The sequence below is a fragment of the Sorangium sp. So ce375 genome (assembly GCF_051473855.1).
Lineage (GTDB): Bacteria > Myxococcota_A > Polyangia > Polyangiales > Polyangiaceae > Sorangium.
In genome coordinates this window covers 9235068-9292738 of the sequence record NZ_CP150335.1, presented here as the reverse complement: position 1 = coordinate 9292738, position 57671 = coordinate 9235068, and the positions used below count along the sequence as shown (strand labels likewise).

Sequence of the window (57671 nt, the reverse complement as noted above, 5' to 3'; positions counted from 1 at the left end):
GCAGCAGGAGAGCGTTGCGGCGTCCGCCGAGCACGCCCTCCTCACGCGGGAGCTCCTCGGGCAGCTCCCGGGCGACCTCGCGCAGGTCGCCGTCCACTATTACTCCGATGAGATGACCCACGAGGAGATCGCGCGCGTGATGGGCTGTTCCCGCCGGCACGTCGGCAATCTGCTGGAGCGGCTCAAGGCCGCGCTCTCCGACCGGATGACAGAAGGGAGCTCGAGTCCATGACGCCAGCGCGACCCGAAGGGTGCCTCTCGGAGCTGAAGCTCGACGAGCTCATGGCGGGCGAGCTCGACGCGGCCGCGGCGCAGGAGGCGAGCGCGCACGTGGCAGGCTGTTCGCGGTGCTCGGCGCGGCGCTCCGAGATGGAGGCGGCACGCGCCTCGTTCGCGGCGTCGGCGCCCCCCCTGCGGCTCGATCGCGGCGCAACGGTGGGCCGCTCCGCGACCGAGGTCCGCCCGCGGCGCCGATGGCTGGGGCCCGCGGCGGCGAGCGCGCTCGCCGCGGCGGCGGCGGTGCTCCTCTTCTTCCGCTTCAATGCAGCGCCGGGGGGACCAGACGCGGAGATCCCCGGAGAGCGCATCAAGGGAGCGGAGCGCATCGGCTTCTACGTCAAGCGCGGCGGCAGCGTCCTGCCCGGCGGGGCAGGCGAGCGGCTCCAGCCGGGCGACGCGATCCAGTTCACGTACTCCAGCGCGGAGGCGCGATATCTCGCGATCCTGAGCGTCGATGGGGCCTCGCAGGCGAGCGTCTATTACCCGAGCGGCCCTGTCGCCGCGCGGATCGAGCCCGGCCGGGATGTGGTCCTCCCCCAGAGCACGGTGCTCGACGATACGCTCGGCACCGAGCGGATCTTCGCGCTGTTCTGCTCCGAGGCGATCGCGGTGGAGCCGCTGCGGGCCGCGCTCGCGGCTCACCCCGACGCGCCGCCCGCCCCGCCGGGCTGCGACGTCGACGTGCTCACGGCGGAGAAGGTCGCGGCGCCGCCGTGATGCTCGGCCTCCGGGCGGCGCTCGCCGCCGCGGCGTGCGGCCTGGCCGTCGCCTCGGCGGCCCCGGCCGAGGCGCGTGTCGAGCGCTTCGCGGTGCTCATCGGCAACAACGCCGGGGAGAAGGGCGAGGTCGAGCTCCGTTATGCGGAGGACGACGCGGCGAAGATGCACGATGTGCTCAAGGACCTCGGCGGCTTTCCCCCGGCGAACCTGGTGCTCTTGCGCAGCGAGGGCGCGGAGACGGTCCGACGCACGCTCATCACGATGAACGACCGCGTCCGCGCGGCCGTGTCGAGCCCGGACACGGATGTTCTCTTCCTCGTCTATTACTCGGGTCACGCCGACGCGAACGCCCTTCACCTCGGGCCGACGCCGCTCTCTCTGACGGAGTTCGAGCAGCTCGTCCGCGGCTCGGCGGCCTCGGCGCGGCTCCTGATCGTCGACTCGTGCCGCTCCGGGGCGCTCACGCGCGTCAAGGGCGGCACGAGCGCGCCCCCCTTCGTCATCAAGCTCGATCAGCGGCTCGCGGGGCAAGGGATGGTGACGCTCACGTCGAGCTCCGGAAACGAGGACGCTCAGGAGTCCGATGAGCTCAAAGGATCGTTCTTCACCCACGCGCTCGTCTCTGGGCTGCTCGGGACGGCCGACGCGGATCGGGACGGCGCCGTGTCCCTCGAGGAGGCGTACCGCCATGCGTACGAGAGCACGTTGCGCGCGACGAGCCGCACGTGGGCCGGGGCGCAACATCCCACCTTCCGCTACGACCTCCGCGGCCAGGGCAAGCTCGTCTTGACGGAGCTGCCGGTCCACGCGTCGCTCCGGGGCGTGCTCCGATTTCCGGCTGGCAGGGCCTACCTCGTGATGCGCGACTCGAGCGAGGGCGCGGTGGTGGCCGAGGTGGGGGCGAGCGACGCGGCGCGGACCGTCAGCCTGCGCCCTGGCCGTTACTTCGTCCGCGGTCGAGGCCCCGATTTTCTCCTGGAGGGGAGCGTCGAGGCCGGGGCCGGGCAAACGATGGATGTCGGCGACGAGCGCTTGAGCCGCGTCATGTTCGCTAGGCTCGTGCGCAAGGGCGGCGGCGTCCGCGAGGTCGCGCACGGGCCGGTGGCGGGCTATCAGCTCAGGACGCCCCTTGTCCCGGGGGATTCGCTCTGTCACGGCGGCTTCGTCGGATACGGGATCGAGCTCCAGCACCTCGGCGTCGCGCCGCGGCTCAGCGCGTGCCGCAGCGCCTTTCAGAACGAGCACCTCACGGCGAGCGACGATGAGCTCGGCCTGGACGTGCGCCTGTCCCGCTCCTGGGATCTGCCCGTGATCAGCCTCGGCATCGGCGTGGACGTCGGCCTCGCGGCCATGAGGCAGCAATTCGAGACCACCGGGCGCGCGCCCGATCGTTATGGCCTGGCAGGGGCGTTCGGCGTCGACACCGGGGTGAACATCGATCTGCTGGAGGGCTTTTACCTCGGCGTCGAGGCCGGCGCGCAGACGTACGTCTTCAAGCAGCAACGCGCGGGCAGCGAGGACGGGAAGGTCGCCCCTGCGCTGGCCATGCGGCTCCGCGTGGGCGTCGGCATGAGCCTTTGATGCGCTCTGTGCCTTGACGCCCCCCGGCGTCCAGAGCCCGCCTGCCTCGAGGGCCTCGGAGCCGTCGATGACACGTTGCTTGCGCTGACCGGGCTCGAGGTCCTGACCGACGTTGCCGGAGCCCGCGGAGGAGGCGGCGGCGGAAGGAAAGGACGCCCGAGCCGCCGGCGCCCTGAGAAAGACCCCGAGAAGTTGGCCGAAGACGGCCGGCTCCGCGACCTTCGAAGGGACAGATCGTCATGTCGTCGGAGCGTCACCGTCCCACCGGGCTGCGCGAGCAGCCGCCTCACCCGGCCGCCGTGGCGCAACCGAAGCCGGCGCCGCGCGCCCCCGCCGCGCGGCCTCCGCACCCGGCGCGGGTGGTGCAGCCGAAGGCGCAGCCTCCGGCGACGGCGGGGCAAGGGAAGGGCCTGCCGCCCCATCCGGCCATCGTCGTGCAGCGACGCCTTGCCCCGTCCGTCTCCGAGGCCCGGATTTCAGGCGTCGGCCGCGTGGCTCAGAGGGCAGCGGCGCCGGTGGTCCAGCATGGGTTCAACAACGCGGCGCTCGCCGCCGCGTACGGCGGCGCGGGGGCCAAGACGGCGAATGACGCCCTCGGCGACTCCAAGGTGCGCGACGCCTTGAAGGAAGCCTGGTCGCTCAGCATCAACCTGAGAGGGAAGACCGTCCAGGAGCGCGGCGGCTTCATCTTCGTCAAAGTGGGCGGGGCCAGCACTGTTTACAAGGTCGTGCTCGCGTCGGCGAAGCGCTCCAAGGCCTTGAAAGACAACGACCAAGCCACCGGCGCGTCGATCGACCTCGACAATCCGGGAGGCTACCCCGGTGAGACCATCACCGATGAATATGCGATGATTGCGAATTTTCACTCCCATCCGCTGACGCACGGGAACGCCTCGCCGAGCCAGGCTGACATCCATAACGCCTACGTGCGCAACCTGCAGGGCATCGTGCTGAGCTGGGACGGGCACGTCTACATCTACGGTCCGGCCCGCGTGGCATCGGCGAGCGTCGGCTATCCGATGGGAGGCGCGGTTGCGGCCGCGGCCCCAGCCATCCTGGCTGGCATCCCTGCCTCGGCGTGGAACATCGACGTCGCCACGGGCAAGATCACCTGAGCGAGCACGTCCCGCCGAGGGCCGCCCCCCGACGGATCGCTCGCGCCCGCTGCCGGTGTACAGGCCCTCAGCTGGCCGCCGCGCGTCGGTGCCTGCGGGTTCATGCCGGCGAAAGGGCCTGCTTCGAGGCGAGGAGCGCGTCGAGAAGGGCCTCCCGCTCGGCGGGCGTCTGCGCCGCGATCCGCTCCCACGCCTCCCTGCGCAGGCTCGCCTTGGCGAGGCGGAACGCCGCGGCGGGGCGGCCGCACGCCGTGGCGAGGAAGCGGCGCGCGGCTTCGAGCGGCTCGGCGGAGAGCGCGTCGCCGACGCCCATGTCGAAGAGCTCCGCGGGGGAATGGAGCTCTGCGCCGAAGACGAGCCGCCGGAGCGCGCGGGCGGGAGAGGTGGTCCGGGCGATCTCGAAGGCGACGCGCGGGAAGGCGATACCTACGGTGAGCTCCGGGAGCCCGGCCTTGTAGTCGCCGGCGCCGAGGGCGAGGAAGTCAGCGCACATGGCGAGCAAGAGGCCGCCCGCTATCGCGTGGCCGTGAACGGCGGCGGCGAACGGCTTCGGGAAGCGGAAAGCGGCGCCGAAGGCGGCGTCGAAATCGTCGAGGAAGCCCGCGAGCGCCGCTCGATCGAGCGACGCGACCTCGCGGAGATCGAGGCCCGCAGACAGGCAGTTGCCGGCGCCGCGGACGAGGACGCCGCGCGCCGAGTCGTCGTCCGCGAGCCGCTGGAAGACGTCGGCCAGCTGACGGAGCACCGCCTGGTTCATGGCGTTGACCTTCGGTCGGTTCAGCGTGACCTCGGCGATGCCGTCCGTGGTGAGCACCTCGACGAATTGCATGGCGAGAAGATCGCGCAGAGACGAGCGCGGCGCAAGCTCGCGCGCCCTGCGTTCCGGGCCGCGCTCCATGGTAATCAGGCTGCGTGGGCGAGATCGCATGCGACCCCTCCTGCGACGGCCACGCTCTATCACTCTATCAATGGATGATCGACGAATCGAGACAATCGCTTTCGCTCAACAGCCACCCTGAGAGGACCTGTCAGAGGTCCCAGGCGCAGCGAGACGGGCAGGATGCGCTCCGCGTCCCCTGTAAAATTCCCGCGCTGTACACGCAGGTTTCCAGCATCCAGTCATTCTTGACGCGAGATCGCTGTGAGCCCACCCTCGCCGCATGCGGAAGCCGTTCTGGGTTGGTATATTTGCGGCGATCGCGCTCGCGTCGGCGTGTGGAGCCCGGGATGAGCTTGGCGTCGAAGGACCGCCGACGGACGGAGACGAGGTCGGAGCGACGGCTGGCGGCGCTGGCGGCACGTCATCCGGCTCCGGCGACCCAGCGGTCGGTGCGGGTGCCAGTTCAAGCGGTCAATCCTCGGGCGGTGGGTCCAGCGGGCCGGGTGTCGGGGGCGCGGGGGACGCGGGTGTCGGGGGCGCGGGTGTCGGGGGCGCCGGGGGCGCCGAGCTGGGGTGCGACCCGACCCGCGTGGAAAACGGCACCTGGAATGTCAATCGCCAGGAGGAGCTCGAGGCCTTACGCGGCGTCACCGTGCTCAATGGCAGGCTCAACATCGGCGGCGACGTCTCCGACCTGTCCCCGCTCGCGTGTCTGACGACCATCACGGGCCGCCTCGTGATCCGCGACACAACGCTGTTGTCGAGCCTGGACGGCCTCGACTCCCTTTCGCTCATCGGGGCGCGGCTGACGGTGGAGCGGAACTCGTCGCTGCTCCGCCTCGGGCTTCCGAACCTGCAACAGGTCAAGGGAACCATCGAGATCCGCGAGAACCCGATCCTCGAGAGCGTCGCCGGCGTCGGGCTGAACGCGCACGAGGTGCGCGTGATCGACAACGATTCACTCGATTCCTTGTCAGGCTTCGGAGGGTTCGAGGAAGGGGTGCTCCTGATCGAGGGCAATGACGGGCTCGTGTCGCTGGATGGGCTGCAGGGCCTCCGCCGGGGGACGCTCCGCCTTGTCGACAACGATGCGCTCATGTGGCTACTAGGCCTCGAAAAACTCGAGGAGGGGGAGCTCTGGATCGAGGGCAACGATGGGCTGGGGTCGCTGCGTGGGGTGGTGAGCTTGCGCCGCGGGCGGCTCAGCCTGATCGACAACGACGCGCTGACCAGCCTCGATGGCCTCGATGCCGTCGAGGACCTCGAGGAGCTCGCCATCTCCGGGAACGACGGGCTCGTCAAGCTCGACGGCGTCTGGCGGCTCACGACCGTCCAGAACCTCGTGTTGACGGAGAACTCGCAGCTGAACACGCTGTACGGCCTCGACGGCCTCCGTCATGCGGGAGCCATCACCGTCGCGCTGAACGAGCGCCTCCGGGATCTGAGCGGGCTCTCGGGGCTCGAAACCGCCGGCAGTCTCAGCGTCGTCGGCAATTCATCGATGGTCGCTCTCGCGGGCATGTTCTCGCTTCGTGGTATCGTGGATGTCTATGTCGAATCGAATCCCGAGCTGGTGCTCGCCGACGCTTTCGCGTACGTTCCCTTGGGTTCGGTCGACGTGCAGTCGCTTCAGTTCACCTCCAATCCCAAGCTCATCTGGATCGATCTCGGCCTGATGCGCCTGCAACATCTGTCCATCACCGATTGTGGCTCCCTGGCCGACCTGTCCGACTTCATCGGCCTGAACGAGCTGTCGGTGCTCTCCCTGGCCCAGAACGCCGGGCTCGTGAGCCTCACAGGACTGGAGCGGATCTCGGATCTCTCCGTGCTGTCGATCGCGAACAATCCTCGGCTCACGGATCTTCGGGCTCTGAGCGGCCTCCGCAACCTCCGAAACGCGATCGAGATCGTCGGCAACCCCGCGCTCACCAGCCTCGACGGGCTCGGTACGTTCAGCGCGGGCGACGGCGTGACCGAGAGCGTGAGGCTCGAAGGCAACGAGGCGCTCGTGGACATCGACGCTCTGCGTGGCCTGGTCCGCGTGAACCAGCTCGTCATCCAGGACAACGACGCGCTGCTCGGGCTGACCGGGCTCGAGGGCCTGGCTGACCTCGATAGCCTCATCATCGACGAGAACCGCTCGCTCGCGACGCTCCGCGGCCTGGGCGCCCGGACGATCGGCGGTTGGATGGAGATCATGGGCAACGAGAGCTTGCCGAGCTGCGAGGTCGACGCGTTCGTCGAGCGCCTCGACTGGCCGCCCCCGAGCGTGCTGGAGGAGAACAACGGCACCGGCGCCTGCGCGCCCTGAGGCCGCGGGGAGCCTACCGCCGTGCGCGATCGACGTCGGCGCGCGCGCGATCTGCTCGCACAACTCTCCGCGAACCGTTTCCGGTTGCCGAGGGAAGCCGAGCTTGCCGGCGCGAACCGTTTCCGGTTACCGAGCGCCAGCTGAGCTGCCCGCCGCGAACCGCTTCCGCTTGCCGAGTTCAGCAGTGCAGCCGGCCCGCGTCCCGGACGCCGCGCACGCCGCCGCTGTCGCATCTTCTCCTCCTCTTCGCTCCTCCTCCGCTCCACCAGCCCGCGACCCCATCCTCCCCCGCGCGCCGCGCAGGGCCGCTGTCCGCCCGCGCAGATCTGCCCCGCCCCGCCCGCGCCAGGCCCCGATCCCCGAGCCCATTTGGGAAACGCTCCTGTTACCTTGGGCAGCGCTCCGCAGAGCACTGCGGGCGCAGGTTCGACGCCAGCGCCGGTACGCCGGCCCCTTGCTCCACCGCCAGCCGAGGTCCGGATCCAACATGCAGCAGGACACGAAGAGCGCGCGCGTCTCGTTTCGTATCGACAACCTCGAAGCCGCGCTCGAGCAGGGGATCGACAACGAGGCGGCCGCGCTCGACGTGCTCGTGGCCGCCGCGGCCAAGGGGAGCCTGCACCCCGAGCTCTGGGCGAAGCTCCACGAGACCGCCGCCCGCAACGACCGGTTCTCCGAGCTCGCGTTCGCCTACGAGCGCCTCGTCGGCGAGCGGCGGTTCGGGATGCTCCCGCAGGCAGCCCAGGCCGAGGTGCTCGTGCGCGCCGCCGAGTTCCTCGCCGACTCGTTCGGCGATCCCGGCGGCGCTCGGCCCTACCTCGAGCGGGCGCTCTCCGTGCTGCCCTCGCACCAGGAGGCCTTCTTCCGGCTCGAGCGCATCCTCCAGGAGGCGAACGAGCCGCCGAAGCTCGCGGACCTCTACGCGCTCGCCGCGGGCCACCGCCCTGACCGCGCGGAGCAGCTGTCGCTGCTCCGCCGCGCGTTCGAGCTCGTCGACGTCAGCGGAAACGGCGGCGGAAACGGCGGAAATGACGAGGAGCGCGCGATCAAGCTGCTCCAGCAGATCCTCAAGGTCGATCCGGGCGACTCCTCGGCGCGCTGGGAGCTCGAGGCGCGCTACGCGCGCGCCGGGCGGCACCAGGAGATCGCGAGGATGCTCGAGCAGGCGCTCACCGCGGAGGCGCCGCCGCCCGACGCGATCGAGATCCGCACGCGGCTCATCGATCTCTACAGCGGCCCGCTCAAGGAGCTCGAGCGGGCGCTGCCGCACGTCGAGGAGGTGCTCGCGCACGACCCGGGGCACGAGGCCGCCCTCCGCGCCGGAGAGGCGCTGCTCGCGCGCAAGACCGTCCTGGTGCGCGCGGCCGCGGCGCTCGAGGCGGCCCACGCGCGCCGCGGGGACGCCCCGGAGGCGGCGCGGATGATGGCCCTCCAGATCGAGAACCTGCGCGGGCCGCGCCGCGTCGAGGTGCAGAAGCGGCTCGTAGAGCTGCAGTTCCAGCGGCTCGGCGACCTCGCGTCGGCGTTCTCGCTGTCGGAGCAGATCCTCGCGGTCGACCCGTCCGACGAGGCCGTGCGCGAGCGCTTCGTCGCGCTCGCGTCGGCGCTCGACCGCCAGGCCGACGCGGCCCGCGTGCTCGTGCGCGCGTCGTCCGGCGCCAAGGACAAGCCGCTCCGGGCGCGCATCGCCGCCGAGCTCGGCGATCTGTACGAGGGCCTCGGGGACAGCAGGAAGGCGCGCGCGTCGTTCCAGCAGGCGCTCGACGGCGAGCCCGACGGCGCGGCCGTGCGGCGCGCGGCCCGCGGGCTCGCGAAGCTCTGCGAGCGCGAGCGCGACGCGCGCGGGCTCGCAGGCGCGCTCGAGCGGCTCGCGGAGGTCGAGCCGGAGGCCGAGGCGCGCGAGGCCGCGGCGGAGCGGCTCGCGCGCCTCTACGAGGAGGAGCTCGGCGACGCCGCGGGCGCGATCGCGGCCTACCGCAAGCTCGCCGAGTCGGGCTCCTCGCGCGAGCCGGGCGCGCTCGCCGCGCTCGAGCGGCTGTACGAGGCCTCCTCGGCGCACGAGGGCCTCGCGTGGGTCCTCGAGCGGCGCGCCGAGGCGGAGCCGGATCGCCGCACGGCGCGGGATCTCTCCTTCCGCGCGGCCGAGCTGCGCACCCGGCTCGCGGACCTGCCCGCGGCCGTCGCCGCCTGGCGCCGCTACCTCGCGGCGTTCGGGGCGTCGCGCGAGGCGCACGCGCGGCTCATCCCGCTGCTCGAGCAGGAGCGGCGCTGGGCCGAGCTGGAGGCGCTCCTCGAGGCCGACGCCGAGCTCGCGGCCGGGCAGGAGCGCGCCTCGGTGCTCGCGCGGGTCGGCGCGATCCGCATGGCGCGGCTCGACGATCCGGCCGGCGCGATCGCCGCGTACCGCGAGGCGCTCGCGCTCGATCCGACCGACCGGCCGAGCCGGATCGCGGTCGAGAAGATGCTGGGGCCGCCCCCGGCGAGCGCCGCCGGCGGCGCGGAGCCGTCCGCGTCGCGGCAGAGCTCCCACCTCTTGTTGACCGACGATCAGCGGCTCGCGGCCTGCGCGGTGCTGGAGCCGATCGCGCGCGCCGAGAAGGCGGCGCCGCTGCTCGTGCGCGTGCTCGAGACGAAGGCGGAGCTCGGGCCCGTCGCGTGGGCCCCCGGCGCGGCCGCGCCGGCGCCGGACGACGTGTCGGGCAGGCTCGCGGCGCTCGAGGAGGCGGCCTCCGCGGCCGAGCGCGAGCTCAGGGACCCGAAGAAGGCGCTCGACCTCTCGGCGCGCGGGCTCTCGCTCGCGGCCGCGTTCGCGCCGGGGAGGCTCGCGCGGTGGGTCGCCGAGGTCGAGCGCCTGACGGAGCACGGCAGCGAGTCCGCGCGCCGCGCGCCGGCGCTCGCCGGGGCGCTCGGGGATCGCGCGGTGGACAGCCCGGCGCTGTCGCATCTCGCGCGGCGCGCGGGCGAGGCGCTGCTCGCGAGCGGCGACGTGACGCAGGCGCTCGCCCTGTACCGCCGGGCGCTCGCGTTCGAGCCCTCGTCGCTCGAGCTCATCGCGCGCGTGGACGCGCTGCTGCGCGAGCAGGGCAGCCCCGAGGAGCGGCTCGCGCTCTACCGCGAGGCGCTCGCGCAGCCGTGCGCGCCCGCGCGGCGGCGCGAGCTCCTGCACGCGATCGGCACCATCCAGCGCCGCGACGTCGGCGACCTCGCCGGGGCGGCCGCGACGTACCGCGCGGCCATCGAGGACGACCCGGGCGACGACGCGGCGTACGAGGCGCTGCTCGAGACGTACGCGGCGGGCGGGGCGTGGGACGCGCTCTACGGCGCGCTGGCCGAGCGGCTCGAGGGCGTGCCGGCCGACGAGCGCGTCGCCCACGAGCTGCGCATGGCCGACGCGGCGGCGAAGGGCGGGAAGGTCCCGAGCGCGGTCGCGCACTACCGCGCGATCCTCTCGGGCGGCGCGGCGCTCGAGGGCGCCGCGCTCGCCGCGATGGAGGCGCTCGCCCTGTCCGCGGGCGACCCGGCGCTGCTCCGCGAGGTGCTCGAGCGGCGCGTCGCCGCCGCGGGCGATGCCCAGGACGAGGCGCTCTGGCTGGAGCGCCTCGGCGAGCTCGCGGCGTTCGGGATCAGCGCCGCGGATGCGCGCGACGTCGCGGACGCGCGCGACGTCGAGGCCGCGGTCGCGGCCTGGCAGCGCGCCGCCGGGCTCGCCGAGGGGCCGCTCGCGGATCCGGAGCGGGCGCAGAAGCTCTACGAGCGCGTGCTCTCCATCGCGCCGAGGCACCGCGACGCCGCCGCCCGCCTCGCGGCGCTCTACCGCGGGCAGGGGGCCTGGGATCGGCTCGCGGCCGTCTGCGAGGTCCTGCTCGACACGGCGACGTCCGACGACGAGGCGCTCGCCGCGCTCGCGGCCCTCGAGGACGCGGCGATACGGGCGCGCGCGACGTCGCGCTTCGTCGACGCCGCGCTCGATCTCCGCGATCGCATGAGGGCCGAGGGGGAGGGGAGCGCGCCCGCCGGCAGGGCGGCGGCGCGGGTCCGCGCCATCGAGGCGGCGCTCGCGCGGGTGCTCGCCGCCGATCCCGAGCGGCAGGACGAGGCCGCGTCCGTCTACCGGCGCCTGCTCTCGCCGCCGGACGGCGGCGACGCAGCGCAGGGCGGGCTCGACGCCGCCGCGCTGGAGGCGTTCCGCTCGTTCCTCGCGCAGAGCCCCGACACGCTCGCGCGCCGCGTGGACCGGCGCTGGCTCTTCACGCTCCTCGTGGAGCGCGGGCACGAGGGCGAGCGCCCGAGGGCGCTCGCCGCGTGGGCCGCGTGGGAGGAGGAGATCGGCAGCCGCGCGGCGGCGGCGGCGCTCTACGCCCGGCTGCTCGAGGCGGATCCCGAGAACGACGACGCGCTCGCGGCGCGGGGGCGCCTGCTCGCCGAGGTGGGCGATCACGAGGGCGCGGCGGAGGTGCTCGCGTTGCGCCGCGACCGCAGCCAGGGCAGCGCGCGCGTCGCGCTCGACGTCGAGCTCGCGACGCTCCTCTTCGATCGGCTGGATCGGCCGGCCGACGCGCTCGACGCGGTCGCGCCCGCGATCGAGGCCGGCACGATCGAGCCCGCGGTGCTCGAGATCGTGCAGCGGGCGCTCGGGCGCCCCGAGACGCAGGCGCGCGCCGCGCTCCTCCTCGAGCGCGCGTGCGACGCGGTCGACGACCCCGAGGCGCGCGTCGCGCTGCTGGAGGCGCTCCTCGCGAGCTCGCCCGCGCCGCTCCCGCCGGGTGATGCCGCGCCGGGCGCCCCGCGCGGCGCGCTGGACGCGGGCAGCCTCGCGTCCGCGCAGCGCGCAGCCGTCCGCCGCGGCTGGTTCGAGCGCCTGCTCGAGCACCACGACCACGACGCGCCGCGCGGCCTCGACGTCGCCTTGCGCGCGGTCTCCGAGCTGCCGGGCGAGCTCGCCCTCTGGGATCGGCTCGAGGAGCTGGGCCGCAGGGCGAAGCAGCCCGAGCGCGTCGCGGCCGCGCACGCCGCGGCGCTCGACGCGGGCGCGGCGCTCCCGCCCGACGTCGTCGAGGAGATCGGCCGGCGGGCCGTCGAGCACCACGAGGAGTGGTTCGACGCGCCGGAGGCGGCCCTCGCGCTGCTCCGCCGCCTCGTGGAGCTCGTGCCGGGATCGCTGTGGGGCTTCGAGCGGCTGAAGCTCGCCTACAACGCGGCCGAGCGCTGGGAGGACCTCTTCGCGCTCTACGACGCGACGCTCGAGCGCACCTCGGCGGCCGACGAGCGCGTCTTCCTCCTGGAGGACGCCGCGGCCGTCGCGCGCGATCTCGCCGGCGACGGCGAGCGCACGATGCGCTACCTCGAGCAGCTCCTCCCGCTCCAGGACGACGCGCGCACCCGCGCGGCGCTCGAGCGGCTCTACGAGCGGCACGGCAGGCACCGCCCGCTCATCGATCTCCTGTCGGCCGAGCTGCCGAGGCTCTCCGGCGACGCCGCGGATCGGCTCCGGGAGCGCGTCGCGCTCCTCTGGATCGAGGGGGTCGGGGACGCCGCGTCCGCGCTCCCCGTGGTCGAGCAGCTCCTCGACGCGCCCTCTGAGCAGCGCTCCGCCCGCGCGGCGCCGCGCCCCGTCGACGCCTTCGCGCTGCTCGAGCGGATCCTCGGGGCGCTGGCGCCCGCCGGCGAGGCCGGCGCGCTCGCCCCGCGCGCGGCGCGGCAGCGATCGGCCGCCCTGCTCGCGAGGCACTACCGCGAGGAGGGGCAGCCCAAGGACCTCGTGCGCGTGCTCGAGATCCAGCTCGACGGCGCCGACGCCGACGACCGCCCGGCGCTGCTGCGCGAGATCGTGCGGCTCCGCCGCGACGCCCTCGGCGACGAGCCGGGCGCGTTCGCGCGGCTCGCGGAGCTCGTCGAGCTCAGGCCGTCGGAGGCCGGCGATCGCGCGGAGCTCGCCGAGCTCGCGGAGCGCCTCGGCCGGCACGATCGCCTCGCCGAGGTCCTCGCCGCGGCCGAGCCGCGCGCCGGCGACGCGCAGCAGGCGCTCGCGCTCGTGCGCGACGCCGCGCTCCTCCGCCGCGACCGGCTGGGCGACGCGGACGGGGCGATCGCGCTCTTCCGCCGGCTCTTCTCGCTCGCCGAGAAGAGCGGCGACGTCGAGGCCGCGCGGGACGCCGCTCGCGCGCTCGATCGGCTCTTCGCCGAGGGCGACCGCGTCGCCGAGCGGTGCGACGTGCTCGACACGCTCGCCGCGATCGAGGCCGACCCCGCGGCGCGGCGCGAGGCCCTCGGCGAGCTCGCGCGGCTCGCCTCGTCGCGGCTCGGCGACGAGGCGCGGGCGATCGCGGCGTACTCGGCGCGCCTCGAAGACGACCGGCAGGACCTCGCGGCGCTCGACGGCCTCGCGGCCCTCCTCGAGGAGGGCGGGCGGTACCGCGAGCTCACCGCCGTGCTGGAGCGCCGCGCGGCCGTGCGCGGCGGCGCGGGCGGCCGGCGCGATCTCGGGCGCGTCGCGCGGCTCTTCGAGCGCGAGCTCGGCGACGCGGACGAGGCCATCGCCACGTGGCGGCGCATCCGCGAGGAGCTCGCGCCCGACCCGGAGAGCGGGGATGCCCTGGCCGCGCTCTACACGAGCGCGGAGCGCTGGGGCGACCTCGTCGCGCTCCTCGAGGTCGAGGCGTCCGCGGCCGGCGCGCTCCCCGGCGAGGAGGGCGCGGCGCGCAGCGCGGAGCTCTTCCAGCGCCTCGGCGACGCGCACCGCGATCGCACGCTCGCGTGGGAGCTCGCCGTGAAGGCCTACCGCCGCGCGCACGAGGCCGAGCGGGCCGCGCGCCGCGAGGGCGGCGAGCCCGCCGCGCGCTCGGCGCCGCGCCAGGGCCTGGAGGAGCTGCTCCGCCGCGTCGATCCGGCGTCGGTCGAGCACCGCGGCGCGCTGGTCGCGGCGGTGGGCGCGCTGCTCGAGATCTGCGTCGACGCGGACGACTGGCGCGGCCAGATCGCGCTGCTCGAGCCGCGGCTCGCCGCGGCCGAGGCGGACGCCGAGCGGGTCGCCATCCTGAGGGCCTCCGCGGCGCTCCTCGAGGAGCGCGGCGACGACCGCGACGGCGCCTTCGAGCTCGCTTTCCGCGCGTTCCTCCTGTCGCCCGGCGTCGAGCAGCCCGACGGCCTCTTGCGGCTCACCGACCTCGCGGGCCGCTGGCACACGATCGCCGACGCGCTGCTCGAGCTCGAGCGCCGCGGCGACGTCCCTGCCGCCACGCTCCGCGACCTCACGGCCCGCGTCGGCCGCTGGCACCGCGACGCGCACGCCGACGAGGACGCCGCGGAGCGCGCGTTCGAGCGCGCGCTGCTCCACGATCCCGCGAACCGCGAGATCCTGCTCGATCTCGCGGAGCTCCTGCGGCGCCGGCGCGGGCCCTCGCTCGTGCCGACGCTGCTCCGGCTCGCGGCGGCGACCGGGCACGACCTCGCCCTCTACCGCGAGGCCGTCGAGGCGGCGCGCGACGCGGGCGACGCTGCGCGGGCCCGCGAGATCGCGGCGGAGCTCCTCGAGATCGCCGTGCGGCGCCTCGGCGACGAGGAGGGGCAGCCCCCGGGCCCCGGCGCGTGGTCGGCCTCGCGCGCCGCCCTCTGGGCGATCGACGTCCTCGTCGGCATGCTCGCGGGCGACCGACCGCAGATCGTCGCGCTGTGCCGGCGCGGCGCCGCGCTCCCGCTCGCGCCGAGCGAGCGGCGCCGCCTGCTTCGCGTCGCCGCCGAGGCGGCGGAGCCCGACGAGGCGATCGCCCTCTACGGCGGGCTCTTCGCCGACGATCCCTCGGACGAGCCGGTCGGCGAGAGCCTCGCCGCGCTCCTCCGGGCGGCCGGCCTCCGCGAGGAGCTCGTGCGCCTGCGCGAGCGGCAGATCGAGGTCTCGGGCGATCTCGAGCGTCGCGTCGCGCTCCGGTGCGACGCCGCGGAGCTCCTCGCGGAGGCCGCGCGCGCCGCCGAGGCGATCGCGCTGCTCCGCCGGAACCTCGCGGAGAGCCCGGGGCACGGCCCGTCGATCGACAGGCTCGCCTCGCTCCTCAAGGCGGGCGGGCTGCACCGCGAGCTCATGTTGCTCCGCGAGGAGCAGGCGGCCGCGCGCGAGCCTTCCGCTGCAGGCCCGCCGGCCGCCGAGCTCTGGCTCCAGGCGGCCTCCCTCGCCGAGCACGAGCTGAACGAGCCCGAGCGCGCGATCGCGAGCTACCGCCGCGCCGCGGACATCGGGTCCGTCGAGGCGCTCGACGCCCTCGCGCGGCTGCTCGCGCGCCGCGGCGAGCACGCGGCCGCCGCCGACGCGCTCGAGCGGCTCTGCGCCGGCTCGCCGCCCGAGGAGCTGCACCAGGCGGCGCTCCGCCTCGCGGAGGCGTACCTCGCCGCCGGCGAGCCCGATCGCGCCCGCGCGGCGCTCGAGCGAGCGCTGCCCCGCGCCGCGCAGCCGGCCCCGCTGCGCGAGCGGCTCGCGTACCTCTACCGAGCGTCGGGCGCGTGGGGCGCGCTGGCGGCGCTCATCGCGGGCGACGCCGCGCGCGCCGACGAGGCGCCCGCCCGGCTCGCGCTCCTCCGCGAGGCCGCGGACCTCTACCTCACGCGCGGCGGCGCGCCCGCCGCCGCGATCCCGCTGTTCGACGAGGCCATCGCCCTCGCCCCGGACGACCTCTCGCTGCGCCTCTCGCGGAGCCGCGCCCTCTCCGCCGCTGGGAGGACCGACGACGCGACCGCGGCCCTGCGCGGGATCATCGCCGACTTCGGCAGCCGCCGCCCCAAGGAGCGCGCGCTCGTCCACTACGAGCTCGCCCGCGTCGCGCTCGCCACGGGCGACCGCGCCCGCGCGATGGCGGAGTTCGACCTCGCGCTGCGCGTCGACCCCGCGCACCCCGCCGCGCTCCACGGCCTCGCCGGCCTCGCCCTCGAGGACGGCCAGCTCGAGCGCGCGCACCGCGCCTACCGCGCGCTGCTGCTCGTCGCGCGCCGGCCTCGCGACGAGGGCGAGGGGCTCGTCGGCGCGCGGCGCAGCACGATGCCGCCGATGCGCTCCAGCGTGGCGCTCTCGCCTTCCACGTCGTTCAGCCGGGCCGAGGTCCTGCTCGCGCTCGGCGAGATCGCGCGCCGGCAGGGGGCGCCCGACCGCGAGGCGGAGTGCGTCGAGTCGGCCTTCGAGGCGGCGCGCGAGAGCGACGCCGAGCACGAGAAGCTCCTCGCCGCGCTGCGCGCCCGCGGACGCCACGATCTGCTCGCGCGCGCCCTCGAAGCGCGGCTCGCCGGCCCTGCCCAGGAGCCCGCCGAGGACGCCGCCGCGGCGCTCGGCGAGCTCGCGTCGCTCTACGAGGGCCCGCTCGCTCGCCCGGAGCTCGCGCTCACCGCCCGCCTGCGCGCCCTCGATCTCACGCCGGGCGCCGGCGCCGCGCACGACGCTGCCCTCGAGCTCGCGCGCCGCTCGGGCCAGACTCCGCGGTACCTCGAGCTCGTCGAGCGGCTCGTCGCCCGCGCGGTGGGCGAGCCGTACGAGGTCGCGCTCCTGCTCCGCTTCGGCCGCGCCCTCGAGCTCTCGCCGGCCGACCAGGAGCGCGCCGCGGCCGTCTACCGCCGCGCAGAGGCGAAGATCACGGCCGGCGCGCGCGGCGTCGACGCGAGCGCCGACATCGAAGCGCTGTGGAGCTCGCTGGAGCCCATCTACGAGCGCCTCGGCGATCGCGCCGCGCAGGCGGACGTCCTCCGCAAGCGCATCGGCCTCGCGGACGCGCCGCGCGGCGTCGTCGATGGCGCGCCGTCCGCCCCCGCGGGCGGCGCGGATCGCGCCGGGCCGCGGTACCGCCTGGCCGCGCTGCTCGCCGCGGACGCGGCGGACGTCGATCAGGCGATCTCGCTCCTCGAAGAGGCGCTCGAGCTCCACGCCGATCCGGACCGGGCCGAGGCCATCCTCCGCGACGGGCTCCGCACCGATCCGAGGAACCCGCGCGCGATCCGCCTCTTCGAGCGCCTCGCCCGGCAGAGCGGGCGGCCGCGCGCCCTCGTGGACGCGCTGCTGCTCCTCGCCGAGGTCGAGGGCCCTGGGGTCCTCGAGGAGGCGGTCCGCACCGCCCGCGCGCTCGGCGATCGCGAGCTGGCCGAGTCGATCCTGCAGCGCCTCGTCGGCTCGGGCGCGCCGTCCGCGTCCGATACGTCCGGCTCCGCGTGGGCGCTCGTCGCGCTCGCGGAGCTCCGCGAGGAGGCCGGCGATCTCGCGGCCGCCGCGTCGCTCTGCGAGCGCGCGGCGCGCGCCTCGGCGCCCGAGGAGGAGCGCGCGCTGCTCCTGCACGCCGCGGAGCTCGCCGCCGGCCCGCTCGTCGACCTCGTCCGTGCGGCGCGCCTCTACGAGGAGCTCCGCGCCCGCGAGCCCGCCGAGCGCGAGATCTGGACGCCCCTCGCCGGCGTGTACCGGCGCAGCGGCGACGCCGCGCGCCTCTCCGCGCTGCTCGAGGAGACGGCGCCCCTCGTCGACGACATCTCCGAGCGCTGCGCGCTGCACCTCGAGCGCGCGCGCCTCCTCGCGCAGGAGTCGCCGGAGAAGGCGGCGCTCCTGCTCCGCGACATCCTCGACGAGGATCCGACCCAGGTGGAGGCCGCCATCCTCCTCGCCACGATGCTCGAGGAGGCTGGCCGCACCGACGAGCTCGGCGAGCTCTTCGCGCTGCAGCTCGACGCCGCCAAGGACCGCGCGGACGTGGCCTCGATCGCGTCGATCTCGATGCGCCTCGGCGCCCTCCTCGAGCAGCGCGGCGACGATCGCGGCGCGCGCGACGTCTACCTCGGGGCCGCGGACTGGGACGGCGCGAACCGCGACGTGCTCCGCGCGCTCGTGCGCCTCAGCCGGAAGCGCGACAACGCGGACGACCTCATCGACGCGCTCGAGAAGCTCGTCCGCACCGAGCAGGGCGGCGACGCGGCCCTGCTCGCCCTGGAGCTCTCCGATCTGCACGGGGCGCGCGGCGACGACGCCGCGGCGGAGGCCGCCCTGAAGGCCGGGTACGCCGTCTGCCCCACGAGCGATCGGCTCCGCGAGCAGCTCGCGTCGCGCTACGCGGCCCGCGAGGCCTGGCACGCGCTCGCCGAGCTCCACGTGCTCACGGCGCACGTCGCCGACACCGAGGAGGCGCGCGTCGAGTCGCTCTGCCGCGCCGCCGAGATCCTCCGCGATCGCGCGGGCGACGCCGCGGCGGCGGCCGAGCTCCTCGAGCGCGCCCTCCACGTCGCGCCCGGGGATCGCGACGTCCTGCTCGCGCTCATCGACGCGTGCGGCGCGGTCGCCGACCACGCCCGCGCCGCACGCGCGCTCACGGCGACGCTCGAGGCGAGCCCGGACGACCCGTGGCTCTACAGCGCGCGGGCCGAGGTCCACGGCGCGCTCGGCCAGGGCGATCGCGCGCTCGCCGATCTCGAGCGCGCCTACGCGCTCGGCGGCGCCGAGTACGCGGGCGAGCTCGTCGCCGAGCTCGAGCGCGCGCTCGCGCGGTCCGCCGACGCCGAGGCCGCGGGCGCGCCCAGCGAGGCCGCGGCGGAGGGGGCGGGCGCCGTCACGGCGCGCGCGCTCCGGCTGCGCCTCGCCGAGATCCTCGCGCGCTCGGGCGACGTCGAGCGCGCGCGCGCCCACCTGGGCGATCTGCTCCACGCCGACTCCAAGGACCGCGCGGCGCTCAAGGCGCTCGCCGGCCTCGAGGAGTCCGCCGCGCGGTGGGACGCCGCGAGCGCCGTCTACCGCAGGCTCATCGCGCTCGAGGAGGGCGACGCCCTCGTCGCGACGGCGCTCCTCCTGGCCGGCGCCTGCTCGCGCGCGGGCCACCTGGGCGACGCCCGCGGCGGGCTCGAGCGCGCGCTCCGCGCCGCGCCGGGCAACGCCGAGATCCGCGATCGCCTGCGCGCGCTCTACGCCGAGATCGGCGCGAACCGCGAGCTCGCCGCGATCACGCTCGAGGACGCCGCCGCGGCGTCCGACGTGGCCGGCCGCTTCGCGCTCCTCGTCGCCGCCGGCCGCCTGCTGCTCGACGTCGGAGACGCCGCGCAGGCGGCCGCGGCGCTGCGGGAGGCGCGCTCCCTCCGCCCCGAAGATCACGAGGTCGCCCTGCTGCTCGTCGACGCCCTGATCGCCGCGGACAACCCGAAAGAGGCGCGCGCGGTCACCGCGGAGCTCATCGTCGCCGCCAAGGGGCGTCGCTCGCGGCACCTCGGCGCCGTTTACCACCGCGTCGCGCGGATCGAGGACGCCGAGGGGAATCTGCACGAGTCGCTCACGGCGCTCACGAGGGCGCTCGAGAACGATCCTCAGAACGGTGAGATCGCCATGGAACTCGGCGAGAGCGCGCTCGGGCTGGGGGAGGAGGACATCGCCGCGCGCGCTTACCGCGCGGTCACCCTGATGAAGATTTCCCCCGAGCCCGGCGAGGGCGGCACGACGCCTGCCGCGCGGGCGCTCGCCTATTACCACCTCGGTGCGATGGCGCTCGCGGCCGGCGATCGCCGAAAAGCGCGCCTGATGCTCGACAAATCCGTCTCGGAGGACGCCTCGCTCGAGGCGGCCCGCGCGCTCCTCGACGAGCTGCGCGCCGGCTGAGGGCCTGTCCCGCGCGTCACCGCGGGTATGCCCAGGTCGCGGCGGCCGCCTCCGCGGCCGCCCCAGGCGGCGCGGATCACCCGCAGAACCGCGCAATTCCAGGCGTTTTTTGCCTCTCTCCGGCCCGCGACGGTGTCGCGCCGCCGCCCCTCCCGGCGGCTGGTTCCCCCTCTGGCGCGCCGCTCCGGCGCGGTCTTTCAGGGGTCCGCGCGATGCCCCGTCTCAGAAATCGCGATTTCTCCCCGCATTTTTGTCTTTTTTTGTCCTGTGTCGTGTGTAAGGTTCACTGAGGCTGTGCGCGGCGAGGTGTCGCGCGCGAGCTCATGTCCGAGGAGAGTGCCATGGCAAGTAAGAAGACGGCCGGGGGCGGCGCGAAGAAGACGTTGAGCAAGAGCGGCCTGATCCAGGCCATCACCGAAGCTGCCGGTGATGAGCTGAGCCGCAAGCAGGTGAAGAACGTTCTCGAGTCCCTCATCACGATCGGTCATCGCGAGCTGAAGAAGTCGGGCGTGTTCACGCTGCCGGGCTTCGCGAAGTTCCGGGTGGTCAAGCGCCCTGCGACGAAGGCGCGCCAGGGGATCAACCCGTTTACCAAGCAGCCGATGACCTTCGCCGCGAAGCCGGCGAGCAAGTCGGTCCGCGCTCGGCCGATCAAGGCCATCAAGGACGCGCTCCTGTAGGCTTACGGGATCTCCCAGCGGAGCGCAGGGCGGCCACGGCGACGTGGCCGTTCTTGCTCCATGGCCCTGACGGGCCGACGATGGAGTGGCGTTGGGGCGTCCTGCATGGCCCTGGCGCGACGATGGGGCGGTGGTGGGGCGTCCCGGCGCGCACGGCGCGTGTCCCGGCGCCGCGCGCTGTCGCCGGGGGCCGGGCGGCGCGGCGCCGCCGCCCCCGTAGCGCGCTGACGTCGCGGTCAGCTCGCGGTCAGCTCGCGGTCAGCTTACTTCTTGCGGCTGTAGGCCTGCGCCGCCACCGGTCCCGAGCCGGTGCGTGCCTTGACAACCAGCTTGGCCGTGGCGGCGATGGGGAACGGCCATTGGTAGCAGCTCTGCTTGGCTCCGATGGCGGCTGTCGGGCCGGTGTCCGAGTCGACCGCGAGCACCGGTTTCAGGTTGAACGCAGCGAGCCCTGGCTGTCCTCCGGCATTCAGGTCGAGCTCCAGCTGGATGTCGACCTCGGTGACGGTGGGGAGCGCCTGCGCCAGGAACGTATAGCAATAGCCTGGCTGGAGCATGAACGTCTGCCCCGAGGCCGACTGTCCCTCGGGCACCACGCTGCACACCGGCGCCCCCTCCGGCTGCATCTTCGGCGCCTCGCCGGCGGCGCGGCCCTGGAACATGGTGGTCATCGCGAGCGACTGGACTCCATCGCAGGGCGCCGCCGTGGGCACCGCGACCGGGGGCAAGCCGGCGTCCGGGGGCGGGACGGACGCTGTCGGCTGCGGGGGCGGCGGCGTCCCCGCGTCCGGGGCGTCGTCCGCGAACTCCGACTCCTTGCTGCTGCCGCCGCAGCCCAGCGCTGCCGCCGAGAGCGCCAAGAGCACTGCTGAACCCAACGACCTTCCCGTCACCGTCATCTGCGGCCTCCTCGCGCACAGCCCTGCCGCACGCCGCGGCCCCTCTTTGGGACAGCTGTGCTCGCGGCGCTCATACACCCGCCGGAGGCCGGGGGCTATGTGCGAGGCGTCTCGCGCGGGCGCGCCGGCGCGCCGATCGTGCGCGCCCGCAGGCGTGCCGGCGCAGGCGTTCGACTTCTCGCGCCGTCGCCCCGTCGCGCCGCTCAGCCGCCGGACCCGCCCACGAGCTCGCGCAGGATGCACATGCGCGCGACGATCAGCGCCTCGGGCCGGATCGCATGGTCGAGATATGCGGCAGAGTTCGCCTCTGCCAGCGACTCGCGCAGCATCCCTTGCTCCAGGAACGCGACGGCACGGCCGAGGTGCAGCCGCGCCCTGTCGGGCGCGAGCCCCATGCCAGCGCTCGCCAGCATCTCCCGTTCCAGGAACCACTGAGCAAACTCTCCGGGACGATCGAGCTTCGCTCGGGAGCCGCGGTCGGTCATGCCGTAGGCTACCTCACTTTTGTCTCACGGCCAGCCGGGCCTTGCTGCAAGAACCCGGGAAATCATGGCAGAAGCAGCATCAATCCGTCGGATGGGCGCGATGAAAGCGAGGGCGTTCCACGTCCAAAGCGACATCCGGCGGACGGCCCTGGAGCTCGGTTGGACGGGCTTCGGTGGGGCGCGCTGGGGAGCTCCCCGCGAGCGACCCGTTGCGTCGCGAGCCCGTCAGTGAGATTGAACGCGGCGTTCTGCCGGAAATTCGAGGAGGTTCTTTTGCTGCGTACGATTGGCGTCCTGCCTGCCCTGGTCCTCACCGCCGCCCTCGCTGCTGGTTGTCAACAGCGGGAGGCGTCCACGCCGCCGAGCTACGCGAACCAGCCCCCGCCCGGCTACTACCAGCAGCCCGGGTACCAGCAGCCGGGGTACCAACAGCCCGGGTACCAGCAGCCCGGGTACCAGCAGCCTGGGTATCAGCAGCCCGGGTACCAGCAGCCGGGGTACCAGCCCGCCCCGACCCAGCCTGCCCCGACGCAGCCCGCTCCGACGACGCAGCCCGCTCCGACGACGCAGCCGGCCCCGACGACGCAGCCTGGTGGCTTTCCCTGGCCGTTCCCGCTCCCTGGCCAGCAGACCGGCGGGCAGCAGCCGGCCCCGAGCGGCGGGAGCAGCGCCGGCAGCGCGTCGGCGATCGATCCGAACCTCGCCTCCGCCGCGACGATCCCGCTGAACAACCTCGCTGCGACCGAGGCGCCCGGCATGACGAAGGAGGGGGGGCCGATCGCGGGGCAGTTCAGCGCCGGACAGACCCTTGAGCAGCAGATCCAGCTGATGCCCGGCAAGTGCTACGCGGTCCTCGGCGTCGGCGCGGGGATCACCGAGCTCGACATCAGCCTCGTCGCGCTGACCCCGATCCCGATGGGCTCATCTGTGCTGGCGCAGGACAACTCGAGCGGCTCGAACGCCGTGCTCGGCGGTCGAGGCAACTGCTTCCGCTGGTCGCTCCCCGTCGGCATCAACGCCAAGTACATCGTGAAGGCCACCGCCGGCTCGGGCGTCGCCGCCGCGCAGCTCTATGTGAAGTGACGCCGTCACGACGCCGAGGACGCCAGGAGATCGCTCTCCCTGGCGTCCTCGGGTGTCAGCTCCACAAACGCCGAGGACGCCAGGAGATCGCTCTCCCTGGCGTCCTCGGGGCCAGCGCCGTCGCTCGCTGCAGCGCCGGCTAGAGCCGGATGCCGGGCGCCGGGAAGCCGCGGCAGAGCTCCGCGACCTCGGCGGCGATGCGCGCGATGCGCGCCTCGTCGTTCACGTTCTGCGCCACCTCATCCATCCAGGCCGCGAGGCGCTCCATCTCGGCGACGCCCATCCCGCGCGACGTCACCGCCGGCGTGCCGATGCGGAGCCCCGACGGATCGAACGGCTTGCGCGGATCGAACGGGATCGAGTTGTAGTTGGCCACGATGCCCGCGCGATCGAGCGCCTGCGCGTACGGCTTCCCCGCGATCCCCTTCGGCGTCATGTCGATCAGCAAGAGGTGGTTGTCGGTCCCGCCGGTGATGAGCCGGAAGCCGCGCGACTCCAGCGCGCGCCCGAGCGCCTGCGCGTTCGCCACGATCTGCTTCGCGTAGGCCCGGAACCCGTCCTCCGAGGCCTCCTTCGCCGCGACCGCGATGGCCGCGGTCGTGTGGTTGTGCGGACCGCCCTGGAGGCCCGGGAACACCGCCTTGTCGATCGCGCCCGCGTGCTCCTTCTTGCACAGGATCATCGCGCCGCGCGGACCCCGGAAGGTCTTGTGCGTCGTCGACGTCACCACGTCGGCGATGCCTACCGGCGACGGGTGCACCCCCGCGGCCACGAGCCCCGCGATGTGCGCGATGTCCGCCGCCAGGATCGCCCCCACCTCGTCGGCGATCGCACGGAACGCGGCGAAGTCGAGCGTGCGCGGGTACGCCGTCGTCCCGCACCAGAGGAGCTTCGGCCGGTGGGCGCGCGCCAGGTCGCGGACCTGATCCATGTCGATGCGGTGATCGCTCTCGCGAACCCCGTACGGGACGCTCTTGAAGTACTTCCCGGTGATGCTCACCGACCAGCCGTGGGTCAGGTGCCCGCCCGCAGGCAGGCCGAGGCCCATGATCGTGTCGTTCGCCTGTGCGAAGGCGAGGTAGACGGCCAGGTTGGCCGGGCTCCCCGAGTAGGGCTGCACGTTCACGTGCTCGGCCCCGAACAGCTTGGCCACCCGCGTCCGCGCGAGCTCCTCGACCACGTCGATCTGCTGCTGACCCTCGTAATACCGCTTGTGCGGGTACCCCTCGGAGTACTTGTTCGTCAGCACCGAGCCCGTGGCCTCGAGCACCGCCCGAGACACGTAGTTCTCGCTCGCGATGAGCCGGAGCGTGTCCGCCTCTCGCCGCTCTTCCAGCCGGATCAGCTCGGCGATCTCCGGATCGACCTCGCTGAGCGCCCGCAGGCCCTGCACGTCGCTCGTCGCGCTCATACCTCGAACTCCCCGCGTGTAAGGATGTCGGTGACCCGCCAGAGGAACGAGTTCGCCAGCACCCCGTCGATGATGCGGTGGTCGTACGACAGCGCGAGGAACATGACCGGATGGATCGCGATCGAGTCCTCCTTGTCCTTCGTGACCACCACGACGCGCTTCTTGATCTCGCCCATCCGGAGGATGCCGACGTTCGGCTGCGAGATGATCGCGCCGCCGAACAGGTTCCCCTTGAGGCCGGGGTTCGAGACCGTAAAGGTCGTGTTCGCGAGATCGTCGGCCGTGATCTTGCCCGACTTCGCGCGCCCGGCCAGCTCGTCGATGCTCCTCGCGATACCGCGCAGCGACAGCTCGTCCGCGTGCTTGATGCTCGGGACGATGAGGCCGCCGGGCGTGTCCACCGCCACGCCGAGGTTGACGTCGCGCAGCACCACGTACGAGTTCTCGAGCACCCGGGCGTTGAACTCAGGGTGCTCGCGCAGCGCGCGGACGGCCGCGGCGCAGATGAAGGACAGGAACGTCAGCGACACGCCCGCCCTCTTGAACTCGTCCTTGTGCAGGTCGCGCAGCTTGGACGTCTCGTGCAGGTCGACCTCGGCGACCGTCACCACGTGCGGCGACGTCACCTTGGAATAGACCATGTGGTCGGCGGTGATGCGGCGGCGCCGGCTGAAGGGCACCACCTTGTCGCCGGGCTTCGGCGAGTAGGGCGGCACCTTGTACGCGCCGTAGCCGACGCCGGGCACCGGCGGCACGAACCCGCCGCTCGCCTGGATGAGCTGCGACAGCTCCGCGGCCGTGCTCGCCGGCTGGGGCGCCGCGCTCGGCTGAGGCGCCGGCGCCGGCTCGGCCGACGCGCCGTGCGCCGCGCGCATGACGTCGTCGCGGGTGATCCGGCCGTGATCGCCCGTCCCGTGCACGTCGCGCAGATCGACGCCCGACTCGCGGGCGAGCTTCTTCGTCGACGGGCTCGTCAGGGGGCGGGCGCTCTCGTCGTGCCCATTGCTGCCAGGCGCGGGCGCGGGCGCGGCGGACCGCGTCTCGACCGGGGCCGGCGGCGCGCTCGCGCGCTGGGCCGTCGCCTGGGCTTCCCCCTGCGCCGCCTCGTCGATCTGGCAGAGCAGACCTTCCTTGGCGACGACGGTACCCTCGGCCACCACGATCCGCGCGACACGACCGGCGATCGGCGCCGGGATCTCCGTGTCTGCCTTGTCGGTCGCAACCTCGAGCAGCGGCTGCTCGCGCTTGACGAAATCGCCCTCGCGCACGAGCCACCTCGAGACGGTCCCCTCGAGCACGCTCTCGCCGAGCTGCGGCATGCGAACATCGACCATCGCTTCTCGCGCCTCCAACGCGCGCCGCCGTGAGCGCCCGTTTCTCCTCACCGGGCAAGGCGGCACGGTCGTATACGCCGCCCGCCCCTCGAGAGCAACGACACAGTGTTCGTCCAGTGTGTATCCTTTGTGGGGTCGCGTCAGCGATGTCGGGCGCGTCGGCTGCGTCGGTGCCGGCGACGGCGAGCCGCCTCCACCGAAGCGCCCGGCGCACCCGGCGCAGGGCTGCTGGAATCGTGTGTCGACGCACGTAGACGCTGGCGGGCCGCAGCCGGTACAAGGGCCCCGTGCGTGACGCCGGGCCCGATGTGACCAGAGCCCCCTCTCCACCGGCCACCTCGGGCGACGGCGCGCGCGAGCGCCTCGCCGCCGGGCCGCCGCGCGTCGTCGGGGCGCGGGCGATCGGGGCGGCCTCGCTCGGCGCCATCGCGTTCCTGCTGCTGCAGATCCTGACCTACGGCTACGGCCGCGATCAGGGCATCTACGCCATGGTCGCGCGCGCGGTGCTCGACGGCGGCATGCCGTACCGCGACGCGTTCGACTTCAAGCCGCCCGGCATCTTCCTCATCTACGCGCTCGCCCGCGCCCTCTTCGGCCCGGCGCAGTGGGGCATCCGCGTCCTCGAGGTCCTCGGGCTCGCCGGGATGTGCCTCGCGATGGCGTCGCTCGCCGCTCGCCTCTTCGACGACCGGCGGATCGGGGTCGTCGCCGCGGCGCTCGCCGTGCTGGTGCACGCTCAGCTCGATTTCTGGCACACGGCGCAGCCCGAGTCGTTCGGCGGCATGCTCACCATCGTCGCGCTGCTCGTGGCCACGCCGCGCGGCGGCGCCGGCGCGCCTCGCCCGGCGCCGCGCGCCGCTTCGCTCGTCGCGTCGGGCGCGCTCTTCGGCGCCGCCGGTCTCCTCAAGCCGCCCCTGGCCGGCGGCGGCGTCGTGCTCGCCGTCGCGCTGGCCGCGCCCGCCCTCGCGGAGCTCGCGCGGCGCGGCTCGGAGCGGGCCGCCGTCCGGCGCTGGATCGAGGCGGTCCAGCCCGCGATCCAGGGCGAGCCGGCGCGCTCCGCGCCGCTCGCGCCCGGGCACGCCCGCTCCACGGCGGCGGCGCCCGCGCTCCTCTGGGCGGCGCTCCGGCCCGCCTTGCTCATCGCGCTGGGCGGCGTGCTCCCCGTGCTCGCCTGCGCCGCCTGGTTCGCCCAGAGGGGCGCGCTCGGCGATCTGCGGGAGGTCCTCTTCGTCTTCACCCCGCACTACACCGCGCTCGGGTGGCGCGGCGCGAGCGTGCTCGGCATGGCGTGGTACGGCGCCAGCGAGTGGTTCGTCCAGTACTCCGGCCCGCTCGCGCTCGGCCTCACCTGCCTGGTCGCGCTGCACCCGGACCGCCACGAGCGGGCGGGCGTGGCGCTGCTCTCGGGCGTGATCGCCATGCACCTCGTCGGCGTGGTGATGCAGGCGAAGTTCTTCCCCTACCATTACGGCGCGACGTGGCCGCTCACCGCGATGCTCGCCGCGCTCGGCCTCTGGAAGGCGTGGCAGCGGTGCACGCGCTCCGGCGCGAAGGCGGCGGCGGCGCTCGTCGCGGCGCTCGTCGCGACCGCGTTCGCCCGCTCCGCGACCAAGGACGTGGCCGACGACTACATCGAGCGCTGCGCCAAGCGGATCGCGGTGCTCGCCGGGGGCGCGAGGGACCAGGCGCGCCTCGATCGCCTCGCGTCGGTCGCCGACGTCAACGCCGCGGCGAACCGGGAGGTCGCCGCGTGGCTGCGCGAGCGCGTGGCGCCGGGGCGGCCCGTGTTCGTGTGGGGCTTCGAGCCGGTGATCTACGATCTCGCCGATCGCCCGCCTGCGACGCGTTACCTCTACAACGTCCCGCAGCGCGCCGCGTGGGCCCGGCAGGAGGCGCGCGACGCGCTGATGCGCGACCTCGCCGCGAGCCCGCCGGCCGCGATCGTGGTCGAGCGCCATGACGTCTTCCCCTCGGTCACCGGCGACGTGATCGACTCGCGCGACACGCTGGGCGGGTTCCCGGAGCTCGCCGGGCTCATCGAGGAGCGCTACGAGCTCGCCGTCAGCATCGAGGATTTCGAGATCCACCTCGAGCGCTGAGCCGCGGGCTCGGGCGGCGGAGGCGCGGCCGTTCGGCCGCGCTCCACGCTGTCAGGGGCAGGTGTTGGGCGCGCCGGGCGTGGGCGCAGCCGTCCGGAAGCGGCTGCCGTCGCGGAGGCCGTTGCCGCAGCGCTGGATCGACTGCGTCGTCGACAGCGCGGACGTCGCGCCTTCGTCGACTTGGATGCGCCCGGGGGCCCCCGGCGCGGCGGAGATCAGCGTGTTCAAGAGCTCCTCGTCCTCCGCGTCGTTCGTACCGTAGACCAGCGCGTCGATGAGGCGCGCGGCCGTGACCGGCGTACCCGGCGCAAAGTCCGCGGGCCGCGCCTGGTACACGGCGATCGCGTCGGGGCCGTCCTCCAGGATGTTGGCGGTGGCCGTCGGGTCGAGGCGCACGCTGGGTGTCGGGGTCACGGCGGGGTTGCCGACGAGCAGCAGGCCTGCTGCGTTCGCCGTCCCGTTGAGCTCCACCGCCCTGTAGGAGGCGTCGCCGTCGGCTGCGTTGCCATCGTAGAGCACGAGCGTGTAGCCGGCGAGGTTCACGCCCCGCCAGCCCGTGCTGATCTCGATGAACTCGCGATCGTCGTCCACCGGCGTCGTCGGCGTGTCGGCGTCGAGCTCGTTGATTTGGAGCCGGATCACCGTCAGCGAGAACGACGTCACCCGCGCCCCCGGCCGGCTCACGATGAGGTTCGCAGGGCCGATCGGCGTCCCCTTCGAGAGCGCGGGGATCGTGATCTGCATGTCGGAGTCGATCGTGAAGGGCTGCGGCACGAGGTCCACGGTCACCTCCGTCGCCCCGGTGAAGCCGGAGCCGGCGAGCACGAGCGCGCCTCCGACGGCGATGACTGGGTAGTCGACCGCGGTCACCCGGGCCGGCGCTCCGCACGCTGGGCAGGAGCTGCCGCCGCAATCGATGCCGCCCTCGTCGCCGTTTTGCACGCCGTCCTCGCACGTGGGCGCCTGGCAGACGTAGTTGGTGCAGATCTCGGTGGCGCAGTCCGTGTCGACCAGGCACTCCACGCAGACCCCGACAGCGTTGCACAGCCCGCCGTCGGCCAGGGAGCACGAGCTGCCGACCTCGACCGGCTCGTACAGCGGCGAGCCATCGCGGCAGGAGTCGACCGTGCACTCGCTGCGGTCGTTGGGCACGTCGTCGTTGTCGTCGATTTCCGTGACCGCGCCGTTGCCGTCGCAGACGCGCTCGCGGCAATCGCCGGCCACCTGCGCTTTCACGAGCGTCCCCGAGTCCACCGGCTCGGTCGTGCACCCTCCTCCGGCGCACCTCGCTACCGCGCACTCGCTCTCAGGCGCGGGGCACTCGGCATCGCTGGTGCAGGCGTCGCCGCCCGAGCCGCCGGCGCCGCCCGATCCGCCGGCGCCGCCAGCTCCGTCGTCGCCGCCAGCTCCGCCTGCACCGCCAGCTCCGCCTGCGCCGCCCGATCCGCCGTCGCCGCCCGATCCGCCGTCGCCGCCAGCTCCGCCGATGTCGCCCGATCCGCCGTCGCCACCGACTCCACCGTCGCCGCCGTTCCCGCCGCTGCCAGTGACTCCGCCGGCGCCGCCGTCGCCTCCGCCATTGCCACCCCCGGAGCCACCATCGCCACCCCCGGAGCCACCATCGCCACCCCCGGAGCCACCGCCACCTCCGTCGCCCCCACCGCCGTCGCTGTCCCCGCCGCCGTCATTGGCGCCGGAACCACCGATGCCGCCGGCGCCCGCTCCTCCCGTGCCCCCCTGCCCGTCGCTTCCCCCCGTGTTCTGGTTGATGAGGCTGCGATCGGGCGCCGTGATCACCTCGCAGCCCGAGGTGGCCAGCAACGAAATGCTCAACGCGAGCGCGGATCCGTAGCGATTCGATCTCCAAGTCATTGACCACCTGTGTGCAGATTGGGCGACGCGTTCGGCCCTTGACGCTTCCCGCGCTGCCCCGCGCGCAGGGACAAGCGGGCGGACATCCTAGACGGACGCGACGCCCGAAGAAAGCGCCGCACCGCCGCTCCCCGGTTCGAATCGCGCCGGCTCCTCGGGCGCCGTGCTGCGCTCGCGGCGCAGCTGCCCTCGCGCGCTCCCTCGGTCCGGCGGGCAGGGGGCCGCCCGCTGGCATGCTCGTTGATGGGATCGAATCGTTGGCATGCGCTCCGCTGCGAGCGGGGGCGAGCATGAAGCCCCGGTCGCGGCGCGGCGACCGAGGAGCAACGAGCATGCGGATCGCGATCATCTCCACCCCGTTCATCCGGGTGCCTCCCTCCGGGTACGGCGGGACCGAGCTGTTCTGTCACGAGCTCGCCGAGGGACTGTCGGCGCGTGGACACGAGGTCACGCTCTTCGCGACGGGGGATTCGGTGGTCACCTGCCGTTGCCGGTCGCTCTACGCGAGCGCGTGCTGGCCCCCGGTGCCGGAAGACGAGGTCAACCACATCGCCTGGGCCTTCTCGGAGATCGCGCGCGAGGGCGGGTTCGACGTGATCCAGCTCAACAGCCCCATCGCCGTCCCGTTCACCCGCTTCGTCCACGTCCCGGCGGTGCACACCCTGCACCACGCGCCCTGCGGTGAGAGCTCGCGCATCTACGCGCGCCACCCGGAGGTCGCGTACGTGGCCATCAGCGCGCGGCAGCGCGCCATGGAGATCTCGCTCCCGCGCTCGTGCGTGATCCATCACGGCGTCACCCCGGCGCGCTACCCGCCGAGCCTGAGCGACGAGGGCTATCTCGCGCACCTGGGCCGTTACGCCGAGGAGAAGGGGACCCACCTGGCGCTCGACATCGCGAGGGTCGCGGGCATGCCGATCAAGCTCGCCGGCCGCGCGCACCCCAAGGACCGGATCTATTATCTCCAGGAGGTGGTCCCGCGCCTCCGGGACAGCGGGGTAACGGATCTCGGGGAGATGGGCCACGATCGGAAGGTCGCCTTCCTGCGCGGGGCTCGCGCCCTCCTCTGCCCGCTCCAGTGGGAGGAGCCGTTCGGGCTGATCGCCATCGAGGCCATGCTCTGCGGCACCCCGGTGCTCGGCTTTCACCGAGGCTCGTTCCCGGAGATCGTCGACGAGGGGGTCACGGGCTTCCTGGCGCCGGCAGGTGATGTATCGCGCCTCGCCGCGGTCGCGGCGGGCCTCGCCCGCTTCGACCGCGCCGCCTGCGCGCGCCGCGCGCGAGAGCGCTTCAGCAGCGCCTTGATGGTGGGGCGGTACGAGGAGCTCTACCGGACCGTGACCGGCCCGCGGCGGGTCCAGGGGTACCGGGCCGCTTGATCCCCGCGAGGAGCTGCCCCGCCCGCGCGGCGCGGCGGAGCGCCCGGCGCTGCCGCGCGCGCGTGTCGTCGAGCGGAGATCCCATGAGCAGGATCTCTGCGACGAACGACGCCGCGTGACCCGGCGCGGTAGGGCGAGGGGCTCAGTTGACCTGTGGCGGTATGGTCACCTGGCACTCGTTGGCTGGCGTCAGCCACTTGATGGCGTTCAGCCAGAAGCGCTCGACCTGATAGTCGGGATGATCGACCCACTCGCTGTTGTAGGTGATCCACTCGTCGCCCCAGACCAGCACCCGGCCATTGCCGGTCTCCAGCGCCTTCAGCACGTCGTGGCCGTCGCCGGTCGCCAGCGTGGCGCCCTCGCCGACGACCGGGTAGCCGTTGTCCACGCCGACAGCCGTGATCCCGTCGAGCACCGGGTGCCCTCCGCTCCACGCCGTGATGGGGTTCGTGGAGCCGCCGCGCCTCCCGAGGATCTGCTCCTCGCCGTAGCCGATGCCGAGCGGAGCGAGCAGCGTGTTGACGTTCTCTCGCTCGTCGGGATCGCCATACCCGATCAACGTCATGAGGCCGCCGCCCTTCGAGACCCAATCGCTCAGGGCCTCTACCTCGGCGTCCGAGTAGGTGCGCCCGATGACGCTCACGTCCTGGATGACGATGACCTGGTGCTTGGCGAGCTCCTCGGCGGTGAGCTCGGCGCCGCGCAGGTCGACGGCCCCGTTGATACTGCGCTGGTTCAGCCAGGTCGCGAAGACGTCGCCCTCTCCCCACTCGCCCGGCTCGCCCAGCGTGGCGATGCGGAGGCAGTCGCAGATGCCGTCGTGACCGGTGTCGACGTCGTCGATGATGCCGTTGCCGTCGTTGTCGAGGCCGTCGCAGGTGTCCTCGTTGCTGGGCGTGCCGCTCCCTGAGCTGCTGTCGCCGCTGCCAGCGCCCACGGCCATGGCGCCGAAATCGTCTCCGCCGCCGCCCGAGCTGCCCGCGCTGTCCGAGCTGCCCGCGCTGCCCGCGCTGCCCGCCCGGCCGCCGCTGTCCCCGGTGCCGCCGGGGCCGTCATCGCTGGAGCACGCGGCCGCTTGCAGCGCCACGCCGATGCTCGCGATCCGCAGCAGATTCCCGATTCGAACCCGACCGAAGGAAGACAGGCGAGACCTCGAGTTCATGGGTTTTCTCCAAGAGGTTAGGCGTTGATGGTGGCGGACCGTGGCGAGCCACCGAAAGCATCAGAGCGATGCTTCATGGTGTCTTCCGGACGGGGCTTTGCGCAACGCGAAAGAGCGCTCTCGCGCAATAGACACGTCGGTCGACGGTGTGTGTCTCATGGCCTTCTGGTACGACGTCGCCCGTGACGCTTGGACAATTCCATCTGGGCTCGACCCGGCCTCCGAGAGTGATTGAGCTTAGCACCACCGTGTCGCGACCGGGCGGGGTGAGCCGAAGGAATCGCAAGAATCTCCTGGAAAGCTGGAGCCTTTCTGCGGACCGGAGCTGGCCACCTCGTGGGCGCAACGCAGCCTAATGTGCCGTGGAGTACGCGATGGACGCTGCCGCCCCGCGGCGGCTAGACACCGAATTTCTCGGACATCGGGCCATGCCGACCCGTCCGGTGCGGCGCGGGTCGTTCGCGATCTACACGATGAGTCTGCTCGGCGAGGCGGAGCGCAAAAGCATCGAGCCAATCAACGGCAGTACACCGGCTCCGCCGGTGAGAACACCAACTGCCAGATCGGCCTCGGCCTGAGCGTGGCGACGAGGCACCATCGCGTGCCCATCGTCGCTCTCTGCTGCTACGCGTTCATTGTCGCCGAACGCGCGCGGCGTTTCCCCCTCGCCCGAGCGGACGTGTGTCTCCGCACCGCTCCCGCTCGCGGTCTGAGCGCCATTTCAGCGGCTCCTTCGCCACCGATCGTCTGGCCACCGCCCACGGCAAGGGCTGCGCTGACGGGGCGCTCAATCGCTGGTGGGACGCTCGATCGAGGAGAGCGCGCGTCGCGCGCGAGGCAGCCTGGCGCGGCCTGGGCTCCCTCAGGGTTGCACGAGCTCGACGCCGCTGAACTCGATGGGAAAGGTGATGACGGTCGTCATCCCGCCTTGCGGCCGGGGGAACTGCATCTTCTCGAACGTATCGGCCACGCAGCGGTCGACCTGCTGGTTCTTCGCGGTCGATTTCACGACGTCTGCCTTGTTGACGTTGCCGCTCGGACCGATGGTCGCCTTGACGGTCACCTTCCCCGTGAACTTCGGCGAGCCCTTGACTCCGATCTTGTAGCACTCGTCGAACAGCTCGCCGTGCTTCTCCACGACGTCGCGGACCTGCATCTCGGAGATGCTGCCGCCCAGCGTGCCGGTCGCCGTGGCCGAGCCAGGCCTCACGTTGCCGTCCGGTCTCGAGGTGGCCGGCGGCGGGGGCGCCTCGACCGGCGCGGGGGCCTTCGCGTCCGGCGGGGGGGCCGCGGTCTCAGGCTCCGGAGGGGCCGAGGTCTTGGGCTCCGGGGACGCCGAGCCGGTCGGCCCCTCTGGCGCGGGCTGCGCCGGCGAGTGGGCAGGCGGTGGGGCGCCGCAGCCCGTCGCGAGCGCGAGGATCAGAACCAACCCTGTTCGGCGAGAGCTCATGCCCGAAGCTAAAACCGGAACGTGGGGCCTTGTCCACGGGGATAGCGGCGGGCTCCCGCTCAGCGCAGCCGCAGGACCTCGACCTCGGACGCACCGCCGCGATCCACGAGCTTCGGCGCTCGGCCGCGCTCGCGCGCCGCCAGTGACGCCCAGAACACCTCCGTCCCTGGGCGCTTCCGGATCGGCACCGGATCGGCATAGAGGAAGCCCGCCCGCCAGCGCTGCGGCGAGATCGCGGTCGGCAGGCCGACGTCGCGCACGACCGGGTCCGCCATCGTCGTGGACAGCGGGGCGCGCTCGACGACCCGGGAGCGCACCGCGAGCACCACGTCGCTCGCCGCGGGGCCCCCCGCGCGCACGAAGATCGTGAGGAGCGAGCGGGCGCCTTCGTGGAACGTCGTCCCGAGCAGCTCCGTGCCGTCGTCGAACCGCGCCCCGATCGGCGCGAGCGCGGCGCTGATCTCCGCGAGGAGCGCCGCCGCGCGGGCGCCATCGCCGGCGGCGAGCGCCATGTTGTGCGCGATCCTCTTCTGCTCCAGCGTCTCCGGCGGCGCGGCCGGCGCCTCCGCCGGCTGTCCGAAGTGCGTGCGGAGCTCCCACGTGAGGAACGGATCCGGCACGATCTCTCGCTCGGGCTCGGTGCCTGACACGAAGTACCAGGCGAGGAGCCCCGGCTCCCGCTCGCGAAACGAGAACGCCTCGATGCCGCCCGCCGAGGGGGGGCGCCCTCCGACGTCAGCGCCGAGCGCCCAGAACGGGCCCACCGCCGTGATGTCGAAGCGCTGCGCGAGGCTCGCCTGGTCGCGGTCGAGCATGAACCGCGTGTCCGCGAGGTAGGCGCCGCGCGGCGGCGCTTCCTTTGGCGGGGGTCGGTTTGGCGTCACGACGCGCCCGCCGAGCGCCCAGACCTGGGCCCACGTGGCCTTCATGCCCTCGTGCATCGCGACGGGCGCGTCGGTCGGCGTCCGCGGCAGCCTCGGCGCGAGCCAGCGCAGGAACGCCGTCTTCGCCCCGTCGGAGTGGATGAGGTGCCCCCGCTCGTTGAAGCGCCCGCCCGTCTCGCGCGCGTAGCGCAGCGCCGGGAGCCCGTCGCGCAGGATGGCGGCGAGCGGCACGAGCCACAGCGCGAGCGCCGCGAGCGCCGGCTCCGCTGACGGCGCCGTGAGCGTCGACGACGCCGCCGGCGCCGCGGCCTGGGCGGCCCGCCGCGCGGCGGCGGCGCGCTCGAAGAGCGCCGCGCCGGTCTCGACGAGGGCGGCCGCGGCGAGCGCGAAGTAGGCCCCGAAGTAGTGCGGCCAGAAGATGTGGATGTCGGCGCCCTGCCGGAAGACGACGTACTGAACCGTCGCGGTCGCGAGGTAGAGCAGCGGCAGCGCCTCGTGCTCGCGCCGGAGCAGGACGAGCCGCGCCGCGCAGACGATCGCGGCGAGCTTTCCGGCGGCGATGGCGATCGGCGTGAACGAGAGCTCGAGCCAGTACCGCCGCCCCTCGAGCACCTTGCTGAGCGGCTCGGCGTTGCCCGAGGCGCGGAGCCCGTAGCTCGTCAGGAGGTCGCCGAGCTTGCCGGCGTGGTGGAAGAGGGCCAGGTAGAGCGCGGCGGTCAGCGCGGCGATGGAGGCGGTGAGCACCCACCACGCGGCGTAGCGCCGCTCGGGGAGCGGGCCGAAGACGCGCCTCGGGAGCACGTAGGCCCGGATCGCGCCGAACGCGAGCAGCCCGCCCGTGAGCACGAACGCGGGCCAGTCGGCGTGCATCCCGAGCGCGAGCCCGAGCGCGCTCACCGCCAGGTAGCGGCGCCGGGACGTCTGCGTCAGGCGGACGTAGCCAAGGAGCCCGAGCAGCGTCCAGGCCATGACCGGGACCTCGAGCGCGTTGAAGCTCGCAAACGACAGCGTGATCGGCAGGACGACGAACGACGCGGCCGCGGCGGCCCCTGCGGCGGGGCGGTAGATGCTCCGGCCGATGGCGTAGAGCAGCGGCGGCGTCGCGGCGCTCAGCAAGACGGCGGGCAGGCGGCAGATGACGTCGTGCCGCCCGAAGACCTTCATGAACGCGGCCGTCGTCCAGAAGATCCCCCACGGGTGGTGGCAGTAGTACATCCCGGGCGAAGGCCGGCTCGCCGTGTACTCCCACACGGGGCCGACGATCTTCCAGCGGAGCATGTTCTCCGCGATGATCCCGACGCTCGCCGAGGACGCGTAGTGTCCGGCGAGGACGGGGCCGAACATCTCCCATGCCGCCGCGAGCGCGAACCACGCCGTGGCGAGCGCGGTGACGGCGAGCGCCGCGCGGGCCTCGCGGCGGGACGCGGCGGGGAGGCCGCGCAGGTCGGTCGGATGGGGGGCGGGGCGCGGGGGCAGCAACGTGGGCGCAGCCTATCTCGACGGCGGCGCCGCGCGGGGAGGTGGAGCGCTGAGGAGCGGGCGCCACGCGCCGCCGCGGCGCGGGTCGATGCGCGCGCGCCGCTCGGGTAGGATGGGGCATGTCGACCGAGGCGCACAGGCAGGTCCATCGGCGGGCGCACCGCGACGGCAAGGGGCGTGATCCGACGGGTGAAGGAGCTCGTGATCTTCGATCCCGACTGGGAGCGCGGCCGCGATCGGGTGCGATGGCAGCGCTACCGGAGGCTGAAGACGCGCGGCTTCGTCCGGGTGGAGACGACGAACGTCGACCGGATCCACGCTCGCGTGCTCGGCTGCTGGCTGCGGGTGATCGGCGCGGGGGAGGAGGCGCGCCTCCGGCTGGCCACGGGGCCCGAGGGGGATGAGCTCTTCCCGACCGTCGCCGAGGCGGAGCGCGCGGCGAAGGAGGCGGAGCGCGCGGCGAAGGAGGCCGCGCTGGAGCGCGTGGCGGCGCTCGAGGCCCAGATCGCGGGTGCCGCCAGGGCGAGGGAGAAGGGGCCTGGGGCCCCGTGAGCCTCGCGCGGCCCGCGGCCGTTCAGGCCCGGAGCAGCGTCACCCGCCGGACGAGCGCGTCCGGGCCGCCTCGAATCCGAGGCCCTCGGGGCGGCTCCGGATCGACCGAGCCACCCTCGGGGAGGGGAGCCCGCATATCGCGACCTCTCCGGGCGGGCATCCTAGGCCTCGGCTCGGGTCCGAGATGGTAGCTTCCCGCCCACCGTGGGTACCCCGTCCCCTCCGGCGGAGCCTCTGGCGGCGCCCGCCACCGCGCGCCCCGCGCTCTCGGACCTGCTCCGCCGCGCCGCGGGCGCCGTGCGCCGCGCGCCCCTCGGCGCAGGGCTCGCCGTCGTCGTCGTCGCCGCGACCGTCTATGTGATCGCCGTCCCGCTCGCGGTCGTCCGCTATCCGCCGATGACCGATCTCCCGTTCCACGCGGCCGAGATGGCGGCGTTCAGGCACTACCTCGACCCGGCGTGGCACTTCCGCGAGCAGTTCACGCTCCAGCCGCTCGCGGTCCCGTACATGTCCATGTACGCGCTCGGCGCCCTGCTGATGCTCGTCCTCCCGCCCGTGGCCGCGGTGAAGATCGCGGCGGCGGCGATGCTCGCGCTCTTGCCCGCGGGCCTCGCCGTCCTCTTCCACGGCCTGAAGCGGAGCCCGCTCCTCGGCGTCCTCGGGCTCGTCTTCGTCTGGTGCAACCTCACCCACTGGGGCTTCCTCAACCACATGGGCGCGCTCGGCCTCTTCGCGATGGTCGTCGGCCTGACGCTGCTCCTCCTCGATCGCCCCTCGCGCGGCCGGCAGGTCGCGCTCGCGCTCGCGCTCGTCGCGCTGTTCTTCACGCACGTCTTCCGCTTCCCGTTCGCGCTCGCCGCGGTGGTCGGCACGGCGATCGTCGTGTTCCCTGCGACGCGGCGGCTCCGCCCCATCGCGCTCCCGCTCGTGCCCTCGCTGGTCCTCTTCGCAGCGTGGCTCGCGGTCCGGACCGACACCTTGCACGCCGCGCCCATCGCGCCCGCGCTCCACTGGGAGCGCCTCGACGAGGTCCCGTCGCTCCTCTTCACGAGCTTCACCGATCCCGCCGAGGCGGCGGCGGCCCAGCGGGCGGCGCGCCTCGTGCTCGCCGCGTTGCTCGTGTGCACCGCCGGCGTCGCCGCACGGCTCGCCGGCGCCGGCGCCGATGCCGCGCGCTCACCCACGGACGCCGACGCGGCGTCGTCGCACGCCGTCGCCGACGCGGCGTCCCCGCCCGCCGTGGACGCGCGCCAGCGGGCCTTCGCGCGCCTCGCGGCCCTCGTCCCGATCGCCTGCGCGGCCGTGTTCCTGGGCCTGTTCCTGAGCCTGCCGCTCCAGATCGGCCTCTGGTGGTACGTCTACCCGCGCGAGATCGTCGCGGCCCTGTTCCTCGCCCTCGGTGCGTTTCCGGACCTGCCGCGATCGCCGTGGCTCAAGGTGCCGGCCGTGCTCGCGCTGTCGGCAGGCGCGGTCTCCCTCGGCGCCGTGGCCCGCGACAACTACCGCCGATTCGACCAGAGCACGCGCGACTTCGACGCCATCATCGCCCGCATCCCGCAGGCGCCCAAGCTGCTCTACCTCATCTTCGATCACGGCGGCTCGACCCGGGCGACGACGCCGTTCATCCATCTCCCCGCCTGGGTGCAGGCCACGCGGGGCGGCTGGCTCAGCTTCCACTTCGCTGTCTGGGACGCCTCCCCCGTCGCCTACAGGCCTCGCGAAGAGCCGGGCGCCGTCGTCCCGCCGCCCACACCGCTCCGGTGGGAGTGGACGCCCGAGAAATTCGACGTGCGCCGCCATGGCGCCTTCTTCGACTGGTTCCTCGTCCGCCGGCGGGCGGGCGCCGATCACCTCTTCGCGAAGGACCTGAGCATCGTCCCCGTCGACCACGTCGGAGACTGGTGGCTCTACCGGCGCCGTACGTCGCCGTGACGACCACGCCGTAACGACTACGCTGTAGCGAGCACGCGGTAGCGGGCACCCCATCTCCGACTTTTTGTTACGATGTCGCTGATGCGCTCCTCGCCTGCATCTCCCGTCGCCGCCACCGGTCTCGCCCTCCTCGCCCTGTGCGCCTGTGGATCCGAGGGCCCGATCGACCCTGCCGGCGCAGGAGGGGGCGGCGCGCCCTCCGCCGGACCCGTCTGCTCGGAGCCCACGCCGGTGCCTTGCGAGGACGAGGTCTTCCAGCAGATGAACCTCCAGGCGACCGTGGCGCCCGGGGAGATCCGCAACGAGCAGGACGGCGCCGGGGTCCGCTCCATCGTCGACGCCACCGCGGGCGGCGCCTTCGCCTCCGAGCCCGACGCCTACGTCTATGCCCGGTTCACGGATGCCGGCCTCGAGAAGGTCGAGATCTCCGACGAGGAGTCGCTCCAGTCCATGGCGTGGGACATCGCCTTCCGGCGCTACATCGTGCGCATCAACAGCGGCCACTCCGGGCCGTCCTGCGTGACGGCCGCGCGGCTCCCCGGCGCCCCGGACTACGACGGGCTCACCGAGGTGCCCGGCGAGCCGAGGCTCCGCAGCGACGAGTATTTCACCGAGAGCTGCGAGCTCATCTCCGACGGCTCCGGGCTGGACTCCCCGGCGACCGCGCTCTCCGGCTACTGGACCTACCCCGGGTGCGTGAAAATGAGCGGCTTCGTCTACGTGCTCCGGCTCGCCGACGGCCGGAGGCTCAAGCTGACCGTCACGAGCTTCTACAACGAGCAGACCCAGGCGCAGTGCCAGGAGACCGGGATGGTCCCGATGGAGGACACGGGCGCCGCCAACCTCCAGCTCCGGTGGGCGTTCCTGCCGTGACGCGGATCTCCGGCGCCGAGCGCGCCGCGCCCGCGTCGCGCCGCGGACTGCGCCGCATCGCCGCCCCGCGGCGCCGCCAGGGCCGCGCGGCGGCCTGGCTCGCGCCGGTGCTCGCCGCCTCGCTCGCGCCGGCGCTCGCGGCCTGCGGCGCCGAGGACACCGCCGCGGCGCCGCTCGAGGGGCCCGCCGCGGCGCCGCTCGACCGGCCCACCTCGGGCGGCACGACCCTCCAGTTCCGGTTCGATCCGGGCGACGTCGTCGAGACCTTCCCGTCGGCGTCCGGGAGCTTCCTCGTCCACTTCGCGCGCGACGGGCGCTCCGCGGTGCCCGCCGAGGACGACGACGCGTCGGGCGTCCCCGACTTCGTCGAGGAGGTCGCCGCCGTCTACGACGAGGTGATCGCCCACTACCGCGACGTCCTCGGCTTCCGGCCGCCGAGGAGCGACGAGGACCTGCCCGACAACGGCGGCGACGGCCGCTTCGACGTCTACCTCGTCGACTTCGCCGGCGTCGGCGACGGGGTGTTCCGCGTCGACGCCTGCGCCGACGGCGCCGAGGGCCGCTGCGCCGGCTTCATGACCCAGGAGAACGACTACAGCGGCTACGGCTATCCGTCGACGCTGACGGCGAACCGCATCCTCGGGAGCCACGAGCTCTTCCACGCCGTGCAGGCGGCCTACGACCACGGCCAGGACACGCTGATCACGGAGGGGACCGCGGTCTGGGCGACCGAGTCGTTCGACCCCTCGCTGAAGGACTTCGAGGGCTTCGTCGACGGCTACCTCGCGAACACCGATCGGTCGCTCGACGTGCCCTTCACCGGCCCGGTGGACCCCTTCAGCTACGGGAGCGCGCTCTTCTTCCAGTTCCTCGAGGAGCGCTTCGGCGAGGGCACCGTCCGATCGCTCTGGGAGCGCGTCGAGGACGGCGCGTTCGGCGAGGCGGCTCCGGTGTGGTTCGAGCAGCTCGACCCCTTGCTCTCGTCGCGGGCGCAGACGACGTTCGCCGAGGCGTTCGTGGAGTTCGCCGCGTGGAACCTGCTCACCGGATCCTCCGCGGATCCCGAGCGCTCCTACGCCGCCGGGGCTGGCTACCGGGGGCTCGCCCCGCAGGAGGTCGCCGCGCCCCACGCGGACGGGCTGCGCGTCTTCCATGCGTCGGCGCAGTATTTCAGCGTCTCCCCCGCCGGGCGCGCGACCATGACGGCCGCGCTCGCGGCGCCCGCGGGCGATGCGGCGCAGCTCTCCGGCCTCGCGCTGCTGCTCGCGGCGCGGCGCGGCCGCGCGTACGGCGAGGTCGTGCGCGTCGGCGACGTCGCCTCGGGCGCGGCGCTGGTCGACACGGCCGACGCAGACGACCTCGCCGTGATCGTGGTGAACGGCCTGCAAGAGGGCGAATCTCGGAAGCCGACGCTGTGCATCGGTGCGCCGGACGAGGTCGCCTCGTGCCGGGCTGCAGCGGAGAGCACCGGCGGCGGTGGCGGTGATGGGGGCGGCGGCGAGGCGCCGCCCCAGGGCGCAGCGGGCGGCGTCGATGACGGCGGGTGCGGCTGCCGCGTCGTGGCCCCGGCCGCCGCGTCCGCGAGCTCCGCCGCGGCCTTCGGTTGCGCGCTGGGTGCGCTGCTCGCGCTGGCCGCGCGCCGACGCAGGCGCAGGCGCTGAGCGGGGGCCCTACGCGCCGGGCGGCGCGCTCACCGGCCATCGCGGAGCGGCGCGCGGCGCCCGATGAGCGCACGTCCCCCGGCGAGCGCTCTCCCGCGCCGGCTCCGCGAGCGCTCGTCCTGCCGTGAGCCGAATGCGCTACGCTGCACGAGATGAGCGAGCCCCGTTCCGAGGACACATGCCCTTTCCTCCGCGAGGACGCCGAGGGCATCCTGTGTTGCGCCATCGAGGGCGATATCTCGGACCTGATCGCGCGCTCTCTCTGCGCCGTGTTCAGGCGCGTGTCGGACAGCGGCCGCGAGGTCCTCGTGCTCGCCGACGCCCGCCGCGTCGGGACCCTGACGGCGGCGGCGCGCAAGGTGCTGGCGGAAGAGCTAGGCGGCGTGCACTTCAGCGGGGTCGCGGTCTTCGGGGCGAGCTTCCCCGTGCGCGTCGTGACCACGCTCGCCGCGAGGAGCGTGCAATTCTTCACGCGCGAGATCTATCCGCTGTCGTTCTTCGACACGGAGGACGAGGCGCGCGTGTGGCTGCTCGCGCAGCGGGACGCGCTCCGGGCCACGCGACGGCAGGGCGCCTGACGCCCGTTGCCCTCCGAGGCGCGCGCCATCGGCCCAGCGCCGGCGCGCGGGGCGCGGGGCGCGGGGCGCGCCTCTCGGCGATGGGCTACCATGCCGCGCATGAGCGATCCCCGTGCGGCGGGCGCGCGCTTCGAGCTCCGCGAAGAGCCCGATGGCACCCTGTTCATCGCCACCGACGGCGATGTCCTGGAGGACAACGCGCGCGCGCTCGTGGACGCCTTCCAGCGCCTGACGGACAGCGGGCGCGACGTCCTGCTGATCGCCGACGCGCGTCGCTGCGGGGCGGTCACGCCGTCGGCGCGCAAGGTGTACTTGGATGGGCTGCGCTCGGCGCGCCTCGATGCGATCGCGATCTTCGGAGCGAGCTTCTCTGTGCGGGTCATGGCGACGCTCATCATGAAGAGCATCAACCTCCTCACAGAACGATTCCCTCTGATCATGTGCTTCGAGACGGAAGCCGAAGCCCGCGCGTGTCTCCTCGCGCAGCGGGAAGCGCTCCGGGCCAGGCGGCGGATCCAGGCGTGACGTCACCCTCCGCGGCGCGCTCGCCGGGACAGGTCGCGCGTCGTATTCACGTGTTCCGAACGTTCCGCGTTCGATGTTCCATGCGTCGTGGCGGCGCTCCAGCGTCCCCCGTGGCGGGCGCGCGTGCAGGACGGACGCGCTCGCGCGGCCCGCGGACGAGCCGGCGCGAGCGCAGGCCTTGAACGGCCACGCACACGCTCGACCGGTCGCTCTGCCGGTCGTCGCAGCGTGACGCCCGTGATCGCGCGAACGTCGTCCTCTCGCGCGATCGAGCTACCCTGCAACGCCATGAGAGACGCCCTTATCGAGGACGCAAACCCAGCCCTCCGCGAGGACGCCGAGGGGATCCTGTGCACCGCCATCGAGGGCGACATCTCGGACGACACGGCGCGCGCGATCGCCGCCGCGTGCCGGCGCCTGTCGGACAGCGGCCGCCAGGTCCTCGTGCTCTCCGATGCGCGCGGCATGGGGACCATCTCCGCGTCGGCGCGCAAGGTGATGGCGGAAGAGCTCCGCAACGTGCGATTCGACGCGATCGCGCTGTTCGGCGCGAGCTTCGCCGTGCGTGTCGTCTCGACGCTCGCCGCGAAGACCGTGCAGCTCCTCACGAGGCAGTCCTATCCGGTCGAGTTCTTCGAGACGGAAGGCGAGGCGCGCGCGTGGCTGCTCGCCCAGCGGGATACGCTCCGGGCCAGGCGGCGATCCGGAGCGTGACGTCACCCTCGGCGGCGCGCGCGGGCCGCGCAGCGACGGCGCGCCGCCGCGGCCAGGCCGAGGAGCGCCGCCGCCGCGAGGCCTCGCCGCTCGCCTGAGCCCGCGCCGGCCGAAGCGCACGCGCAGCCCGCGTGCTCCTCGCCGTCGCCCTCGCCTCCTCCCGAGAGCGGCGGCGGCTCGTCCCCGAGCACCTCCCTGAGCGCCGCGACCGGGTCGATGATCCCGTGCCCGAAGATGGGATCGTGCCCGCTCTCGTCGGGGATCGCGTAGGGCGCCAGCCGCGCCGTGCGGATCATGACGTCGTAGAGCTCGCCTGCGGTCCGCTCGGGCGCGGCGCTCACGAGCAGCCCCGCGACGCCGGCTGCGACCGGGCACGCCGACGAGGTGCCGCCGAACCGCGAGGTGTAGTCGCTCGCGTCGTCCCCCTCGCTCCCGGCGATGTCGGTGCTCAGCGTCCCCGTGGGCGCGACGAGATCGATGGCGCTCCCGCGGTTCGTGAACGACGTCGCGTCTTCCAGGTGGTTGACGGCGCCCACGGCAAGGACGCCCCGCACGGCCTGGAGCTCGTCGTCGAGGATCTCCCGGTCGTCGTTGCCGGCGGCGAACAGGACGAGCGCCCCCTTCCCGTTGCGCCCGGCGTCGAACAGGCGGTTGATCGCGGCCTCGACCACCCTGGGGACGGGCATCGGGTCGGCGTACCCCCAGCTGTTCGACACGACGGAGGCGTTCACCTCCAGGGCGAACTCGAAGGCGTCGACCGAGGCGGAGATCGGCCGCGGCTCGTCGTCGATGAGCCGCACGCACCGCAGCCTGCAGGCGGGGCAGCCGCCTGCGATGCCCACGCCGTTGTCGGTGTCGGCGGCGATCAGGCCCGCGCAGGCCGTGCCGTGGCTCACGCTCTGCTCGCCCGGCTGGTAGGTGGGGTCGTCGTCGCCGTCGATGACGTCCAGGCCTGGATCCATCTTCGCGGCGAGGTCGGGGTGATCGAGGTCGCAGCCCGTGTCGATGACGACGATGGAGGTGGCCGCGTCTCCCAGCGTGCGCCCCCAGGCCTCCTGCATCCGGAGGTCGTCGAAGTACCACTGGTCGGGCAGGTGCGGGTCGTCCGGCGCGAACGGGGCGCCGCGCGCCTTCAGGCGCACGTGGAGGTCCGGGATCGCCTCGCGCACGAAGGCCGGCCGCGCCGCGCCCTGGAGGCGCTGGGCGAGATCGAGGCCATCGCCGCCGCCGGTGTCCCTGACGAGCCACAGCCCGATCGAGGGCATGAGCGGCCTCACCAGCTCCACGCCTGCGGCGCCGAGCGCGTCGGGCGCGTCCAGCGCGCCAGGCTCGAGCTCCACGATCGCGGTCGCGCCCACGCTCGCCTGGACCGTCCGGCCATCGGGGTAGCGGAGCCGCACCGGCGCGAGCGCGCGCGGCGTCGAGGACGCGTCCAGCGCTGCCGGACCGAGCCGCTCGACCGCGACGCGGCGCTCGCCGTCCATGAACGACGGCGCGCTCGCGGCAAGGCGCGGGCCGGCGAGGGCGCCGCCGGTCCCGGCGGACACGAGGAGGAGCGCCGCCGAGGAGAGCACGATCGATGGCTTGTGTCTCATCACTCCCCTGGATCTACCGGGCCGCTAGGCGTCTTACCAGGGCCGCCCTGGAGCGGCGCTCGGGCGAGAAAGATACAGAGCGTCAACCGGTGCTCGGACAAAGGGGGATACCAGCCGTCGAGACGCCAAAAAGACCGATGTTGCCGGGGTCTCTCGGCGCCCTCGGCGTCTTGGCAAGTTGCAGGGGCGCCTCCGTCGTTGGGATCGTGCCGCGCTCTTCTCGAGAGAAACGGCCGCCTGATAGGCAGGAGTCCATGCGTACCTGGTTTCTTCGATTGATGTTCGGTGCGGCGCTCGGCGCCTCGGTCGGATGTGGCGGGAGCGAAGGCAGCGAGCCAGGAGGAGACAGCGGTGGCGCAGCGCTCGGCGAGCTCGAGTGTCGGAACGGGGCGGATTGCGACAACAGCACGTGCAACCGGGTCAGCGATGCCGTCTGTTATGAGGTACGAGATGCTGCCGGCTGCGGGTCGGACGAGGACTGCGCCGGCACGGACGGCGCCGACGGCGGCGGGGGAGCTGGAGGGGGAGGCGGCGGCCCGCCGGTCATCTGCGACCTGCCGCATTTCACGTGTACGCCGTCTTGGCAGCCGCGTCCCGCCTGCGTCCGCGGCTGCGAGACGGACGCCGACTGCCCTTCGACGCTGGCGTGCGCGCCGGATCACCGGTGCCGGGCGACGTCGTGCGCCGCCGACGCCGACTGTCCGAAGAACCACGTGTGCGACACGATCGGCGGCGCGTGCGCCCGCACGGCGTGCTCGAGCGACGCCGAGTGCGAGGGCTTCTGCGTGCTCGGGAGATGCGAGGAAAAGCCGGGGATGTGCTTCCTGTACTGACCTGCTCCGACGGCTCGCTGCGGCGTACCTTCGTACGCCTCACTCGCCTGCCTAGCGGCTGAGCCCGTGGCGCACGGACCTGCGCCCCGCTAGGAGGTGCTACCCCTTCTTTGTGCCTCGGATCACCATCGTCACGAGCAGATCCGTCATCCTCGCGAGGTCTTCGCGGGCCGCGCCGTCGGGGAGCGTCGCGAGGCGCGTCGCGGTGCGCTCCAGGAACTGCTGCCTCGCTCGCTCGAAGCCCGGCACCAGCTGGTCGTGCAGCGCGCACGTCACCAGCTCGTGATCGAGCTGCCGCCAGAAGAACTTGCCGTCGACCGTCGCGGCGCCGAGCCTCCCCGTGAATCCGATGACCGCGCGCGCTCCCGCGTCGAGGAGCTTGTCGAACAGCGGGCCGTTCGCGGTCTCGCCACAGCAGAAATAGAGCACACGACCGCGCGCCCAGAGCTCGATCTCCTGCGCCGGGCTCTCGTGGGAGAGCATGATGCCATCGGGCGACTCGTCGTCCACAACGCAGCTCGTCCTGCCGAGGGAGGACACGACGATCGCGCGGAATGGATTGCCCGTGCCATCGGCGCGCGCGATCTGGCGGAGTATCCTCCTCCGCTCCGCGCTGGCGCGCCCGAACGGTACGATGGAGAACTGCTCTCCCATACGCCCGTAGAGCTGCGTGCGGCCGGCCGCGAACCACGCGCTGTCCGGGTCGAAGGATGTGTCAATCGAGAGTACAGGTCGAGCTGTCATCCTACCTCCGTCGACGATTTCCGGTCCGCGCTGGAGAGCGCTCGCGCGCGCTGGAGAGCGCTCGCTGCGCCGCGCAGCTGGCGTGTGGCCTCAGGCCCTGTCCATCGGCTTCTTCGCAGCATGCTCTGTTCCCGCGGCCATTCCGTACCCCTGCCACGAGACTCGCAGCAGGCTAGAATAACAACCGTAGGGGAACTCCTACCAGGAAAATCGCGTTCGTTCCGACGAATTTCCCAGGCTTCGCTGACTTGTATAGGGTCGCGCCGGCGCCTGCGTGCGGCTCATTTTTTTACGTGGGGCTTTCGCTGGGCTTAGGTCGCGCCCACACGTTTGGCTTACGTCAGGGTTTGGCACGCGCGCGTTGCGTGGGGGTATCTTTTCTAACATTCACAGAGGTCTAACATTCACAGAGGTCTAACATTCACAGAGGAAGCTCTCGCGCCTGAGCCCCGCGTGCGGCCGCCCGTGGCCTGTCGCTCACGGGAGCCGGGAGCGCCTGGACACGGGCGGCTGCCAGAGGGCAGCGCGTGGCTCAGGTGAGGGGCGCTGCGGCGTCGGTCTGGTCCAGGACGAGCTTGCGGGGCTCCTCCTGCTGAAGCGCGCGCATCCTCGCCTGCATCTCCTGCCCGAGCGCTTCGCGCTCGCCGTCGCTCAGGAGCTTCCTGACCTTGGGGAACAGGTTCTCTTCCTCCTCCTTGTGGTGGTGCTCGAGCTGCTCGGCGAGCACATGGATCTTGGCCCCGAACGTCTCGTTCGCGGCGTCGAGGGACACGAGGTCGGCCAGCACGCGCTTGATGGACAGGTGCTCCTCCAGCGACTCGAGGAGGATATCCTCGGTGCGGTGAGCCCGGACCGCCGGGTAGAAGTGCTGCTCCTCGATCGTGATGTGGGTGGCGAGGAGGTCGGCGGCGGCGGAGAACTGCGCTGCGGTGACGGAAGAGGCGGTCTTCATGTCGGAGAACCGCTGCTCGAGCTCACGGTGGTGGCGTTCGAGAAGATCGATGGCGTCCATGAGATCTCTATGGAGCGTGGACTGCCACCGAGCAAGCGGGAGAGGCGCGCGGAAGCTCGCCAGATCGAGATTCACAGGCTCGGCTCCCTCACGGCGCCGGATCTGCAGGGCGGGGCGACGCGCGCCGGATGACGGCGCGAAGAGGGACGATGACCACGGCGGTGTGTCGAGCCGCCTCCTGCAAGGTGCCTGTTTGACTCAGGAGCTCCCTGGTAGGCAACAGGCCTCTCCTGATGCCGGAGACAGGGGCGCGAACTCCCGCCGTCCCATCGAGGATGGCGTGAGCGGAGGGGGGGCGAGAACCGCCCCTCATCCCCTCAGGCGAGGTCGAACAGCAGCACCTCGCCCGCGCCCTTCCCGACGAGGTGGAGCGACTGAGCTGCTCCTTCCGCGCCGATGGCTCCGATCGCCGCCGCGTCGCCGGCCTCGAGCAGCGTCCCGTTCAGCTCGACGCTCCCGCGCGCGACGTGGACCCAGGCGTTTCGACCGGCCGCGAGCTCGTGGCGCGCCTCCTCGCCTTGTCCGAAGAGCCCCGCGAACAGGCTCACGTCCTGGTGGACCGTGACCGAGCCCTCGCGCCCGTCCTGCGATGCGACCAGCCGCAGCTTGCCCTGGCGCTCTTCCTTCGAGAACGCCTTCTGCTCATAGCTCGGGGCATACCCGCGCCGATCCGGCACGATCCAGATCTGCAGCAGGTGGGTCACGCCCGTCTTCGAGCTGTTGTGCTCGCTGTGGTACACGCCCGTCCCCGCCGACATGCGCTGGACGTCGCCAGGGCGGATGAGCGAGCCGTTCCCCATGCTGTCCTTGTGCGCGAGCTCCCCCTCCAGCACATAGGTGACGATCTCCATGTTCTGGTGCGGGTGCATCCCGAACCCCCGCGCCGGGGCGACGCGGTCGTCGTTGATGACCCGCAGCGCGCGGAAGCCCATGTGATCCGGGTCCTGGTAGTCGGCGAACGAGAACGTGTGGAACGATTGCAGCCACCCGTGGTCGGCATAGCCACGCTCGCCCGAGCGGCGGATCACCATCGACGAAGTGTTGTTTGTCATGACCTCAGCATGCGCCCGCCGATCTATCTTGTGAATCGGCATTATTGTCATGTGAATCATCTGTTTCGTAGATGGATGCCCCAGGTACACCGTCGGGTCAGACGACCTCGAGGTTGGTCACCTCGGCGTCCAGCCATGGCCCGCCCTTCGGGTGGACGACGAACGCGTCGAAGATCGCGGCCGTCGCGCGCGCGCCGGCCGGCCTGAGCTGGTCCTGGGGGACGATCGCCAGGTTCGGCGCGCTCACCGTCGGCGCGGTCGCCTCCGCGGCGAAGGCCTCCGATGCCGCCCGCAGCACCGCCGCGAGCCGATCGGCGGTCGGCTCCGGCAGGAAGAGGGCGTCGAGGGTCGCCACCCGGTCGATCCCCTGGGCGGTCGCGATCTCCGACAGGACCACCGCGGCGGCGCCGACCGTCTGGCCCGCCTCCTCGACGAGCAGCAGCCGGTGCGGCCGCGGATCGCGCAGGCCGTGCTCGATCTGAGCCGCGTCGGGCGCGGACCACAGCACGCGCTCGTCGCCGCACGCCGCCATCACGGCGAGCGCGTCCTCCACGGCCGCTGCAGGCGCGGCCACGGCCCGCGTCGGCGCGGCGCTCGCCCGCGGGACGAAGCCGTGATTCCGGCACGCGGCGAGCTGCTTCAGCTCGAGATCCACCGCGGCCACGGCCTTGAAGAGCACGCGCTGCGCGGGCGCGGATCGCGCCTCCACGAACACCACGATCGGGAGGCCGGTCGCCCGGAGGCCGGCGAGGAGCTCCGTGTACAGCCGGCTCGCCAGCCCCTGCCCCTGGAACTTCGGGCGCACGCTCACGAACGAGAGGACATACCCCTCCGACGTGACGCCCCGGAAGCGGAAGCGCCGCGGCGCGACGCCGATGAAGCCGGCCGGCTCGCCGCCTTCGCGCGCGAGCACGGCCTGCGGCGCCGGTCCGGGGAAGCCGAACTGCCATTTCAAGTAGTCGGCCGTGTAGTGGAGGGCCGGCAGCGGCCACGCCTCGCGCAGGACGAGGCTGGCCTCGTCCGCCGCGGCGATCGGATCGACGCGCTCGAGCAGCATGGCCGCGAAGCCTCTCAGAACCCCGCAAAAAACGGAACCGCGCGATGCAGCGGTGCAACGATGCGGCGATGCGTCGCAGAGCGGGTGCCGCCGCTAGAGGTTGGCCATTTCGGGTGCACGCCGGACGATATCGGGCCAGCGGGCCGGATCATTGCCGTGCTGGGCGAGGAACGCGTAGACCCACCGCTCCAGGCCGAACGCGATGCACACGCTGTGCATCGGGCCCGCGCCCTCGACATTGCAGCTGAACGCGCGGCCGAAGAAATCGGTGTGGTAGTTCAGCGACCCGGCCGCGACGCGCTCGTCCTCCGGGAGCAGCAGCGAGATCTCGAACTTCGTCTCGCTGCTGATCTGGAAGTACGTCTTGGCGGCCGCGTCCGGCGCGATGAAGAACGGATCGCTCGCCGTCCGGATCTCGCCGGCGAGCCGGTGCTCGTCGAGGTAGCGCGCCACGAGCTCGTTCCCCTGCTCGCGCAGCGCGAGGACGTCCTCCCGCGACCCGAGGAAGACGATCTCCCGCATCGTGAACTCCCAGAGCCGCCGCAGGTCGACCATCTTGCTCGACTCGTAGCGGAAGCAGCGGCCCGCGAGGGCGTAACGCGCGCCGCCCGGCGGGAGCACCCGATCACGGTTCGCCGCGTACACGTGGTAACAGACCGCCGGCGAGAGGCACACCTCCGGCTGCGCCATGTCGCTGAGCGCCCGCTCGTCGAGGGTGTCCCGGTCCTGGTGCCGCGCCCGGAAATCCTCGATGAGCGGCATGTCCTCCGGCAGGTGGCACGTGAACGTGACGATGTGGGGGAACGAGCGAAAGTAGTCGCACTTCGCCAGCGTCGCGGCCGGGATCAACGTCGGCACCAGGATCGGGCTCGGCGAGAACGGCGCGCCGAGCGCCTCCAGCGAGCGATCGAAGTACCGGTAGAGCCGCAGCGGGAGCCCCTCGAGGGCGACCTGGCCCTGGCCCATTTGCGTGATCCCGCCGGGGAGGGCGCCGCCGCGGAACTCCACCCGATCGCACGCCGGGCTGCGGTACACGAGCTTCCGCTTCAGCTGGCGCAGGCTGCGCTGCATGGTGCGCGCGAGGCCCTCGGCCGCCTTCGCGAGGTCGCCCGCGTGCTCCTCGGGGGCCTCGAACTCGAGCGCGGCGCCCTCGCGGACGAAGCGGATGTTCGCGATCTCCTTCGAGAGGAAGGCGATCTGCTTCGGGATCTCCTCCTGCGCCATCTCGGTCGCAGGCGTCGCGAGCTCGACCGTGACGACCCGCCTCACGGGGCGAGCTCCTGGATGAGGGCGCTCAGCGCGCGCGGCGTGCGGGCGACGCTGAACCTGTCGTCCGGGAGCGCCACGTTGAACCGATCCTCCAGCTCGGTGAGCAGCTGGAGCGCGCGAATCGAGGAGAACCCCGCGTCGTAGATGTCGTCGTCGGGCTTTATCTCGGCAGGCAGGCTGCCGACCGTGACGATGACCTCGATAACCTTCTCCACCTCGATCGCCATGAAAGAGCTCCAGGGTTAAGATGCGCTGTCGGAGATCGCGCGCCTCCCCGCGTCGTCTCCGCCGTTCTTCTTGGCGTCGGCGCGCTTCGCATCGGCGCCGGCGGGCGGCGGCGCGGTCCGGAGTGATGCCACCCGGCGGGCCGGATTGCCAGCGACGACGGTGTACGGAGGGACATCGGCCATCACGATGGAGCCCGCCGACACCACGCTGCCCTCGCCCACCGTGACCCCCGGGAAGATCATGGCCCGGGCCCCGATCCAGACGTTGTCCTCGATGACGACCGGCCGCACCTCGTCGTTCGAGGGGGGCAGGCCCAGCTTCCGGGCCTCCGGATCGCTCGGGTGGCCGCTCGAGTCGAGGATGAAGACGCTCCCCGCGATCCGGCAGTCCTTGCCGATGGTGATCGACTTGCCGACGATGATCCGGCAGCCGTGCCCGATCCCGGTGTTGTCGCCGATCCGCAGCGTGGGGCGGTCGCAGAACCGCGCGGCGAAGACGAAGTTGATCTTGCCGTCGAGCACCACGTTGTCGCCGAGGATGATGTCGCCCCGCCCCTGGATGTAGTGGATGAAGTTCCCCGTCCGGACACCCTTGCCGTACTCCGCGCAGTGCGACTTGAAGTGCGGCTCGCAGACGAGCACACGCGCGCCGAAGTAGTACGCCTCGCGCGCCGCTTCGAACGCCATGCGCATCGGGACCACGATCGGCCGCGGCGCGGGAAGGGTGAAGCCGCGGACTTGCCGGCGCACGTGGCGCACGGCGCGGGCGACGTCGTGATCGGAGGAGGCGAGGAAACGAACCAGGTTCTTCATAGAGGGTCGCTCGGCGCGGACTGTCTTAATCCGCGATGTTCGGCGGGACGCGCCCGGCTAGAAGGACGAAAGGAAACGCCAAGGGCCAAAGACTATAGCCTGAAATTCGTCGCGCCGAACGTTCTCTCTGCCGACCTGTCTCGCAATGGCTTCACGTCAGACCATGAGGCGATGACGAGAGCCTACGACGGTAGGGCTTTTCGTTGGCGCAGCAAATATTGGGCGCAGCAAATATTTGGCGTAGCAAATATTGTGACAACGCGGCGATGGCCAGCCGCGTCATGGCGTCACGTCTGTTCGCGCCCGGCGCCGGAGGGGGCAGCCGCTGAAGAGGCAGCGTCGGTGGGGCTCTTCGCCTCCATATGGGGCAAAACGCCCCGGAGCAGGGCGAGGCCGAGCGCTGCCTCGACGAGGGTGAGCGCCACGGCCCAGGTCGTCGTCGCGGCGGCGATGGCCGCCAGTCGTGCGTCGCGCGTCGCGCCGGCCGCAAAGCCCTCGAAGAGCGCGGCGGCGAGCACATCGCGCGTTCCGAAGCCCTGCGGGGTGATGGGGAGCGTCACCGCCACCATGAGGATCGGGATGTACGTGAGCGCGGCTCCCAGGGGGATGCGCACGCCGAAGAACCAGAAGGGGAGCCAGGTGCCGGCGAACAGGATGAGGAGGTGCGGGAGGCGCGCGGCGAGGGCGACGAGGTGGCCGCGCACGCCAGCCTCGAAGAGCGGGGCGAAGAGCCTGGTGCGGGCGAGCCGGGCCGGGCGGAGCGCGAGGAGGGCGAGGTAGAGCACGCCCGCGGCGAGGAGCGCGGCGGACCCGGCGAGCGGCCCGCCGTTCGCGGGCACGGCGACCGCGCCGAGCAGGAGCAGGCAGCCGAGCCATGACGCATACACGACGAGCGTCGCGCCGGCCACGCGCGCGAGCGGAACGGCGTGCACGCGCGCGAGGAAGACCGTGATGAAGGCCTGACCCACGTGGTGGTTGAGCAGCGACGGGAGGTACGAGGCGCCGCGGAGCACGAAGAAATCGCGGAAGGCGACGGGCGCGATCAGCCGGCGGTAGACGAGGACGGTCGCGAACGTGTCGGCGCCGAGGAGCGCGAGGACGAAGAGGACGGCGAAGGCGCTGAAGAGCGGGGCGTCGACGCGCGACAGGGCGGCGCGGAAGGCGTCGAGGTCGAGCCGGCCGAGGACGAACGCGACGAGCGCGGCCGCCACAGCGAAGGGCAGGGCGCGGCGCGCTCGTCCGCCGAGGCGCGGCGCGCGCGGCTCCTGCACATCGCCGTCGCGCGGGCGTGGGCGTGGCGACGAAGCGTCGGTGAAAATTTCCGTGTGGGTCGGGGAGCGCAACGGCGGGACCGTAGCAGAATCCCCGTGACGGTGGCCGAATCGAAGCCCAACGGAGCGGGCTCGGGGACGCGCCTGCCCGCGGGCCGGTGGGTGGCGGGCGCACGGCGCGCGGCGACCGAGCCCCGCATGGGGCATAGTCGTCGACCATGTCCAAGTACGATTACGATCTGTTCGTCATCGGCGCCGGCTCCGGCGGCGTGCGCGCAGCCCGCATGTCCGCTTCCTACGGCGCCCGGGTCGCCGTCGCCGAGTCGCGCCACCTCGGCGGCACCTGCGTCAACCTAGGGTGCATCCCGAAGAAGCTCCTCGTCTATGCCTCGCACTACGCCGAGGATTTCGAGGACGCCGCCGGCTACGGCTGGACGGTGCCCGGCCACGGCGCCGGCGGGGACGGGCACGCCGGGCCGTCGTTCGATTGGTCGACGTTCCTCCGCAACAAGAACAAGGAGATCGAGCGGCTGAACGGCGTCTACGAGCGGCTCCTGAAGAACTCGGGCGCCGACCTCCGACGGGGGCACGCGCGGATCGTGGATCCCCACGCCGTCGAGATCGACGGCGCCAGGATCACGGCCGAGCGGATCCTCGTCGCGACCGGCAGCTATCCCTGGATCCCCGATCTCCCCGGGCGCGAGCTCGCCATCACCTCCGACGACGCGTTCCATTTCCAGACGATGCCGCGGCGCGCGGTCATCGTCGGGGGCGGCTACATCGCGGTCGAGCTCGCCGGCATCCTGCACGGGCTCGGGGCCAAGGTGTCGCTCGTCCACCGCGGCATGCACCTCCTGCGCGGCTTCGACGACGACATCCGGACGTTCCTTGCCGCGGAGATCCAGAAGAAGGGGCTGGACCTCCGCCTGGGCGCGAGCGTCGAGAGCCTCGCGCGGCGCGGCGATGCGCTCACCGCGACGCTCGCCGACGGCACCGAGCTCGAGGCGGACTGCGTGCTGTACGCGACGGGGCGCGTGCCGAAGACCAAGGGGCTCGGCCTCGAGGAGGTCGGGGTCAAGCTCTCCGAGGACGGCGCGGTCGTGGTCGACGACGCGTTCCAGACGTCGGTCCCGTCCATCTACGCGCTCGGCGACGTGATCTCGCGCGTGCAGCTGACCCCTGTCGCCATCGCCGAGGCGATGGCGCTCGTGAAGGCGCTCTTCCGCGGCGAGCGCGCGCGCGTGGACTACGCCGGCATCCCGACCGCCGTCTTCAGCCAGCCGAGCGTCGGCACCGTCGGCCTGTCCGAGGCGCAGGCGCGAGAGCGCCACGACGTCGCCGTCTACCTCTCGACCTTCCGCGCGCTCAAGCACACCCTCTCCGGGCGCGACGAGAAGACGATGATGAAGCTCGTCGTCGACCGCGCGACCGACCGGGTGCTCGGCGTCCACATGGTCGGCCCCGACGCCGGCGAGATCATCCAGGGGTTCGCCGTCGCGCTGAAGTGCGGCGCGACAAAGGCGCAGCTCGACGCGACGATCGGCATCCACCCGACCGCGGCCGAGGAGTTCGTGACCATGCGCGAGCCGCTGCGGAACCTCGATCGCAGCCCCCCGATGGGGATCGCGCCGAGCTCCGCGTAGCCCGCTCGCTCGGGGCGGCCCCCGTCTGCGCCCGTCCGCTTCGGTCGGGCCGCGAGCGCTGGCGTTCGTCTCCGTCCGCTTCGGTCAGCCGCGGTCCGCTTCCGTTCGCTTCCGTCCGCTTCCGTTCCCCGGCCCGAACTCGCCCGCTCGCGTTCGCGCTCGGCGCGCTCCTCTGGTATGGACCGCGCGATGTCGACTCACGCCTCGAGCCACTTGAAGCCCGTCGGCCTGCTCGCCCGCACCAGCGACCGATCGTTCTACGCCTTCAACGCCGTGCTCTCCGCCGCCGCGCTGGCGTTCCTCGCTTACATCCTCATCATCCGGCGGGGCGCGGGCGGCGCGGATCTCCGCTTCATGCCCCCGCTGAACGCGGCCTTGAACGCGACGGCCGCGACGCTCCTCGTCGCGGGGTGGATCGCGATCAAGCGCCGCGCGGTGATCGTGCACAAGTACCTGATGGTCTCGGCGTTCGCCGCGTCGTCGCTGTTCCTCGTCGGCTATCTCGCCTATCACTTCGTCCACGGCGACACGAAGTACCAGGGCACCGGGCCGCTCCGCGCCGTCTACTTCGCCGTCCTCATCTCGCACATCGTGCTCTCTGCGGGCATCGTGCCGCTCGCGCTGACGTCGTTCTACTTCTCCTACAAGGCGAACTTCGCGAAGCACGCCAAGATCGCGCGGGTGACGCTGCCCCTCTGGCTCTACGTGTCCGTCACCGGGGTGCTCATCTATTTCATGCTCCGCGGCAGCCCGCCGGCAGTGCCGTGAGCGGCGGTCGCCCGCTTCGGATACGGGCCCATCTCGACGTTTTCGGTGCTCAGCGCACAGGAGTGCGCTTGCGCGCCGAAAACGCCGATCTGGGCCCGTCTCCTGTGCGGGTGACCGCCGCTCTGCGACGCTCGTAACCAGGGGCGGGGGGAACTGCTCTGCTGCGCGTTGTAGGCGTCGACCGGCGCGGCGCTGGCGCGCGCTCAGCCCGCGCTCAGCCCGCGATCAGCGCGGCGGCGCGCGTCTGTGCAGGACGGCGCTCGCGATGCGCACGGCGAAGAGCAGCGCGAGCAGCGCCGCGTAGATCATCGGCTCCGTCGCGTCCTTCTTCACGCGGAGGAAGAAGTGCACGATCCCGAGGACGGCGGCGGCGTACGCGAGGCGGTGCAGGCGCTTCCAGCGCGCGGCGCCGAGGCGCTTCAGCATGCCCGCGGTCGACGTCGCCGCGAGCGGGACGAGCACGAGGAGCGCGACGGAGCCGGCGAGGATGAAGGGGCGCTCCGTGACGTCCTCGACGATCGCGCGCACGTCGAGGCCCTGATCGACGAACGCGTACGTCAGGAAGTGGGCGCACGCATAGAAGAAGGCGAGCAGCCCGAGCGCCTTGCGGATACGGAGCGGAAACGTCCATCCCGACACGAGCTTGAGCGGCGTCGCCGCCAGCGAGGCGACGAGCAGAACGAGCGCGAGCAGGCCGAGCTGGTTCAGCGCCTCGGCGACGGGATCCGGGCCGAGCGCCCCGGCCCCGGCGCGCAGGCCGAGCACGGCCATCGGGATCAGCCCGCCGGTGACGACCGCGGGCGGGAGCCAGGCCAGCCTCCGGCCGACCGGCGTCCCGACGCGCGGAGGCGACATCGTCCTCGCTTGCGCGCGCATCGTCAGAAGCTCTCCCGCAGGTCCATCCCGCTGTAGAGGCCGGCGACCTCCTCCGCATAGCCGTTGAATGGCAGCGTGGGCCGGCGACGCAGCTCACCGATCCTCCGCTCGGTCGCCTGGCTCCAGCGCGGGTGATCCACCGCGGGGTTCACGTTCGCATAGAACCCATACTCGTCCGGCGCGGCGCGGTTCCAGGTCGTCCTCGGCTGCCGCTCCGTGAGCTGGATGCTGACGATCGATTTGCACCCCTTGAACCCGTATTTCCACGGCACCACCAGGCGCACGGGCGCTCCGTTCTGGCCGAGCAGCGATTGGCCATACAGGCCCACGGCCAGCATCGTGAGGGGGTGCATCGCCTCGTCGATCCGTAGCCCCTCGACGTAAGGCCAGTCGAGCACGTCGCTCCGCTGCCCGGGCAGCTGCTCTCGATCGAGCAGCGTGGTGAACTGGACGTACCGGGCGCGAGAGGTCGGCCCGAGGCGCCTGAGCAGCGCGGCCAGCGGGAACCCGAGCCACGGGATCACCATCGACCACGCCTCGACGCAGCGCATTCGATAGACCCGCTCCTCCAGGGGAAACCATCGGAGCAGGGTCTCGATGTCGATGACCTCGGGCTTCTGCACCTCTCCCTCGCACGCGATGGTCCAGGGGCGGAGCCTGAGCCGGCCGGCGTTCTTGGCCGGCTCGGACTTGCTCAGGCCGAGCTCGTAGAAATTGTTGTACGAAACGATGTCCTCGTAGGAGGTCCGCGCTTCGTCGGTAACGAACGGGCCTCTCGCGTTCGTTCCGGAGGACGACGTCCCGGGGGTCGCCGGCGGGGAGGCGCTTCCGAGCGGCGTGGCCTCGCCGCCGGGGCCTCCGGGCCCGCCCCCCGCCGAGAGGCGCGCCGCGCCGCCCGTGAGACCGACGAGCCCGCCGCCGATGGCCGACGCGGTGCCGGTGAAGAGCGCCGCGTTCTTGAGGAACTCGCGCCGCCGCAGGTAGAGCGCTGGAGGGGTGATCTCGCCGGCGGGCGGTTCCTTGGGCAGCTTGCTCATGCCCCCATTCTACGATCGGGCGGGGCGCCGGTTGCGGTCGGCGGCGATCACGCCGCCCTTGACAGGAGGCGGAGCGCCGTGTGAGGCGCCTGGTGCAGCGACGGCAGCGCGAGCATCTGGGCGATGCGCGTGGAGCGCCGCTCGATGCCGCGGGAGAGCGCCGCCCTCTCGCTCGCGGTGCGCGCGGCGAGGAGCGCCAGCACGTCCTCCCAGACGCGCTCGCGCCACCGCGAGAGCATCTCCATGGACACCCAGACCGCGACCTCCGGCGCGGTCTCCAGGAAGAACGCGCTGAGGGGGCAGCCGTGCCGCGCCGTGAGGCGCGCGAGCGCCTCGATGACCGAGGCGCGGAGCAGCGTGTTGATCTGGTCGTGATCGTGCTTGAGCCGCGCGAGCATCTTCCGGTCGGCGCCATGCCCGAACTCCACGATCGTCGCGTGGATCCCGAAGATCAGGTCGTAGTTGATGTGGGCGCTGAAGCCGAGCAGGGCGTTCTGCACGGGGGGCGTGAACCGCGACGCCGTGCTCGCGTACGCGATGTGCCAGGCGCCGCAGTCCTGCGCCGCGCCCTGATCGTACCAGCGGAGCGTCTCGAGGTACCGCTCGCAGAACCTGCCCGCGAGGCGCGAGATCCACGCCGGCTCGAGGAACATGCCATCGGCTCGCCCGACCTGGGCCGCGACAGCGCGCGTGACGATACCGTAGACGTCGGTGAAGGCCGCTCGCCGATCGCTCGCGGCGAGGAGCCGTTCCGTCACGGTGTCGAGAGCAACGGCGGCATCGTGGACGCTCGTCGGACGCAGATTAAGGCCGTCGATGCAGCACCTCATGAAGTTCCCCTCCTACTTCTTCGCTCGTCCAAGAGACCTGTCTGATGTTCGAACTTCCGCATCCGACCAGCCTCGCTGACCCCGGCGCGTCGCCGGGGCGCAGAACGAACGGCGCAGC

At 72.9% G+C, this 57671-nt stretch carries 41 protein-coding genes (1 of these 41 only partly in view); 20 read left to right on the top strand and 21 right to left on the bottom strand.

Features of this window, described 5'->3' with window-relative positions; all coding sequences use genetic code 11:
• The 4 genes from WME90_RS34575 to WME90_RS34560 form a co-directional block, all read left to right on the top strand.
• Positions 1–232 carry the 3' end of an RNA polymerase sigma factor gene (locus WME90_RS34575; protein ID WP_437276318.1) on the top strand. It extends 278 nt beyond the left edge of the window, so 232 of the gene's 510 nt are visible here — the last part of the coding sequence; its start codon lies beyond the left edge, outside the window; it ends in the stop codon at positions 230–232.
• Positions 229–996 carry a DUF4384 domain-containing protein gene (locus WME90_RS34570; protein ID WP_437276317.1) on the top strand — a complete coding sequence of 256 codons (768 nt, stop codon included), beginning with the start codon at positions 229–231 and terminating at the stop codon, positions 994–996. Before WME90_RS34575 ends, WME90_RS34570 begins: the two co-directional genes overlap by 4 nt.
• On the top strand, positions 996–2579 hold the full coding sequence (locus WME90_RS34565; RefSeq protein WP_437283698.1) for a caspase family protein: 1584 nt from the start codon (positions 996–998) through the stop codon (positions 2577–2579). Before WME90_RS34570 ends, WME90_RS34565 begins: the two co-directional genes overlap by 1 nt.
• 299 nt (positions 2580–2878) lie before the next feature.
• On the top strand, positions 2879–3694 hold the full coding sequence (locus tag WME90_RS34560; protein ID WP_437276316.1) for a hypothetical protein: 816 nt from the start codon (positions 2879–2881) through the stop codon (positions 3692–3694).
• A 100-nt stretch (positions 3695–3794) separates the two neighbouring features.
• Here WME90_RS34560 and WME90_RS34555 read toward each other — a convergent pair whose 3' ends face one another.
• On the bottom strand, positions 3795–4523 hold the full coding sequence (locus tag WME90_RS34555; RefSeq protein WP_437276315.1) for an enoyl-CoA hydratase/isomerase family protein: 729 nt from the start codon (positions 4521–4523) through the stop codon (positions 3795–3797).
• Positions 4524–5163: 640 nt separating this feature from the next.
• Between WME90_RS34555 and WME90_RS34550 the strand changes: the two genes are divergently transcribed.
• From WME90_RS34550 to WME90_RS34540, 3 genes are all read left to right on the top strand, one after another.
• On the top strand, positions 5164–6885 hold the full coding sequence (locus WME90_RS34550; protein WP_437276314.1) for a leucine-rich repeat domain-containing protein: 1722 nt from the start codon (positions 5164–5166) through the stop codon (positions 6883–6885).
• Between the two features lie 487 nt (positions 6886–7372).
• A complete protein-coding gene (locus WME90_RS34545; RefSeq protein WP_437276313.1) occupies positions 7373–19474 on the top strand; it encodes a tetratricopeptide repeat protein in 12102 nt (4033 codons plus the stop codon).
• A 341-nt stretch (positions 19475–19815) separates the two neighbouring features.
• Positions 19816–20154: an HU family DNA-binding protein gene (locus WME90_RS34540; protein ID WP_012239209.1), complete on the top strand. Its 339-nt coding sequence runs from the start codon at positions 19816–19818 to the stop codon at positions 20152–20154.
• A gap of 263 nt (positions 20155–20417) precedes the next feature.
• Here WME90_RS34540 and WME90_RS34535 read toward each other — a convergent pair whose 3' ends face one another.
• A complete protein-coding gene (locus WME90_RS34535) occupies positions 20418–21053 on the bottom strand; it encodes a hypothetical protein (protein ID WP_437276312.1) in 636 nt (211 codons plus the stop codon).
• Positions 21054–21256: 203 nt separating this feature from the next.
• Complete coding sequence (locus WME90_RS34530) at positions 21257–21538, bottom strand: hypothetical protein (RefSeq protein WP_437276311.1); 282 nt, start codon at positions 21536–21538, stop codon at positions 21257–21259.
• A gap of 273 nt (positions 21539–21811) precedes the next feature.
• On the opposite strand from WME90_RS34530, the gene WME90_RS34525 reads away from it, so the two are divergent.
• Positions 21812–22621: a hypothetical protein gene (locus tag WME90_RS34525; RefSeq protein WP_437276310.1), complete on the top strand. Its 810-nt coding sequence runs from the start codon at positions 21812–21814 to the stop codon at positions 22619–22621.
• A gap of 139 nt (positions 22622–22760) precedes the next feature.
• Here the strand turns inward: WME90_RS34525 and glyA are convergent, their stop codons facing one another.
• Positions 22761–24032 (bottom strand): serine hydroxymethyltransferase, encoded by a 1272-nt coding sequence (glyA, locus tag WME90_RS34520; protein ID WP_437276309.1) that lies wholly within the window; start codon positions 24030–24032, stop codon positions 22761–22763.
• On the bottom strand, positions 24029–25366 hold the full coding sequence (locus tag WME90_RS34515) for a dihydrolipoamide acetyltransferase family protein (protein WP_437276308.1): 1338 nt from the start codon (positions 25364–25366) through the stop codon (positions 24029–24031). Before WME90_RS34515 ends, glyA begins: the two co-directional genes overlap by 4 nt.
• A 287-nt stretch (positions 25367–25653) precedes the next feature.
• Here WME90_RS34515 and WME90_RS34510 point away from each other — a divergent pair, with 287 nt between their 5' ends.
• Positions 25654–27465, top strand: coding sequence for a glycosyltransferase family 39 protein (locus WME90_RS34510; protein ID WP_437276307.1), 1812 nt, complete (start codon positions 25654–25656; stop codon positions 27463–27465).
• 51 nt (positions 27466–27516) lie between these two features.
• On the opposite strand, the gene WME90_RS34505 is transcribed toward WME90_RS34510, so the two are convergent.
• Entirely contained in the window at positions 27517–29298 is a 1782-nt protein-coding gene (locus WME90_RS34505; RefSeq protein ID WP_437276306.1) for a hypothetical protein, read from the bottom strand.
• A gap of 371 nt (positions 29299–29669) precedes the next feature.
• Here WME90_RS34505 and WME90_RS34500 point away from each other — a divergent pair, with 371 nt between their 5' ends.
• Positions 29670–30716 (top strand): glycosyltransferase family 4 protein, encoded by a 1047-nt coding sequence (locus tag WME90_RS34500; protein ID WP_437276305.1) that lies wholly within the window; start codon positions 29670–29672, stop codon positions 30714–30716.
• A 142-nt stretch (positions 30717–30858) separates the two neighbouring features.
• On the opposite strand, the gene WME90_RS34495 is transcribed toward WME90_RS34500, so the two are convergent.
• The 3 genes from WME90_RS34495 to WME90_RS34485 form a co-directional block, all read right to left on the bottom strand.
• On the bottom strand, positions 30859–31878 hold the full coding sequence (locus WME90_RS34495) for a hypothetical protein (protein WP_437276304.1): 1020 nt from the start codon (positions 31876–31878) through the stop codon (positions 30859–30861).
• Between the two features lie 862 nt (positions 31879–32740).
• The gene (locus tag WME90_RS34490) at positions 32741–33328 is read right to left on the bottom strand and encodes a TonB family protein (protein ID WP_437276303.1); all 588 of its coding nucleotides are present in this window, start codon (positions 33326–33328) and stop codon (positions 32741–32743) included.
• Between the two features lie 59 nt (positions 33329–33387).
• Positions 33388–35691 carry an ArnT family glycosyltransferase gene (locus tag WME90_RS34485; protein ID WP_437276302.1) on the bottom strand — a complete coding sequence of 768 codons (2304 nt, stop codon included), beginning with the start codon at positions 35689–35691 and terminating at the stop codon, positions 33388–33390.
• Between the two features lie 177 nt (positions 35692–35868).
• Here WME90_RS34485 and WME90_RS34480 point away from each other — a divergent pair, with 177 nt between their 5' ends.
• The 7 genes from WME90_RS34480 to WME90_RS34450 all read left to right on the top strand — a co-directional run bounded on the left by WME90_RS34480 (position 35869) and on the right by WME90_RS34450 (position 42526).
• Positions 35869–36243 (top strand): hypothetical protein, encoded by a 375-nt coding sequence (locus WME90_RS34480; RefSeq protein WP_437276301.1) that lies wholly within the window; start codon positions 35869–35871, stop codon positions 36241–36243.
• 204 nt (positions 36244–36447) lie between these two features.
• Positions 36448–38175, top strand: coding sequence for a hypothetical protein (locus tag WME90_RS34475; protein WP_437276300.1), 1728 nt, complete (start codon positions 36448–36450; stop codon positions 38173–38175).
• Between the two features lie 81 nt (positions 38176–38256).
• On the top strand, positions 38257–39048 hold the full coding sequence (locus tag WME90_RS34470; protein ID WP_437276299.1) for an HmuY family protein: 792 nt from the start codon (positions 38257–38259) through the stop codon (positions 39046–39048).
• Complete coding sequence (locus WME90_RS34465; protein ID WP_437276298.1) at positions 39045–40709, top strand: MXAN_6640 family putative metalloprotease; 1665 nt, start codon at positions 39045–39047, stop codon at positions 40707–40709. The genes WME90_RS34470 and WME90_RS34465 overlap by 4 nt, the downstream gene beginning before the upstream one ends.
• 152 nt (positions 40710–40861) lie before the next feature.
• A complete protein-coding gene (locus WME90_RS34460; RefSeq protein WP_437276297.1) occupies positions 40862–41287 on the top strand; it encodes an STAS/SEC14 domain-containing protein in 426 nt (141 codons plus the stop codon).
• 99 nt (positions 41288–41386) lie between these two features.
• Complete coding sequence (locus WME90_RS34455; RefSeq protein WP_437276296.1) at positions 41387–41812, top strand: STAS/SEC14 domain-containing protein; 426 nt, start codon at positions 41387–41389, stop codon at positions 41810–41812.
• 288 nt (positions 41813–42100) lie between these two features.
• A complete protein-coding gene (locus tag WME90_RS34450) occupies positions 42101–42526 on the top strand; it encodes an STAS/SEC14 domain-containing protein (protein WP_437276295.1) in 426 nt (141 codons plus the stop codon).
• Positions 42527–42528: 2 nt separating this feature from the next.
• On the opposite strand, the gene WME90_RS34445 is transcribed toward WME90_RS34450, so the two are convergent.
• The gene (locus WME90_RS34445) at positions 42529–44121 is read right to left on the bottom strand and encodes a S8 family peptidase (protein ID WP_437276294.1); all 1593 of its coding nucleotides are present in this window, start codon (positions 44119–44121) and stop codon (positions 42529–42531) included.
• A gap of 254 nt (positions 44122–44375) precedes the next feature.
• Between WME90_RS34445 and WME90_RS34440 the strand changes: the two genes are divergently transcribed.
• Positions 44376–44954 (top strand): hypothetical protein, encoded by a 579-nt coding sequence (locus WME90_RS34440; protein WP_437276293.1) that lies wholly within the window; start codon positions 44376–44378, stop codon positions 44952–44954.
• A 99-nt stretch (positions 44955–45053) separates the two neighbouring features.
• Here WME90_RS34440 and WME90_RS34435 read toward each other — a convergent pair whose 3' ends face one another.
• The 8 genes from WME90_RS34435 to WME90_RS34400 form a co-directional block, all read right to left on the bottom strand.
• The gene (locus WME90_RS34435) at positions 45054–45698 is read right to left on the bottom strand and encodes a hypothetical protein (RefSeq protein ID WP_437276292.1); all 645 of its coding nucleotides are present in this window, start codon (positions 45696–45698) and stop codon (positions 45054–45056) included.
• 532 nt (positions 45699–46230) lie between these two features.
• Positions 46231–46710 (bottom strand): hemerythrin domain-containing protein, encoded by a 480-nt coding sequence (locus tag WME90_RS34430; RefSeq protein WP_437276291.1) that lies wholly within the window; start codon positions 46708–46710, stop codon positions 46231–46233.
• 317 nt (positions 46711–47027) lie between these two features.
• Positions 47028–47741 carry a pirin family protein gene (locus tag WME90_RS34425; protein WP_437283697.1) on the bottom strand — a complete coding sequence of 238 codons (714 nt, stop codon included), beginning with the start codon at positions 47739–47741 and terminating at the stop codon, positions 47028–47030.
• 118 nt (positions 47742–47859) lie between these two features.
• Positions 47860–48819 carry a GNAT family N-acetyltransferase gene (locus WME90_RS34420; RefSeq protein WP_437276290.1) on the bottom strand — a complete coding sequence of 320 codons (960 nt, stop codon included), beginning with the start codon at positions 48817–48819 and terminating at the stop codon, positions 47860–47862.
• 93 nt (positions 48820–48912) lie between these two features.
• On the bottom strand, positions 48913–50088 hold the full coding sequence (locus WME90_RS34415; RefSeq protein WP_437276289.1) for a hypothetical protein: 1176 nt from the start codon (positions 50086–50088) through the stop codon (positions 48913–48915).
• The gene (locus WME90_RS34410) at positions 50085–50315 is read right to left on the bottom strand and encodes an acyl carrier protein (protein WP_437276288.1); all 231 of its coding nucleotides are present in this window, start codon (positions 50313–50315) and stop codon (positions 50085–50087) included. Before WME90_RS34410 ends, WME90_RS34415 begins: the two co-directional genes overlap by 4 nt.
• 15 nt (positions 50316–50330) lie before the next feature.
• Positions 50331–51128, bottom strand: coding sequence for an acyltransferase (locus WME90_RS34405; RefSeq protein WP_437276287.1), 798 nt, complete (start codon positions 51126–51128; stop codon positions 50331–50333).
• Positions 51129–51415: 287 nt separating this feature from the next.
• Positions 51416–52399, bottom strand: a complete 984-nt coding sequence (locus WME90_RS34400) for a lysylphosphatidylglycerol synthase domain-containing protein (RefSeq protein ID WP_437276286.1) — start codon at positions 52397–52399, stop codon at positions 51416–51418.
• Between the two features lie 218 nt (positions 52400–52617).
• Here WME90_RS34400 and gor point away from each other — a divergent pair, with 218 nt between their 5' ends.
• Entirely contained in the window at positions 52618–54042 is a 1425-nt protein-coding gene (gene gor / locus WME90_RS34395) for a glutathione-disulfide reductase (RefSeq protein ID WP_437276285.1), read from the top strand.
• Between the two features lie 177 nt (positions 54043–54219).
• Complete coding sequence (locus WME90_RS34390) at positions 54220–54810, top strand: DUF420 domain-containing protein (RefSeq protein WP_437276284.1); 591 nt, start codon at positions 54220–54222, stop codon at positions 54808–54810.
• Between the two features lie 225 nt (positions 54811–55035).
• On the opposite strand, the gene WME90_RS34385 is transcribed toward WME90_RS34390, so the two are convergent.
• Genes WME90_RS34385 through WME90_RS34375 form a run of 3 tightly spaced genes read right to left on the bottom strand, consistent with a single transcriptional unit; the run spans position 55036 to position 57553 of the window.
• Positions 55036–55665, bottom strand: a complete 630-nt coding sequence (locus tag WME90_RS34385) for a sulfite oxidase heme-binding subunit YedZ (RefSeq protein ID WP_437276283.1) — start codon at positions 55663–55665, stop codon at positions 55036–55038.
• Positions 55666–55688: 23 nt separating this feature from the next.
• Positions 55689–56723, bottom strand: coding sequence for a protein-methionine-sulfoxide reductase catalytic subunit MsrP (gene msrP / locus WME90_RS34380; protein ID WP_437276282.1), 1035 nt, complete (start codon positions 56721–56723; stop codon positions 55689–55691).
• A gap of 47 nt (positions 56724–56770) precedes the next feature.
• On the bottom strand, positions 56771–57553 hold the full coding sequence (locus tag WME90_RS34375; protein ID WP_437276281.1) for a DUF5995 family protein: 783 nt from the start codon (positions 57551–57553) through the stop codon (positions 56771–56773).
• Positions 57554–57671 lie beyond the last annotated feature (118 nt).

Coding starts and splice junctions, on each gene's coding strand:
- WME90_RS34405 (WP_437276287.1), bottom strand. CDS start 51,128: ATGAAGAACCTGGTTCGTTTCCTCGCCTCCTCCGATCACGACGTCGCC.
- WME90_RS34530 (WP_437276311.1), bottom strand. CDS start 21,538: ATGACCGACCGCGGCTCCCGAGCGAAGCTCGATCGTCCCGGAGAGTTT.
- WME90_RS34440 (WP_437276293.1), top strand. CDS start 44,376: ATGCGTACCTGGTTTCTTCGATTGATGTTCGGTGCGGCGCTCGGCGCC.
- msrP (WP_437276282.1), bottom strand. CDS start 56,723: ATGAGCAAGCTGCCCAAGGAACCGCCCGCCGGCGAGATCACCCCTCCA.
- WME90_RS34445 (WP_437276294.1), bottom strand. CDS start 44,121: ATGAGACACAAGCCATCGATCGTGCTCTCCTCGGCGGCGCTCCTCCTC.
- WME90_RS34555 (WP_437276315.1), bottom strand. CDS start 4,523: ATGCAATTCGTCGAGGTGCTCACCACGGACGGCATCGCCGAGGTCACG.
- WME90_RS34450 (WP_437276295.1), top strand. CDS start 42,101: ATGAGAGACGCCCTTATCGAGGACGCAAACCCAGCCCTCCGCGAGGAC.
- WME90_RS34410 (WP_437276288.1), bottom strand. CDS start 50,315: ATGGCGATCGAGGTGGAGAAGGTTATCGAGGTCATCGTCACGGTCGGC.
- WME90_RS34500 (WP_437276305.1), top strand. CDS start 29,670: ATGCGGATCGCGATCATCTCCACCCCGTTCATCCGGGTGCCTCCCTCC.
- WME90_RS34460 (WP_437276297.1), top strand. CDS start 40,862: ATGAGCGAGCCCCGTTCCGAGGACACATGCCCTTTCCTCCGCGAGGAC.
- WME90_RS34435 (WP_437276292.1), bottom strand. CDS start 45,698: ATGACAGCTCGACCTGTACTCTCGATTGACACATCCTTCGACCCGGAC.
- WME90_RS34495 (WP_437276304.1), bottom strand. CDS start 31,878: ATGAACTCGAGGTCTCGCCTGTCTTCCTTCGGTCGGGTTCGAATCGGG.
- WME90_RS34515 (WP_437276308.1), bottom strand. CDS start 25,366: ATGGTCGATGTTCGCATGCCGCAGCTCGGCGAGAGCGTGCTCGAGGGG.
- WME90_RS34375 (WP_437276281.1), bottom strand. CDS start 57,553: ATGAGGTGCTGCATCGACGGCCTTAATCTGCGTCCGACGAGCGTCCAC.
- WME90_RS34535 (WP_437276312.1), bottom strand. CDS start 21,053: ATGACGGTGACGGGAAGGTCGTTGGGTTCAGCAGTGCTCTTGGCGCTC.
- WME90_RS34470 (WP_437276299.1), top strand. CDS start 38,257: ATGCGCTCCTCGCCTGCATCTCCCGTCGCCGCCACCGGTCTCGCCCTC.
- WME90_RS34430 (WP_437276291.1), bottom strand. CDS start 46,710: ATGGACGCCATCGATCTTCTCGAACGCCACCACCGTGAGCTCGAGCAG.
- WME90_RS34490 (WP_437276303.1), bottom strand. CDS start 33,328: ATGAGCTCTCGCCGAACAGGGTTGGTTCTGATCCTCGCGCTCGCGACG.
- WME90_RS34540 (WP_012239209.1), top strand. CDS start 19,816: ATGGCAAGTAAGAAGACGGCCGGGGGCGGCGCGAAGAAGACGTTGAGC.
- WME90_RS34570 (WP_437276317.1), top strand. CDS start 229: ATGACGCCAGCGCGACCCGAAGGGTGCCTCTCGGAGCTGAAGCTCGAC.
- WME90_RS34565 (WP_437283698.1), top strand. CDS start 996: ATGCTCGGCCTCCGGGCGGCGCTCGCCGCCGCGGCGTGCGGCCTGGCC.
- WME90_RS34455 (WP_437276296.1), top strand. CDS start 41,387: ATGAGCGATCCCCGTGCGGCGGGCGCGCGCTTCGAGCTCCGCGAAGAG.
- WME90_RS34385 (WP_437276283.1), bottom strand. CDS start 55,665: ATGTCGCCTCCGCGCGTCGGGACGCCGGTCGGCCGGAGGCTGGCCTGG.
- WME90_RS34390 (WP_437276284.1), top strand. CDS start 54,220: ATGGACCGCGCGATGTCGACTCACGCCTCGAGCCACTTGAAGCCCGTC.
- glyA (WP_437276309.1), bottom strand. CDS start 24,032: ATGAGCGCGACGAGCGACGTGCAGGGCCTGCGGGCGCTCAGCGAGGTC.
- WME90_RS34420 (WP_437276290.1), bottom strand. CDS start 48,819: ATGCTGCTCGAGCGCGTCGATCCGATCGCCGCGGCGGACGAGGCCAGC.
- WME90_RS34425 (WP_437283697.1), bottom strand. CDS start 47,741: ATGGTGATCCGCCGCTCGGGCGAGCGTGGCTATGCCGACCACGGGTGG.
- gor (WP_437276285.1), top strand. CDS start 52,618: ATGTCCAAGTACGATTACGATCTGTTCGTCATCGGCGCCGGCTCCGGC.
- WME90_RS34545 (WP_437276313.1), top strand. CDS start 7,373: ATGCAGCAGGACACGAAGAGCGCGCGCGTCTCGTTTCGTATCGACAAC.